Here is a 53056-nt window from a genome sequence, read left to right as displayed (position 1 = left end):
GCTGGATCCGCCGGAGCCGCTGGCGACTTTGCAGGACTGGTTGTTCTCCCAGCCCCAGCCGTCGCCGTCGGGGTCGCTGGAACTGCTGCTGCACGTGGGGTAGCCGCTGGATCCGCCGGAGCCGCTGGCGACTTTGCAGGACTGGTTGTTCTCCCAGCCCCAGCCGTCGCCGTCGGGGTCGCTGGAACTGCTGCTGCACGTCGGATAACTGCTACTTGCGGCGCTTGCGATCGCCATGGGTGTCGTCACCAGTGCGGTGCCGAGCAGCGATAGAAGTATTGCGGTGATGAGGGCCAGAGGGCGTTTCATCCGCCGCTCCTTCCTTCCGGGGGTGTTGTTACCTGCTTCCGCAGAGTTAACGGGCCTTAAACGGTTAAGTCAACACTTGGAAACAAGTCCTTCACATGACCTTGGGGGCTCTGTCCTGCGTGACCTCATTCTCAGGGACTGCGTTCTTTCCGGCCTGACGGCTCTGGCTGCGATGAGTCCGCGCAAAGCAGTCAACTCCTTCAGTGAGGACGCCTGAGTGCGGTAGCGGGCGGCAGGCTTGCACCTGTTACCGCTCCACGCGGGTGTGGTGGATACCGCATCGTGAGAGTGAGCTGACTCGCCAGAGCGGGCCGCGACGAAATCCAGGGCTCGCTCGGCCAGAGCATGACGAAACGCGGCGATCTGGCCGCAGTCGGCGTCGGCGACGATCACCCGCGGAACAAGGCCCCGGCCGATCGCCTCGTCGATCAGATCCAGGGCCGGCCGCCTGCGGAGCTTGGTCTAGTTCCAGATCTGTCGGCTCGTCAGGGGCTGGCCTGCTCCTGCCCTGCGGTCATCTGCAGATGACCGCAGGGCAGGAGACCTCCGGTTGCGGTGAAGGGTTGGCTGCTTCGGTTTCCGCTGTCGTCATCGAGTGGCGACCGGATCGACCGGCCCGCGGATTAGAGTGAGCCCCGGCGGTCGGCATGGAAGGCGACGACCGTGGCGAGCGCCGTCGCGATGATCAGTGCCGCGGAAATCGGGTGCATGTCCTTGGAAAGGCTGGGTGCACGGTCGGGGCCGATCGCCCAGAGGATCAGTGCGAGGCCGTAGGCCGTGGCGAGCGCCGCCGTCCACCGCCGCAGTGCGCGCAGCCGGGCGTGGCGCAAGGTGGCGACCAGCGCGAGGGTGACCGGGACGATGGCCAGCATGGCGAACTGGCCGACAACCAGGACCGGCACCGCCCAGGCCGAGATGATGACGGTCCGGGCGGCACGACGGGACCTGCGGCTTTCCTGCGTCTGGGGAAGGGGGAGGGCGGACATGGATACTCCTGTCATCGGGCGTTGGCGGTGGTTGCGGGATGCCAGGCCAGCCAGCCGCGGCACAGCACATAGGCCGATGCGACGACCGCGACCCCGGTCGCGAGGGAGGCGAAGGCCGCGGCCGATGAGGTCGGCGCGGCGGGTCGGGGTGGTGATGCGGAGGCGGGCAGTGGTGGCGATGGTCGTGGCAGTCACAGCAACTCCATCCGCTTACTAACAGACGTAAACTTACATGCGTAAACATACGCGATTGCCTAACAGGTGTAAAGTCACGGGAGTGGCTACATCGAAGACCCGGGCCCGCAACAAGCGCGGCGAGGGTGCCCAGTTGCGTGACGAGATCGTCAGCGCCGCCGTGAAACTTGTGGACGACGGCATGCCGCAGAGCGTGACTCTACGGGCGGTGGCCCGGGAAGCCGGCATCTCCGCGCCGTCGATCTATATGCACTTTTCCGACGTGGACACGATCCTGCTGGCGGTCGCCCAGCAGGCGTTCGCCTCTCTGGAGCAGGAGCTCGCCGCACCGGATGACGCGGATCCGGTCGTTCGCCTGCGGGCGGCGTGCGCGGCTTACCTGCATTTCGCCGAACATCGGCCCCACCGCTACCGGGTGATGTTCGGAGCGGTGTGGAATGCCGGCCAGGCCCTCGAACGGGCTCCCGCCCTGGCGGACGAGCTTGCCGTGCTCGGCATGGGAGCCTTCGAGGTCATCCGGCGCACCCTCGCCGACTGTGTCGCGGCAGGACGCTCGACCAGCGCGGATCCCTTCACCGACGCGACGGCGCTCTGGGTCGGACTGCACGGATTGGCGCAGCTTCGGGTGGCGGCGCCGCTGTTCCCCTGGCCGCCGGATCTGCAGGATGTCGTCATCGACCGGCTGGCGCTGCTGCTCGACTGACCGCTGAGACGGCACCACCTCGACCGGATCGAGCGGGCGGCCGGGGGCTCCGCCCGCTAGGCTCAGCCCGCTCATGCGAAATTCTGTTCTGGTCTTATCCGCGGGTGCGGCTCAGGACCCGCTGGAAGATCTCGGCGAGGCGGCGCAGGTCCTGCGGGTCGCAGCCGGCGAACGGGGTTTCGGTGAGCGTCACGCCGATGACGCGCTCGCGTACCCGCCGGCCCTGCTCGGTCAGCACGACGACCCGGGAACGCCGGTCGGCGGGGTCCACGGCGCGCTCGACGTACCCGCGATCGGTCAGCTGGGTGACGACGAAACTGAGGTTGGGCGCGTTGCAGAACAGCCGGCCCGCCAGCACCGTCATCGACGGGGCGGGCTCTGCGGGATCGATCGCCCACAGGGCCTGCGCGGTCGCGTGCGTGAGCCGAAGCTCCTCGAGTGCCTTGGCGATGCGGTCACCGGTCAGCATGAAGACCTCGTGACTGGCCCGCACCACCTGCTCCAGCGCCTGGTTCGTCATGCCCTGACGATAGCAGTTTGCTTCGAGTCTCGAAGCTGTTAGCCTGCCTTTGGTTCGAGACTCGAAGTAAATGAGGTGGGACGATCATGTACAGGTACCGCGGTGTCACCGCACTCGTCACCGGCGCGTCAAAAGGGATCGGCGCGGCCTACGCGCACGAACTCGCCCGTCGAGGGGCTCATCTCGTGCTCGTGGCCCGCTCCGGCGACGCGCTGCGCCGGGTCGCCGACGAGATCCGCACGGCGCACCAGGTCGAGGTGACCCCCCTGGCGGCCGACCTCGCCGACCCCGGCGGGGTGACGGCTCTGATCGCGGAACTGGACCGGCAGGGCCGTACCGTCGACCTGCTGGTCAACAACGCGGGCGCGGGTGCCGTCGGCCCGTTCCTGAGTACCTCGCTCCAGCGCAACGTCAGCTCGGTCGAGCTGAACATCACCGCCCTGATGAGCCTGACCCACGTGCTCGGCGGCCGCATGGCCGAGCGGGGGCACGGCGGGATCATCAACGTGGCCTCCACGGCCGCCTTCCAGGCGATGCCCTACCAGGCCAGCTACGCGGCGACGAAGGCGTTCGTGCTGTCGTTCACCGAGGCGCTGGCCGAGGAACTTCGCGGTACGGGAGTCCGAGTCATGGGAGCCCACCCCGGAGCCACCGACACGGGGTTCTTCGACCACAGCTCCGCCACCATGAACCCGGCCTTCACCGACGCGCCCGAAGGCGTCGCGGCCAGGACCCTCGACGCCTTCGCCAAGGGCGCCGTCAACTCCTACCCCGGGCGTACGATCACCAGGGCGATGACGTGGGCCCCTCGCGTACTGCCCCGCACCACGGTCACCCGGCTGACCGGGCGCCTGAACCGGAGACGGGGCCTGCACCGCGCCCGCGACATCGACAACGCGCGGCACTGAGATCGATCACCTGGCAATCGCCGCCCAGTGACCCGCTCAGATGCCCCGATCGGGCCTGAAGAGATCTTCGAGCGCGGGGTACGGGATGTCGGCAAGACTCGTGTCGCCAGGTACACGCGCTTGAGTTCGCCCAGCTCAGCGGTGCATCTGTTGAGCGGTGAGGAGGTGGCTGACGGCGTCTTCGAGGTCGGCGTGGGTGGGCAATAGTAGCGCCGGGCGTGGCCGAGGATTTCGGCGGCGGCGACGATGTCGACGCCAGCGCGGAGCAGGTCGGTGGCCAGGGCATGTCGGAGGATGCGGGCGCGGACAGGGCGAGGGTGCCTGCTTCGTCGAGGACGCCGGCGTCGGTGGCGAGTTCGTTCATGAGCTGGTCGACCGCCTGGGTGGACAGGCGGCCGCCACGGCGGTTGAGGAACTCGGCAAGCACGTGTAATCGAAACGTCGCGCCGGGGCGACGGCGGGTGCGATGGCCTGTCAGCTCGTCTTTGGTGCCGGGGATGGGTGTGTTGAACGCGCGTGCCTGGCGCGTTGCGCTCCGGCGCCGGCGGGGCTGGTGGGTGCCGGTTTTATCGGGCGGGGTCGAGGACGCCTCTGTTGCCCTCGGCCCAGGCGGGTCGCACGGTGATCCGGTCGATGCGCCAGTGGCCCGCGGTGCGCGTCAGCCGGATCTCGCCGGCGGCGCCGTTGGACCACAGCGGGCCGTCGTGAGCGGCTTCGCGGCGTAGCCACGTGAGGATGTTGACGCTTGCCGTGGCGTGATCGCCGTCGAGGTCGACCAGCAACGTCGTGGCCGCGTGCATCGTCGTGTCCAAGGGATCGAGCTGCTCCTGGTAGTACCGGGTCTGTTCCGCGGCGCTGCGCGACTGCGGTTCGCCGCCGAGCATCGCGGTGTAGTCCGAGACGACGGTGTCGGCGAGCAGGTGCTCGACGGTGTGCCAGTCGCGGCGGTCGAAGCCGCGGACAAGCCGGTGGACGACGTCCTGGATCTCGAACCGGTCGCTGATCTCCTGCAGATTCATGAGATCTCCTCGTACTGGGCGCTGGTGGTGTGGCCGTTCCGGCTGTCGCCGGCGTGGCGCAGGGTGGTGTCGAGCCAGTCGAAGACGCGGGCCAAGGCCAGGCGCCAGGCTTTCGGCACCGGCGTGGCCGTCGGCGTCGGCGCCCTCGGCGGCGGTGAAGTGCTGCAGGTGCGCGGGGACGGTCAGATGGTCGTAGAACTCCTGGGGCTGGGACTTCGTCGTCCCGTCGCCGGCGAAGAACAGGTCATCGCCCGCCGAGCAGGGCGGCCAGCCCGCCCAGGTAGGCAGCCCCTCGGCGCTGCCGTCGAACGCCATGCGTCGTACCAGCTGTCGTAGTTGCCGGAGGTGATCGCCTCGGCGGTGATCAGCACCTCGCCGACGTCGGATCCGCCGTAGGCGGCGTGCCCGAGGATCCGCAGCGTCTCGAACCAGAACCGCCGGTCGTCGGCGAAGATCACGGACGCATCAGGCGACCGTCCCCGCCGGGTGGGCCGAGCGGGTCCGGTAGGCGTCGAGGAGGAAGTCGCGGAACGAGCGGGGCTCTTCGCCGGTGATGTCCCGCACGGTCGTGGTGATCCGCTCCTCGCTGCCCGCGGCGATCTCGGCGTCCATGTTGGCGAGCATCCGGGCGTAGTCGTGGGGCACTCCACTGGCTTCGATCGCCGTGGTCAGTTCTTCGGCCGTGACCGAGGTGTGGCGCACCGCGGTGCCGGTGACCTCGCCGACCATGGCGGCGGCTTCGTCGTAGCTCAGGGCTTGGGGGCCGGTGAGGATCAGCTCCCCGTCGGGGATCGAGGCCCCGAGCAGCAGATGGCCGGCGACGGCGGCGATGTCGTGGGGGTCGATGAAGGCCACCCGGCCCCGGCCGGTCGCGGTGACGATCTCCCCGTGCTCGCGGATCCCGGCCGCCACGGGGTGGCTTCCGACGAAGTTCTGCATGAACCAGGAGGGACGGAGTACCGCCACCTCCGGCACGCGGTCTCGCACCAGCGGTGGCAGGGCGCCCGGTCCTGATGGGGCGTCGGTGACCGCGGACGAGCTCAGTAGAGCGACACGCCGGGTGCCGGACGCGACGGCCGCGTCGAGAAAGCCGGCGACGGCGGCGGCGGGGTCGGGGTCGCTGAGCGGGGCGACCAGGAACACGCGGTCGACGCCTTCCACGGCTCCGGCGAAGGTCTCGGGGTCGGCCCAGTCGAAGATCACGTGCTGGTCGTCGCCGGCCACGGGGTGTCGGCTGGCCGTTCGCACCGTGACGCCACGGGCGCGAAGGAAGGTGGCGACCCGGCGGCCGGTGGTCCCGGTTCCGCCGGTTACGAGGACAGTTCTCATGAGCCGATCCTCCATATCATCCGGTCGAGACGGTACCGTCTCGACCTATCTGGTTGAGCGTAACATGGCCGGGACGATACCGTTCCGTCCTAAGCTAGGGGAGTGCAGGACCATGTCTCGACGAAGCCCGACGGGTGCCGCCGTGCTCAACCCGGCGGTCACCGACGCCATCGCCACGGCGGCCATCGACCTGCTGGTGGAGGCGGGCTACGCACGCCTGACGATGGACGGCGTGGCTCAGCGTGCCAACGTCGGCAAGAGTGCGATCTACCGGCGCTGGCCGTCCAAGCTGGAAATGATCGTCCACGGGCTCGCCCTGCTCAGCATCCCGGCCGGCCCCGCCCCGGACACCGGGTCCCTGCGCGGTGACGTGCGGGCGGTGATGCAGGCCGCCTTCGACTGGCTGAGTGACCCGCGCATCCGGGCGGTGCTGCCCGACCTGATCGCCGAGTCCGACCGCAACCCGGTGCTCGCGGAGGCGGTGGAGGAACATGTCACACGTCCACGCCTCACCTGGGCTCGCGCCGCGCTCCGCCGGGCGTGCGACCGGGGCGAGCTGGCTGCCGACGATGTCGACCTGGTGCTGGACCTGACCGTCGCACCGATGTTCTGGCGCCTGACCCACGCCCGGCCGGTGGACGACCGATACCTCGACCGGCTCACCGAGCTGACGATCGAAGGGGTGCGACATTGACTCACCAGGAGATCAGCTCGCCGCACCTCCGTCAGCATGACCCTGAGCTCCACCAGATCGCCGATCAGCGATCCGAGGGCGCAACGATCACAGAACCGCTCGCCGCGAGCGGGGCAACGGCTCGCTACGGGTTGCGATCGCGGTCAGGAGCTCCGTGCGGTCCTGGAACGAGAGCGGCCGGAATACGGCAGAAAGACATCGCGAGGACTGACGGCCGATCGTCAGGGTGAGCCTCGTCGTGTTGATCGTGTGGCTGAACGGCGACTTCAGTGTGGAGCTTGTTGCCGGTGTCGGAGGTCGACGGGTCGAGTGCCCAGCGGGCGCGGTGTCGTCGTTTCGGGCGCAGGCTCCGATGATGGGTGCGCGCCCCGTAACGGCCGGCGCCTGTCTCGGTGCGGGGCGGCTGTCCAATTTTCTCCGGGGCGGCCCATGGAACGGTTAGGCGGCGTCGACGTGTGCGGTGAAGTCGTGGATGGCCTTCGCCAGTTCTTCGGGGGCTTCCATCGCGGCGTAGTGGCCGACGCCGTCGAGTGACACCGAGGTGACTTCGGCCGACATGGCCCGAGACATGGTGTCGGCGGTGAACGGGCCTCCGCCCGCGCCGACCGCGAGCACGGGCACACTCAGTCCAGGGGTCTTTGCGAGGGTCCTGATTTCGGGGCCTTCCTTCAGCATCGACTGGTAGAGGCCGATCGCCCCGCGCCAGCCATCGGGGCGTGCGTAGGTACGGACGAACTCGTCGATGTCGGTGTCGGTGATCGCGCCCGGGGTTGCGCTCAGGGCGGGGAACGCGAACTGGCCGAGGAACTCGCGTTCGCGGCCGGCGAGGAGCATCTCGGGGATGCCGGGCGCGGCGAGAATGCCGATGTGCCAGGAGCCGCCGTGGGTGACGTCGGCCAGCGTCTCAAGGCCGAACCCGGGCAGGCCCATCTCGATGGCGGTGAAGCTGAGGACGTCTTCCGGATGGGTGGTGGCCAGGCGGAAGACCGTCGCCCCGCTGATGTCTTGCCCGCTGAGGTGGACGGGGCCGACGTCGAGGTGGGCGATCAGCAGGTGCAGGTCTTCGGCCGAGGTCTTGCTGTCGTACTCGCCCGGCTCGTTGCTGGAGTCGCCGAAACCGCGCAGGTCGACGGCGAAGACGCGGTGGTTGACCGCGAGCAGGGGGATGAGCTTTCGGAAGGCCCACCAGGTCTCGGGGAATCCGTGGACCAGCAGGATCGGCGATCCGCTGGTTCCCGCGGCCACGTAGTGCAGGGTGGTTCCGTTGACCTCGGCGTGATGGTGGGTGATCTCCGGCACGGTGGGACTGGCTGGTGCGACGGTCATGTCTCTCCCTAATTCGACAGCCTGGGTGTCTAATATTAGACACCCAGGCTGTCGTTTGTCCAGGCGCTGCGGTAGCCTGCTCCCATGTCTCGCTCTGGCGCCGATCTGGCACTGCTGCTGCTCGGAGGCTTCCGTACGCTCGTCGACGCGGCGATCATCGAGCTGGCCCGGCGCGGCTACGAGGACGTGCGTCCTGTCCATGACTTCGCCATGCGTGCCATCGCCGCGGGAGCCGACAGCGCCTCGGAGCTGGGTCGCCGCCTGTCGATCTCCAAGCAGTCGGCGGCGAAAACCATCGCGGTGCTGCAAGAGCGCGGATACGTGGCACGCGACACGGACCCCCTCGATGCCCGCCGCAAACGCCTTCAGGTCACCCCACTCGGCTTCGACGTGTTGCAACAAGGTGAAGCGATCTTCGACGAGCTGCGCGATCAATGGGAGCAGCAGATCGGCGCCGCCGAGTTCGAGACCTTCGAGACACACCTGGCTGCGCTGGTAGGAGCGCTGCCTGTACGCTTCGACACCCCCGGCTGGATCACCCGAGACCTCGGCGAGCCGGTTTAAGCGGCTTGCCGAGCCGCCCTGGCGATCGCCAAGCCGACTCCACCGAACTTGGGGTACATCACCCCGGTACTGGTCGGCAACCACCACGCGGACATCCTGGTGGCCAACCGCCTGGGCCATGCTCTTTTCTGCCCGCTGTGAGGCATCGAGGACCCTGACTCCTTCCCCGAACGCCCCCGGCCGGTCAACCTCGCCCGCTTCATCTTCCTCGACCCCGCTTCGCGGCGCTTCTACCCCCACTGGCCCGCCGTCGCCGATAAACTCGTCGCGTTCCTGCGGGTCGTCGTCACCCGCAACCCCTATGACAAGCAGCTTTCCGCACTCATCGGCGATCTTGCCACGCGCAGCGACGACTTCCGTATCCGCTGGGTCACTCACAACGTGCGCGAGCATCGAACGGGCGCCAAATGGATACGCCCCCCGTCGTCGGCGACATCACCTTGACCTACGAGGTCCTCACCCTCGCCGCCGACCCGGGCCTGTCCCTGCTGGCCTACGTTGCGGCCCCTGGCACGGCCGACGCCGACGCCCTACGGCTTCTGGCCAGCTGGAGCGCCACCGCGATCCAGTTGGCTGCCCCGTTCAAAAGCAAGATCGAGGCCGCGTTCATCAACAACGCAGGCAGTCCGAAGGCCGTATCCCGTGCCTTGTCGGCTGTAGGCGACGGGCTCGATATTGTCACCAGCAGCGCCGAGTGGAACGCGGCGATGGGCGACTGCCGAAACGAGCCGAACCACTCAGGCGACGCCGCCGAGCTGCAGATGCTGCTCGTCGATGTCCGCCTGGCCGCGCTGGACGCCGACATCGCCTCGGCCGACAGACTCAGCAACGTCCTGGCCGAGGCCCTCACCAAGGTACAGGCCGCCCTACTGCTCAACGCCCAGTAAGCTAGCGCGGCTGGGGAGGCTGCTCAGCTGGGCGTGGACACGGTATCCGAGAACTGGCCGGGGAGCACTGACCTGGCCGCCCTCGAGAGAGTGGAGCGGCACGCAGAGCTCCCCGCAATGAGGACGCGCCAGGGGGCGGGGGCCGGCAGAAACGAGCGTTCCGGCCCCCGCCCGCTAGTCTTACCGGCCCTCGCGACCGGTGGAGGACTCCGGCTCCGGCGGGGAGGTGCCATCGCTTTCGGGCGCGGGGGCAGCACCGCGGCGCTTCAAGCGCACGGTGATCAACCGGATGACGGCGGTAACCAGGTTGAAGCCACTGACGATCAATGGAATCCACTCGGGGATGTGGTGCATGCTCGGCTCCTGCACGGTGAGCTCGGAAAGGACGGGCTGGCCAGCTGAGACCAGCCTCCGGCCGTCCCGAAGTGCCGGGATGAGTTGCGATGAGATGGCTCACCGTTGCCGGTTTGTGAGCACTTGAGACTGCATGACCACACCATCGGGGTGATGATGAAGCGATGAGTCGCGATGGGATCGAAGGCGACAAGCGCCGACCACGGCCGATCAAACGCCCCAGCGTGCCGCCGGGACCATTGGCCGATCTGAAGGTTCTGCTGTACGAGCTGTACGTCCAGGCCGATCGCCCGTCCCTGGACGACATCGCCGCCGCCATCGCCGCCGATGATGACCTGCCTGGCGCCCCTGCGCGCGACAGCGTCAACCGGATCATCGGGTCGCCACAGCTCCCCCCGAACCAGGCCGACGTGGTGGCTGTGGTCAGGGTGCTGGCCCGCCAAGCGCGCTGGGACGAAGCCGACGCCGCCGCCCAGGCCCGCAGCCTGTGGACCGCCGCGCAGCTGGCTGCGTCCCGGGCACCCGATCGGCTGGGAAGACCAATCGCCGGCCTGAACCCGCTGGCGCTGGAGGTACACCCCGCCATTACCGCCGGGCCGGCCGCGCCCGACCACGACGACGTACTGCCGGCCTACATTCGTCGCGCCCATGACGACGCCTTGGACGCGATCGTGAAGGAAGGCCAGACTGGCGCCTGCCGCCTGGTGGTGCTGGTCGGCGACTCCTCCACCGGCAAGACCCGTGCCTGCTGGGAAGCGGTCCGCAGCCTGGGCGAGCCGTGGCGGCTGTGGCATCCCTTCAACCCGGGAAAACCTGCGGCTGCCGTAGCGGATCTGGCCCGCGTCGGCCCGCACACGGTGGTGTGGCTCAACGAGACCCAGCACTACCTGATGACCACCGACCCGGCCGTCGGTGAGCAGATCGCCGCAGAACTGCGCGAGCTACTGGACACCCCCGAGCGAGGCCCGGTACTGGTGGTCGGCACGCTCTGGCGGGAGTACTGGGAAACCCTGACGACCCCGCCCGGTTCCCCGTTTGACCCGTACGCCCAGGCCCGGGAACTTCTCAAGGGCACCAGCATCAGCATGCCGGAAACGTTCACCGGCGCCGACCACGAAGCCGCGATCTGCCGCGCGGAACAGAGCGGGGACCCGCGGCTTGCTGAAGCCCTCAGCCGAGCCGCCTCGGGGCATCTGACCCAGTATCTCGCTGGCGGCCCGGCTTTGATCGACCGCTACGACAAGGCTGGACCTGCCGCCCAGGCCATCGTGGAAGCGGCCATTGATGCCCGCCGTTTGGGGCACGGCCCAGCCTTGCCGCGCCGGTTTCTGGAAGAGGCCGCCGCCGGTTACTTGACCCAAGAGCAGTGGGATCTGCTCCCGAACGGCTGGCTGGAGCGGGCGTTCGCCTACCTGACCGATCCGGAGCCCTGTCGTGGTACCCGTCCGCCGCTGACCCGCATCCGCCCCCGCCCTGGCAGCTCGACAGGTTCGGCTGACATGGACGGCGGCGAACCTTGCTACCGGTTGGCCGACTACCTGGAGCAGCACGGTTCCCTTCAGCGTCACCCGCTATGCCCCCCTGCTGAGTTCTGGCAGGCCGCCGCTGTTTACGCCACCGATCGCGTCGTCCTGGGTGAAGCCGCCGAGGTCCGTTACCGTTACCGGCACGCCGCAGCTCTATTTCAGGCGGCAGCTGATGCTGATGAAGCTAACGGGTTGCAGACCTTAATCCAGTTCTGGATGTATAAGCGAGGTCACATAATTGATGATCTGCTACCTAGAATACCGGCGGCGCTCACAAGCTACATAGGAACGCCCGTTCCGGTAAATTTCAAGATTCCCAAGGCGGCGCTTGAGGCAAAAAGCCCCGCTGTTATGAACCGTCTGCATTCGCTTGAGTGGCTGGCGATAAGGGATCAAGCAGGCGTTGAGCAAGCGGCTTGGGCTGCGGCTGATGCTGGGCTGTACGGCGTGTTGTGGCACGTGGCTCGGCAGCGGTGGCACGAAGAGGGAGGTGGAGAGAGTCGCTGGAGGAATCTGCTGTGGTTTGGGCTGGAGGCTGATGGCCGGATCAGCGATCCATGGTGAGGTATGCCTGCATAGTCCCGAAGTGCTCGGCTACGTCCTATTGTACGAGAACCTCCGTTGCCTCCATGTGATGTGCGCGAATCTCGCTTGACTTCCTCCTGGAAATTTCAGGGGTTAACTGACCCTGGCTTTATACCCGCGATAAGGTGGCTTATCACGGGTACTCCAGCAACCGGGGAGGGACGGGGTGGAACTCGCCATACCCGACCAGGCGGGCACCGCACTCACGCAACCGCAACCCGCCTACACGGATGCAGACTTCACGATCTCGGACAGCACCCGTCTGCGGCTCGCCGACAGCGTCCCCGCCAACACCCGCCGCGCCTACACCCGCCAATGGAACGCCTTCACCACTTGGTGCGCCGCGAACGGCGGCCGCGTCCCGCTGCCGGCGACCGCGCAGACCTTCACCGACTACGTGACGCACCTCGCCGACACCGGCTACGCCCCGGCCAGCATCGAACAGGCGATGGGCGCGATCCGCAGCTGCCACACCAACGCCGGACACGAAGGCCAGCCCCACGGCCGCGCCGCCCTGCAGGTGCTGCGCCAGCACCGCCGCCACCTCGCCGAGAACGGGCAACGCCACCAGAAGGAAGCACCGCCCGTCACCATCCCCATCCTGCGCGCCATGGTCGACGCCTGCCCCCAGGACACCGTGGTCGGCATCCGCGACCGCATCGTCCTGGTCCTCGGCCTGGCCCTCATGGGCCGCCGCTCCGAACTGGTCGCCCTCAACCGCGCTGACGTCACCCAGACCGACGACGGCCTGGACGTGGCGATCCGCACCAGCAAGACCGACAAGAATAGCCTCGGCGAGATCATCGCCGTCCCGCGGGGAGACCACCCGCTCACCGACCCGGTCGACGCCTGGCTGGCCTGGACCCGCCTCCTCGACGAGGCCGGCCACCACGACGGCCGACTGCTGCGCCGCCTGTACGTCCACGACACCATCGGCCGGTCCCTCGGCGGCGACGCCGTCAATGAGATCGTCCGCTCCTGCGCCATCCGGGCCGGCGTCCCGCGCGCCCAGGAGTACACCGCGCACAGTCTCCGTGCTGGCGGCGCCACCGTCGCCTACGCCGCCCGTGTCTCCGTTTCGATCATCGCTAAGCACGGCCGCTGGTCGCCGACCTCGCCCGTGCTGCTCCGTTACATCCGCGCCGTCGACCGCTGGCGCGACAACGCCATGCGTGGTGTCGGCTTGTGAGAAGTTCTTAAGGAGGCGCTGCATGTCCGAACCCCAGCAAGAGCCGCACGAACTGCTCAACGAATTGATAGCGCGGCTGGAGGAGTCGCGGCGATCCTACGCGCAGAGCGGAGAAGAGCTGGATCTGCCCCCTGCCCTCAAATATCAGACGTGGGATCTCATCGCCTCTGGCGAGAAACTGCTTCGGGGCCTGCTCTCTGTGCCGCCATCGTCGCGTTTTCAAATCGAGCATTTTCGCGAGATGGTTGAGAGGCATCTCACTATGGTGGCGGAAGAACAGAGACGCGCCGAGCTAATCCGCGCTTACAAAAACGAGCATGAACGACGTCTTGCCCCGGAACGGACAGCGCCGCTGGATCCCCTGTCGCTAGAGCCGGGAGCAGATATACATGTGATCAAGCTCTCGGCCGAGCTGTACGAGAGGGCCATCACGGGCGAGCCTCCAGAACTCCTGGCGGACCAACTACGCGAGTCGGGGCTGCTCACGCCGAAGCTTCTTCGCGCGCTGAGGATGTTGATATCGCCGTCCGCTAGCGGGAGCAGCGCATCGCCTATCGAGATTCAGCTCGCAAAAACAATGTACGAGATCGTGACGGCCGCGAGCGAGGTTTCCCCGACGCCGGTTGTTCTCTACATCGACAACGAAAATGAGTACACCAAGGTCCGGGCGGCACTGGAAAGGACGCTGACGGCCTTCGGCTTGAAGATCGAAACGGCTAGCGACCCCGTGCGTGGATCAATCTGGCAGGCGTTCGTAGCCGCATTCAATCGGCAGACGACACCGGAACGTATCGACGACGCAGCGGGAATCATAAAAGCTGGCGCGCAGGCGCGGTGGCATGGGGAGCCTCAGTCGCAGATCACCAAGGCGCAAGGCGAAGCGATCGCAGCACTGCTCACGTCGCTGCAAGAGACCCAGAATGCGTTATTGACCTTCAGTAACATCCTCGTGTTGAAAGTCGACGGGGTGCCGCTGGTGCGGGAACTAACCCCCGAGCAGGTCGAGCACATGCAGAAGAACCCGCAGCTGTACACCGACCCGCGGCTGGCCCTCGGCGTCCTTGACGTAGGCCTCACAGGCGTTCAGGAAAACGGGCCGGATGACAATCCGCGGGTCGTCGCCACGTAGTCCGCTGCGCTCGTCTCGGTTATCTGGTCTGCTGCCACCTCCGGCTGGGCAGTCTGCGGATGAGTACGTCGCCGCCGTGTGCCGGTGGTTAAGCACCGTCGGCTGATCGAGTTCAGCCTGTTCTTCGGATCTTGGTGAGCAGCTGTGGCGGGTGGTGCGGCGCTGGTTTAGGTGTCTCACGCGAAGGCATCGCAGGGAGTTTCGGGGCGGAGGTAATCACACCCGCACCCATATTCATATCAAATACATATGATGCTATGATATTGATATATTCACTCCCAGGGAGGACGCATGAAGCTGCTCATCGCGACGACCCGCACCCAGGGCCACCGGGCCAACGACTTTCACTGCGGGGAGGAAGGTGAACTCGTTCGTTTCGCCTCTGTCTGCGCGCGGGACAGCACTCCCGAGGTCAACCCCGACGGCGGCTGCGGCTGTGCCCGATCCTTCGCGGGATTCGTCACCGCCCGGGCGACGACCACCGCCATGGTGAGCGAGGTCGCCATGACGCGCGACGAGTACGTCAAGGCGATGATCGACGCGTACGGCTTCCCCGGCATCGAGGAGGAGGTCGCCGCTGAGGCGGACTACCTGATCACCCTCGCCGAGTCGCTGCCGGTCGGCGCGGTCCTCGAGGTACGTGGGGACGAGATCAACGTCCGCCCTTCGGGGGGCATCGCGTAGTGCGCCGCCAGATGCCGCGCGCGCGGCCTCGTCCGAGGCTCGGGCCTGCGTGATTCGGCTGACGGCCTTGCTGGATGAAAACAAGCGGGCCTTTTTCTCGAATCTCAATGCTATCCAATACGTAATATCCTATGATAAAGATATAAGCGAAAGTCAGTCAGGGCTTTCCAGACCACCCAGGAGGGGCGATGACCACCACAGCGCTACAGCCGACGCCGGGCCAGGCGGACCCGGGAGACGGCAGCGTCACGGCCGCGCGCCTGCGCGCGATCGTCGACGAGCTGTCCGACCGCTACATGGAGCGCTCCGCGGTGGTGCAGCCGCTGGTGGCGGCCATGCTGGCCGGCCAGCACAGCCTGCTGCTCGGCCCGCCCGGAACGGCCAAGAGCGAGCTGGCCCGCGACCTGACCAGCCGCATCACCGGCGCCCAGCTGTGGGAGATCCTGCTCAGCAAGTACAGCGACCCGAAGAAGATGTTCGGCCCGATCGACGTCGCGGCGCTGATGAAGGGCACCTACACGCAGGTGTGGGACGGCCGCGCGACGACGGCCCACATCGGATTCATCGACGAGATCTTCAAGTGTGGATCCGGCGCCCTCAACGAACTCTTGGGCCTGCTGAACGAGCGTTTGTACCACCCGGAGAACGGTGGCTCCCCGATCGTCTGCCCCCTCATCAGCGCGATCACCGCCAGCAACGAGCTGCCGTCCGGTGAGGAGAGCGCCGCGGTGTACGACCGGCTGTTGGTCCGCATCCAGGTCGACTACCTGGAGGACCCGAGCAACTTCGCGAAGCTGGTCCGCTCGGCCTTCGTGCCCGCCTCGGCGGCCGCACCGACCACGGTGCCGCTGGACGACCTGCAGGCCGCCGTGCAGCGCCACGTGCCCGGCATCGGCGTCCCCGACTCCGTCGTGGACGCCCTGTGCACGCTGCGCGCCTCGCTGCGCCAGGCCGGGATCATCGTTTCCGACCGCCGCTGGCGGCAGTCGGTGCGGCTGCTGCAGGCGTGCGCCTTCCTCGCCGGCCGCTCCGCCATCAACGTCAACGACCTGCAGGTGCTCACGCACGTGCTGTGGAGCTCCCCGGAGGAGCTGCCCACCGTGAAGCAGGAGGTGCTGACGATGGTCAACCCCGATGCTCGTGAGGCGCTGAAGCTGCTGGACGGCATCGTGGCGCTGGAGGCCGAGCTGGACGCGCTCAAGGGCAAGTCGCGCGAGGCGCTGGACGAGTGGGCGGTCAAGGAGGCGACGAAGAAGCTGCCCGCGGCGGGCAGGCGACTGGAGGAGATGATCGCGGAGTCGCGGGCGGCGGGCCGGTCCACGACGCAGATCGAGGAGGTCAACGCCAAGCGCCGCGCCGTGCACGGCCGGGTGCTGGTCGAGGTGCTCGGCATGGACCCCTCAATGATCAACATCTGAACGGAGACACGACATGATCAAGCGCAAGCCGTTGACCGCCCTGAAGGACCTCGCGACCAAGGCCGGGCGCTGGCTCGGCCTGACCGCCCCGCCCGCCCCGCACACCCACGCCGTCAAAAACGACCGTTTCGACGAGCTGGCCTGGCGCGACACCTGGGACCAGGCGCCCACCCTGCGGGAGCTGGCCTACGACCTGGCCGACGTGCACGACTACACCGACGACCTGCTGCGCGACGTGTGGACCGCCGCCTACAAGGCGGTGCCGGAGCTGCACCCGCGCCATGAGATGGACCGTTCCAGGCTGCTGAACCACCAGGTGGTGGAGGCGCTGCTGAACGCTGCCGACTTCACGGCGCTGCGCGATCACACCGTCGGCGACCCCTACGCCGCGGCGATGGCCGTGCTGGCGCAGCGGGCCGCGCTGCGCGCCATGCTCGACCAGACCCGGGACGCGCAGCAGGCGGCCCAGGCCGCGGCCGAAGCCCAGCAGGAAGCCGAGCACGCCGCCCACGCGGTGCAGGCGGCGCTGGAGGCGGCCGAGCAGGCAGCCGACGAGGACGGCCAGGTCCCCGAGGACGCCGAAGCGCAGGTGGCGGACGCGATCGCGGCTGCCGAAGCCGCCGAGCAGGCCGCCCAGCAGGCCGAGCAGGCCGCCCGGTCGGCGCTCACCGACGCCGCCCCCCGCATCCACGCGGCGGCCCGGGCCGCCGCCGCCGAGGCCGAGCAGCAGGCCCGGGAGGAATCGGAGCTGATGGCCGGGTGGGGGGTGCAGCCCGGCGACCTGCAGCGGATGAGCTTCGAGGAGCGCCAGCAGCTCGCGCAGCGGCTGGCCGGTGGCCGGCTGGCGGAGTTCGCGTTGCTGATCGGCCGGTTCCGGGCCATGGCCAAGGGGGAGCGTGCCCGCAGGGTGCGCGGCGCCCCCGGCGAGCTGATCGGCGTCACCATGGGGGACGACCTGTCGCGGCTCGTCCCCTCGGAGCTGGTGGCGCTGGCGGTGCCCGCGCTGCGCGCCGAGTTCGCCGCCCGCCTGGCCGAGGGCAGGCTGATGACGTACGAGACGCACGGCGAGGACTCGGCCGGGGCGGGCGCCATCATCGCCTGCGTCGACTGCTCCTCCTCCATGACGAAGGCCGACGGCAACGGCATCACCCGGGAGGCGTGGGCGAAGGCGTTCGCCCTGGCCCTGCTGGATCAGGCCCGCGCCTCCCGCCGGACGTTCGTCGGCGTCCTGTTCTCCAGCGAGACCCAGGTGCGGGTGTTCCGGTTCCCCCAGGGCCGCGCCGACATCGGGCAGGTGCTGGAGTTCGCCGAACACTTCTTCGCGGGCGGCACGAGTTTCCAGGCCCCGCTGGACGCGGCGGCGGACGTGCTGCAGGAGCAGCACGACACCGCAGGGATGCGGCACGGAGACATCGTGCTGATCACCGACGGTGAGTGTCGGGTGACCGGTGAGTGGATGGGGGAGTGGCGCAAGCGCAAGGCCATCCTGGACCACCGGGTGTTCGGCGTCACGGTGACCAGCAGCCCCGGCCCTGTCCTGGAGGAGCTGTGCGACTCCGTGCGCACCGTCACCGACCTGACCGACCTCGACGTCAGCGCCGACATGTTCCGCCTCATCTGACCCGCCAGTGATCAGCGCCCCATCAGTCAGGAGAACCGGTATGGCTTCCCCACCTCCCTCCGAGGGAATCGACCCGCACCCCGGGCACACCCCCGGCGTTTTGAGCATCACCACGATGACCTCCGGCGGCATGCAGGTTCACCAGTCGTGGCAGATGTGTGGCTGCACGCTGGATGACCTGCGGGAGGCGCTCGGAGCGCCTGACCACGAGCTGATGGCGACCGGCGAGCAGGCGCAGGCCGCGGGCCGCGCTATCGACGCCATCCCTGGCATCACGCACTTCATGCCGTAGGCGATCGGTAACAAACAGAAAACCGCAGCATATCAAAAGCATAGTAAGATATGATATTGATATAAGTAAGTGCTTTGGCTTCCACGAGCATGAGAGGCGACCACCACCATGACCAGCCAGACCCCCACCCCCACCCCCGCCGCATCCCCAGCACCCGCCACGCACCAGGCCGGCGCGAGAGAGGCTCTCGAAGGGTTCGGCGCGTACGCCGCCGCGATGGAGCAGGGGGATACGCCGATCCTCGGATACCTCCTCTTCTACGCCGTCTTCGACGGCCGCGTCACCTTCGACGACCTGCACCGCTGGTTCCTGGAGCTCGGCCTGGACTCCAAGTTCTTGCCGCCACCGATCCGGCAAGTCGACGCCTACGAGCAAGTCACCGGCAAGGCCGGAGTTCGCTCCACCTACCGGCTCAGCGACACCGCCACCCCCCGGCGGCGCCGCGCGCCGGGAGAGAAGGTCACCGAGGTGACCCTGATGGTCCGCCACGTCAGCCGGGACAACCTGAAGGTGACCCGCCACCTGGTCCGTGAAGTCCGCGATGAGGGACGCACCCGCCTGTCCTACAACACGAAGCTCGCGGAGATCGAGTTCTGGCGTGACCCGCTGGGCAGCGGCCGGCCCGGCGTCGGCGTCCTGCAAGTGACACCAGCCCACGACGCGATCGGCGAGCTGGGCGCAGACGAGCAGGCGAAGGTGCAGAAAATGCTGGCCGACATCGAGGACACCTACCAGCGGCAGTGCCGCTTCTACACCAGCGACCGGCTCCGCTCCGTGGTCCGAACCTACGTCGAGGCGCTGAACCCGGTGAGGGTCCGCGCCAGCGGCGGCGTGTACTTCGTCCACCGCTCCCAGGTTGGACCCCTCGCCGCGCTGCGCGAGCTGACCCAGCGGTTCGGGGCCGGCAGTCACCTGGCCCGCGTTCCCCTCCCGGACCAGAAGGAGATGCGAGAGATGATCATCGCCGCGTTTACCACCAAAGCCCGGGAGGACCTCGACAAGCTCGCCCTCGACATCGCGGCCGCCCAGCGCGAGAACCATTCCGAAGCCGCCGTCGCCAACCTCCTCAAGAGGTTCCGCGCCCTGCAGGACTCCACCACCGAGCACTCCACCCTGCTCAGCTCCTCCCTGGAGGAGACCAGAGCGTCACTGCTTTTGGTCCAGGCCCAGTTCAGCAACCTGATGAACCGGGCCGGGTGAGGTAGCAACGTGCCACCGCGCAACGAACCGTCCCGCCTCCCTGGCCAGCAAGGGGGGCGGGATTTTTGTGTGGGGCGGCGAGCCGCTCAGCCCCGCCGCCACCCCCCTTCCCCGACCCTTCCCGGCCGGTGATGGTGTGTCCTGCGCAGGCTCAGAGCCTTCCACGCGGTCTTTCGCCCAGCCTGCTCCGTCTGCCCGGCCCGATGGGATCGTGTGGCCGACGAGGCGCGGAAATCCCGGACAGGCGAAGATCAACACAGGAAGATCGGAGGGTGAACGATCGACCCGCTCATGTCCCCGCCGACCAGGGCCGTGAGCCGCTGGGCGCCGGTCCGCCTGGTGCGCCGGACGGCCTGAGGGGCTCGCCCGCACCTGCCGCGCGGATCGAGATCAGCTTCGGGCCCGGCGGGGCCTACGTCGCGTTCACCCTGCCGGAGATCACGCTGGTCCGCGCCGACACCGGGACGTGGACAGCCACCGCCGAGGACAACGGCCGCACCTTCCGCGGAGTGGGCGACGACCAGGCCGGGGCTATGATCGCCCTCCTCGGGGACCGCGCCGCAGGCTGCTGCGCCGGTCGCGTCGGCCGAGAACACCACTCCGAAGACCACGAAAGAGGGTGAAGGTCATGACGGGGCAAGCAACAGGGTCCGTGGTGCCGCGCTGGGTGCTGTACGGGCGGGCCGCCACCTTCAACCACGTGGCGGCGCAGATGTCGGGCCTGCGCGACTACGCGCGCCAAGCCGGCGGCACGGTGGTGGCCGAATGCTCCGACGTGGGCGCGGTCGGCCCGGGCCGGGAGGCGCTCGAAGCGCTGGTGGCCGCAGGCGTCGTCGACCGGGTTCTCGTCGTTGACCGTCCGCGGCTGGGCCGCGACTCCGAGGACCTGGCGCAGCTGGCCGACCTGTTCGCCCGGGCGTCCAAGGAGCTGGTGGTGCTGGAGGACCTCCAACCGGACGCGGCGATACCGTACGAGCAGGCGGCGCAGATCCGGGCGGTGTCCGGTGACCCGCTCGCCGTGGGGGACGGCGCGGACCCGGTGGCGACGGCGCCGCTGTGGTGGCACGACGGCGGGCTGTCGCTGCTGAGGGGGCAGATGCAGGTCGCGCAGGCGCGCCTGGCCGAGGTGGAGGGCGACAGCCCGCCCGGGTTCGGCGTGCCGCCCGCGCTGGCTTCGGCGCGTGCCGAAGCCGCCCGCGCCGAAGCGGTGTTCGCAGCCAGGCTGTTAGAGCTGCGCAAGGCCGAGCAGTAGGTCCGTGCGCCAGCCGGGCAGCTCGCCGCGCGGGCCTGTACGAACACGAGCACTACCTGGCCGAGCCCCTACAGCGCAGCCTTCTGCTATTTGCGGCGATGGAAGCCGATCGCCCGCAGCCGCTTTCCCCTCAGCGGTGCTGAACTGCGTGGGGCCTGGTCGTGGCGGCCGAAGATGTCCAGCAGCACGCCGATAGGCGTATCCGCCTCGGTGGGGTAGCGGAAGTGCCGGTCGGGGTTGATCGTGTACTCGTTGCGGCGGCCCACCTTGGCGCGGGTCAGGTAGCCGGCCTGGTGCAGGTCGGTCACGATGCCCTGCGCCGCGCGCTCGGTGATGCCGATGGCGGCCGCGATGTCGCGCAGGCGCGCCTGCGGGTCGCGGGCGATCTCCAGCAGGACCCGGGCGTGGTGGGTCAGGAAGGTCCACGAGGACGACGGCTGATTGGGACTGTTCTCGGCCACGTCACATCCTCCTCGCATCGCCAGACCAGATCACTATGGAACGAACAGGTTACAGATGGTAGAACGGGAAGAAGTATACCGGAAACGTCTTTCGTGTATCTTCTTTCAGGCATAAGGTGGAGACACCCGGGTTCTTCGGCGTGCATCAGGCAAGCGAGGGGATCGATCACATGGCTGTTGTGCAGCACCGGCCCGTACCGGTCGACTCCCGCGCCCGGCGCCACCGGCTGCCGAACCTCTCGGCCGTCGGCCCGCGACGCACACTCGACGGTGAAACCATGACCGTCCAGGAGCAGGGCACATCCGGTGAGTGGGTTGACGCCGTGCTCTACCTCGACCGCACGCTGCGCATCACCTACAGCCCGGCCCCGCCCGGAGGCGCGGTCCGGCTGATCGGCGAACTCGACGCCACCAACACCCGGGAGGCCGCCCAGACCCTGGCCCAGGTCCAGTCCGGCGAGGACATCCTCGTCATCGACGTCGGCCAGGTGGAGTTCGTCGATCTCGCAGGCCTGCGCATGCTGACTGGCCTGTGCCGCGACGGCGTGGCCCGCCTGGTTAACGTGCCGACGGGCATGCGCCGCCTGCTCGGCCTGCTGGAGCGGGCGGACGTCCTCGACCAGTGCGCATGACAGCGTCCAGCCGATCTGCGGCTGACCTTTGCCCAAGACTCGGCGGCGCTCACTAGGGCGCGCTGGTGCTTAGACATGCCTCCTCGATAGAGAGGAGCCCGCCGATGTAGGCGTCCACCTGACCGGTGAAGTGCCGGTAGGGCCCGCCGGTCTACCAGCGAGCCTCATGTCTCTGTCTCGATCTGGTGTTCGAGTTACGCTATGTGGTGTGGACGAGGTCGAGCCTCTGCGGATGCCGCCGATGGTGCTGTACATGGGTGAGCCCGCGTTTCTGCTGCGCTGGCGCAGAACGGCGGGGGACATGGTCATCTGGTGGGGTGAGCTGGCGATCCCGCACACCCGCGACGTACCTGGCACCGACCTGGTGCACATGGTGACGCACCGGTGGGTGGAATCCTCCGACATCGTGACGCTGCCCGGCGTGGACTACGACGTCGTGCCGCACCCCGGACGGCCCGCTCGCCGGAACCGGTAGACCCTCAGCTGGGCGAAGGCAACCCGTCCAGGCAGGCGCGGAACTCCTGCACCTGCGCCTCCTCGGCGGGCAGCCGCTGGGCGAAGGCGTTGAGCTGGTCGACGACGCGGCTGGACTCGACGTCGGTGACGAGGTCGACAGCGCGGCGCGCGGTCTCCAAGGCGCCGTCCACGTCGTGTTGGCCGAGCTGCGCGTCGGCGATGGCGGTCAGGCCGAGCACGGTGTCACGGGTGTAGTCGATGCCGCGCTCCGCCATGCCGTCCTCAAGGAGGCGCACCGCGATGTCGGGGCGGCCGAGCTGCACGAAGCCCGCGCCGACCTCGATCGTGTGGGACGGCTGGCGCATCCAGTAGATCCACGGCGGGTCGTCGTCCGGGTCGCGGCGCCCCCAGTGGTCGTCGGCGCGAAACAGCACCTCGACGGCTTGGCGGGCCTCACCGGCGACGGCATGGGCGCGGACCTGCCACGCGTCGAGCATGGCGTGCACCGTGCGGGGCGCCCCGGGGCCGATGCGTTCGCGGGCGGTGTGCAGCAGGTTGATCGCGGCGCGGCCGTCTCCGGCGTAGGTGTGCTGCATCGCCATGAGCGACAGGATGTAGGCGCCGGTCAGGGTGTCGCCTCCGGCGGCGGAGGTGCGCAGCCCGGCGTGCCAGTACCGTGCCGCGGCGGCGTGCCGGTGGCTGTCGAACGCGCACCAGCCGGCGAAGCGCAGCAGCTCGCCGGCCGCGCCGTACAGGCGTCGCTCGACCGCTGAGCGGTAGCGGCCCCCGTGCAACAGCCGGGAGATCAGCTGCAGGTTGGCCTGGGCGAGGTGCAGGCAGTAGTCGCCGCCGACGAGGTCGTCCAGGTGCCACAGCCGGTGAATGGCGTCCTCGACCCAGGTCACCACCTCGGCGTCGACGGTGCCGCCGCCACCAGCGCGCATGATCTTTCCTGTGGGGATGGTGGCCCAGGCGCCTGCCAGTTCCGCGGTTTCGTTCCCCGACAGCAGAAGGAATCCTCGCCGGTCGCCGTCTGCGCTCATGCACCCCGCCATGATCTGTTTCGCCGTCTCAGGTGTCCACGCCTGGTCCAGTGGTTCGGTCCCGTCGGCCGTCAGCAACCACGACGGCCACCCGAGATTCAACACCGTCTGAGCGTCGACCCCCACTTCTTCGGCGATGGCGAGTTGCGCGGCGAGTTCGGGCACGACCTGGTGCTCCCACCGGTAGACCTTCTGGCGGTGGGTGGCCATGTTCAGGCCTGACCGGCGTTGCACCAGCTCAGCGACGTCGGCGAGAGTCCATCCGCGCTGCGCCCGCAGGTACGTCAGAGGGTGACGAATCAGAAACTGATCGCTGCTCATGCCCTGTCCCTTGGCGGCTGGGGGATTACAGCGAGACTACGGCGAGGCCCTGTCGCCCACCTCCGACACCCGCTTGTCTGAGATCAGACCGTGACGAGGTGGGTGCGAGAGGTGACAGGAGTTCCGGTGTAGCCGTCGCCTGCTCCTTGCGCCCTTCAGGGAAGGAGCTTTTCGTGACGAAACCGCAGACCAGCGGCGCGCTCGCCTTCGCGGCCGAACCCAGCGGGGGTCTCGGTGAAGGTTCCCAGGACGCAGTGGGGCCGGAACCTCTGCCGCAGACCGTGGACACCGCCCCGGAGCTGGCGGTGGACCTGGTGCTCGACCCGTGGCGGCTGCGGGTCGTCGGTGTTCCGTCCCTGGTGGCGGGGGTGAGCACGGTGATGGTGCCGCCGTGCACGGTGAGCGACGCCGGCCCCAGCGTGAACTGGACGATCCGCGTCGACCGCGACGAGCTCGACCAGCGGCCGGAGGACGTTAACGCGCTGCTCGCCGACCGGCCCATGCTGACCTCCCCGCACGGCGGGCCCCGCCTGGCCGTGGCCAGCACCGGAAACGGGCTGCTGCGCCTGCTGGGCCTGTACCGGCCGGGAAGCGCAGCGGCGCTGATGGAAGTCGACCGGGTCCAACGCCTCACCCGCGTCTCCGTCCCCTACGACGACTCGTCGCGGCGCTGGCCTGATTGGCTGGCCCGGCTGTTCTTCTCCTCCCGGATGCTGGATGGCGGGTGGCGGATGCTGCACGCCTCCGCAGTGACCGTGAACGGTACGGCGGTGCTGTTCGTGGCGGGCAGCAGGGGCGGCAAGTCGACGCTCGCGCACCGCGCCTGCGACGAGCTGGGCGCCCGGTTCATGGCCGACGACCTGGTGATGATCGGCATGGGCGGGATCGTCGCCGGGTGGCCGACCCGGGTCGGCGTCCCTGAGGAACTGGCCGCCTCCTCCGGCGGGGTGGAGCAGGAGCGCAGGGTGGGCGGCGTGCTCCGGCGCCGGGTGCTGTTCACCCCCGGCGAGCACCGGGCCATCGTCGACTGGGCGCCTCCGGCCCAGCTGGGCGCCGTGGTGCACGTGGTCCCCGACCCTGATGAGGAAACCTCCCAGCCCCTGCGCGCCGTCGCCCTGGACCCAGCGGAAGCGGAGGCGGTGCTGGCGGGCGCAGCCAGTGTCCCCGGGCGGCGGCTGTACTCCACCGACCTGCTCGGGGTGACCGGAGGCCCGCCCCCCGGCCAGATCACCTGGCCTACGCCGAGCTGGGCGGACATGCTGGCCGAAGTGCCTGCCATCCGGCTGACGGTGCCCCACCTGCGGGATCTGCCGCACGCCCCGGTGTGGGAGACGCTGGCCGAGCTGCTGGAGGTGGCGGCCCAGTGAGCGCGGGTACCGTGTCGCGGCGACTGGTGGTCGTGCCCAGCGCCGGACGCACCCTGGCTGTTGCCGCCGGAGACGACGTCATCGCGGCGTGGCCGCACATCGCACCGCACGTGCCCGGCGCCTCCGCTGAGCTGCTGCACCCCGGCGAGCATCTGGCGGGCCGCGGCGTCGCTGTCCCGGACGCCCCGCCGGACGCCCGCCGGGTGATCAACGCGCATCTGCATGTGCTGCACCTGGCCGCCGGCACCTTGTGTGTGCACGCCGTCGCGATGCACCGGCCCGGCCAGGGCGCGGTGCTGCTCCTCGGTGGCCACGGCGCGGGCAAGACCCTGGCCGGGCTCGCGCTCGCGGCCCGCGGCTGGCAGTGGCTGGCCGGTGATGTGACCCTGCTCGACGTCGCCGCCGACGGCGGCCCTTTCGTACGAGGCGGCACCACCGCGATCCTCGGCCGACGCGGCGCGGTCCGCCGCTGGTTTCCCGACCTGAGCCTGCCCGAAGTCGGGCCGGCCATCGTCGATCTACGCCGACGCGACATGGCGGCCGCCGGGCCGGGCCGGATCCCGGTGGCGGCGGCGGTGCTCGTCTCCCTCGACACCGACCCTTCCGCGAAGGGCGGCGCTCTCGAGCGCGTGGACCGGCACACGGCGGCCACAGCGTGGCTGCACGGCAGCGGACACCTGCTCGACCGCCTCCTCGACGCCGGGGAGCAGCCGCTGCGGCTGCTGGAGGACGAGCACGCCCAGCGGCAGCGCATCCGGTACGTGCACGCCCTCACCGGCTCGACCGGCTGCTACGCGGTGCGTGGCACCCCGCACGACATCGCCCACCAGGTCGAGCAGCTGGCCGAGGATCGGTGGACGCGGTGACGAGGCGGCCCGCTCACAGGCGCGCCTGGTCCCGGAGGTAGTCGGCGACGGCGGACGCCGCGTCGCTGCCCAGAACGACTCCGTAGTCGATGACCTTCGTGTCGGTCAGGACCAGGCGCAGGCCGCTGGCGGAGGGCAGCACCCGCGTGGGGAGGTTGCTTCGGTCGAGCTGCCGTTGCAGCAACACCGCCTGGGCGATGCGGTAGTCGGTGGCGGAGTAGGCGATGTCGTAGTGCTGAATGAGCACGTGACGAGCGTGCAGGGTCGCGGCGATGACGGGCACATCCCGCGTTTCCAGGTGGCATGCTTCAGCCCGGCCCGGCACCTGGTCGATGTTGGAGGCGTCCGCGTGGGCGATCACCATGGTCGGTGTCGGGCAGATCGCCGCCACGTGCCCCAGCAACGCTTCGGTGAGGTTGGTGTCGGAGGTGTACCAGATGTGCCCGATGGTGCTCTCGTAGATCAGGCCGATCGCGCTGCGGCTGCGCCCGGCCTCCTCGGTGTGCACCGCCGGCACGGCGTGGAGGGTCACATCGCCGACCGTGACCGACGCCCTGCCGGGGCCTTCCGTCTCGGGGTGCGCGAGCGTGACCAGCTCGGCCAGCCCGCCCTCGCCCGCGTGATACGGGGAGAACGCGGCGAACCTCGCCGCGGCCGTCGGGTTGGCCAGCAGCAGTTTGCGGCCGCCGGTGGAGTAGCTGACCATCCCTTCCAGGCAGGGGATCACGTCGGCGTAATGGTCGGGATGCAGGTGGGTGACGGCGATGGCGTCCAGCTCCGACCAGGAGAACAGGCCCTGCTCGATCAGCTGCAGCAGCATGCTGAGTGCGGCCGGGCCGGGGTCGATGAGCACGGTGGTGGTCGCGGTACGGATCAGGTGGCCGCCGGCGCCACCGGCGAGCATCCCGTACCGGCACCCCAGCGCTCCCAGCAGCAGCACCTCGCAGGTGCCGGGCGCCGTCGACCGGGCCGGAGGTTGTGGTTTGACGCGCGCGGGGTGGTGCAGGGCGATGTCGGCTGCGTCGGCCGCCGCCAGGATCGCGATCAGGTCCTCGTCCTGGGCCGTATACAGGTGCGTGAAGTCGGAAGTGCTGCTCATGGGTCTCCTGGCGTCTTGGGGGTCTGATTCAGGCCCTGACGGTGGTGGTACCCGCCGCAGGTCTCAAGCGACTCATCACGGCCAGGGGCGCTGCGCCGTGCGGACGCTCAGACGATCGGGGGGCGGCCGGCGCGGGCCAGGCGCAGCACGGTGGCCCAGGACATCGGCTGGCGCTGCCCGTGCCCGCCCTTGAGCCCTTCCCACAGGCCGGCACCCCAGACGGCGAGGTTCGTCCGCGACCGGATCCGGGCGAGGCTGAGCAGCGTCCACACCGTCAGGTAGATGGGGATGAGGAGGACGGGTAGGCGCCGGTAGGCGAGCCAGACCCGGTTGCGGGCGACGAGCCGGTAGTAGCTGGCGTGCCGGGCGGGGTCGGTGGCGGGGTGGTGGATGACGATGCCGGGCGCGTACCAGCCGGTGCGGCCCAGGTCCCACAGCCGCCACGACAGGTCGATGCCTTCGTGGAAGAGGAAGAAGTGGCCGGGCCACCCGCCGGCCTGCTCGTAGTCGGCGCGGCGTACGAGGACGACCCCTTCGGCCATGACGGTGATGATGCCGGGCCGGGTGGCGTCGCCGGCGCGTAGCCGAGGCACCCAGCGGCGCAGGGTGACACCGGTGTCGGGGTCGGCGATGCGCGGCTGGATGTAGGCGGCGTCGGGGTGGGATCGGGCTTCGGCGACGAGCCGGGCCAGGATGTCGGGGGTGGGCAGGACGGCGTCGTTGTCGAGGAAGAACACGAACTCGCCGCCCGGGTCGCCCAGGGCGTCGGCGCCGACGTTGCGGCCTTCGGGGATGCCCACGTTGACGGGCAGGGCGACGGCGTGAGCGTCGGCGGGCACGTGGTCGGGTTCGACGCCGTTGCCCACGATGACCACCCGCAGTTCGACGTCCTGCTGGGCGAGGAGCGATGCCAGCGCCCGCCGGCACTCGGCGGGGCGGTCGTTCATCGTGAGGACCACCACATCAACGACGGTGGTCTGCGGGCTGGTCATCACGTCTCCCGGACGATGCAGCGCTCTGCGCGACCTGTTGAGGGATGGGCGAGGCAGTGGTTCTTCTCCGGTTCACCCTAGCGTCGCCGTGTTTTAACGTCAGCCACATGCGCATCGGGTGTGGCGCCCGCCCGCGAACTGCGCGGGCGGGCGCCTGCCGGGTCAGCGCTGCCAGAGAGCGTGAAGGGCGGCGATGACCCGGTTCACGTCCTGGGACGTCATGGCGGGGTAGCAGGGCAGGGACAGCTGCCGCGCCGCGACGGTTTCGGTGACGATCAGCGGGTGGGTGGCGGTGCCTCGGTAGAGCTGCAGGAAGTGGACGGGTGTGAAGTGCTTGCTGGTCGCGATCCCGTGGTCGGCCAGCAGGTGGTGGGCGGTTTCGTCGCGGGTGAGCGGCGCGCTGTCCGCGTCGATGAAGATCGAGTAGAGGAACCAGCCGGGCTGCACTCCGGGCAGGACGGTCGGCGTCGCCAGGCCCGGCAGGCCGGTCAGGGCCCGGGTGTAGGTGTCGGCGATCTCGGCGCGGCGAGCGGTGAAGGCGGGCAGTTTGCGGAACTGCTGGACGCCGAGGGCGGCGGTGACGTCGGACATCACGTACTTCAGGCCGGGGGCGACCACCTCGTAGTCGGCGGTGCTGCGGGTGCCGTGCCGCTGCCACACCGACGAGTCGATGCCGTGCCGTCCCAGCAGGCGAGCATGCTGGACGAACCGGCTCAGGCCGACCAGCATGCCGCCCTCCCCGGTGGTCATCACCTTGTTGGGGTAGAAGCTGAAGACCGCCAGGTCGCCGACACTGCCGGCGCGTTGTCCGTCGCGGCTGGCGTGCAGGGCGTGGGCGGCGTCCTCGATCAGCAGGAGTCCGTGATCGTCGGCCAGCTTGCGGAACGCGCGCAGGTCGCACGGATGCCCGCCGTAGTGCATGACCACGATCGCTTTCGTGCGGTCGGTGATGGCGGCTTCGGCTGCCTGCGGGTCGATGTTGAACGTGGCCCGTTCCACGTCGACGAACACGGGGCGGGCCCCGACCTGCAGGAGCGCGTTCGGAGCGGCGCAGAAGGTGAGACTCGGGGTGATCACCTCGTCGCCGTCGCCGATACCGGCGGCGAGGAAGGCGAGGTGGAGGGCCGCGGTGCACGACGACACCGCGAAGGCGTCCTCAACGCCGAGCGCGTCCCGCACCTCCCGCTCGAACCGGGTCGCTTTGGGGCCGTGGGTCAGCCACCCCGAACGGAGGGTGTCGATGACTTCGGCGATCTCCTCCTCGCCGATCGACGGACGGTTCCACGGCAGCAGCAGCGGCGCTTCAACGGGCGGGATCATCGTGCGCTCCATTCGGCGGTCGCGTACTCGCCGTACATGTGTTCACATTCGGCGGACCGCAGGGCGCCGATGTGCCCGGCTTCGCGGGACGCCACCAGGCCCTTGAAGTTGTCGTACTCGGGCAGGTCGGGGTCGCCCACCTCCTTGGTGGCCACCGCTTCGGCGACCTCGTTCACACCCTCACGCAACTGGGTACCGCACACGCCGGGGAACGCGGCCGCGAGCCGGGCGAAGGACGTCCGGTAGTCGCGGGCGTCTGCCTCGTCCCGTTCGGGGCCGCGGTCGATGCGTGAGCCGGGCACCGCCGCTTCGATGGTTTCGGCGATCTCGGCGATGGTGAAGTTCTCGCGGTCGGAGCCGACGTTGAAGGTTCGCTGCCCGTCGGGGGTGTCGAGCGTGGCGGCGAGCACCTGGGCGACGTCGGCGACATGCACCAGGGGGCGCCGCTGCGAGCCGCCGTTGAGCGGGATACGGCCGGTCGTGACGGCTTGGGCGGTCATGCGGTTGACGACCGAGTCCAGGCGCTGACGCGGAGAGCGCCCGTACGCGGTCGCCAGCCGCAGCACCGTCAGGTCGGCGCGGCCCTCCAGCAGGGAGGCCAGCCGCTGTTCGGCCAGGACCTTGGTGCGGGCGTAGATGCCCAGCGGGTTCGGGGCGGTGTCTTCGTCGACGGTGCCTTCACGGCTGCCGTAGACGCTGCAGGAGGAGAAGAACACGTAGTGGGGGACACCGACAGCGGCGGCGATCTTCGCGGCGATGACGGGGGAGGCGTAGTTGAGTTCGACGGCGAGCCGCTCATCGACGGCGCACGCCGGTTCGCCGACCAGGCCGCCGAGGTGCACGACCGCGTCGGCGTCGGTCATCGCGTGGCGCAACGCCGTAGGGTCACGCAGGTCGGCGTTGACGAAGGCCGAGACGGTGGGCATCAGGCGGTGCGGGTGGTCGTTGCGGTGGTAGATCAGGCCGTCGACCACGGTGACGTGGTGGCCGAGACCTGTCAGGTATGGGGTGGCGACGGTGCCGAGGTAGCCGGCGCCGCCGAGCAGGACGATACGCAACGGAAATCCTTTCCGATGGGGTGGGTGAAGTCGTGCAGGTGCGGGCGGCCGCCGGTGGGGCGGCGGCCCGGCGTGAAGGGGCGGCGGCGGTGGTCAGCCGCCGCGAGGAAACGCGGCCCTGCCCAGAGCGGTGCTGCGCAGGTCGGTGAGACGAGGCACGAAGATCACGTCGAGTTGCTCCACCGGGTGGAGCAGACCCCGCTCACAGGTCTCGGCTTCCCACACCGTGCAGCCGGCCACCGCCGGCGACGCCGGATTGACGCCGATCTCCCCTTTGGGCAGCGTGCCGTTGAACGGGGTGGGGATCTTGTGGGTGTTCCAGTAGTCGTACACCTCCAGGGCTTTGGCCTGCTCGAACAGGGGAAACAGCTGCGGGTAGCGCTGGAGGCGCCGCATCTCCCGGAAGACGAGCTGACCGAGCAGGCCAGGTGCGGCCGCCGCGAGCGTGTCGAAGTCGCAGCCTTGGAAGGTGACGGAGGCCGCGTCCTGGGACGGGGCAAGGGCCAGGCAGGCGAACAGGTGCGGCAGGCGACGCCGGACGTAACCGGCCGCGCCCGGCGCCAAACCGGATTCGACCTGCCCGACGAGATGCACCAGCTGGTTGTGGTCCGGGCCGAAGAGCGTCAGGTCGAACAGGCGGCCCATGCTGGCCACAGCGGAGAACGCCAGCTGCTTGTACAGGCGGTTGTTCATCTCCCCGGACGCCTCGGCGTACGCCTTGGTCTGGGGCGCCGTCGAGTGGAGCATCAGATACTCCGACAACACCTCGAAGTACAGGTAGCCCAAGAACGGCAGGTCCTGCACGGCGGCGGCGAGACGGTCGATGAACTCGGCGTCCGGGGTGCGGCTGCCGCAGGCGTTGGCCAGCACCACGTCGAGGAACCCGGCCGCCGCACGGACCCGTTTCACCGCTGTCCGGCGCAGCTGGTCGTCTTCGGCGCCGGTGAGGAAGGCGCGGTGGTTGAGGTAGGTGCGCAGGTGGATGCCGCCCAGCCGCAGATAGTCGAGCCCCTTGGCGGGCACCGGCCCATCAGGGATGATCTCGATGACCATGGTTCGGGTGTCGTGTTTCGTCTCCAGCAGGTAGGCGCCCAGGTTGTGAGGGCGTAAACCGCCGGGTTCCTGGGTGAGGGGGGCGCAGTACAGCGCCCCCACCAGGCAGCCGGCTGAGGCGTGCAGCTGCCCGCTGGAGCGGATCGCGTCCAGCGCCGTGGTGATGTGCATCAGGTGGATCGGCTGCCCGCTGGTCAGCGCCTGCAGCATCGCGTTCCTGCGCAGCAGCCAGCCGTTGGGGGTGTCGAGGTGGAGGCGACGCCAGTCGGCTTCGCTGTCGGCGAGTCCAGCCGGGCCGGGCCGCGCGGCCGGGCCGGTGTAGTCGGTGTAGTCGGTGTGGGCGTAGTCCCATTCAGCGTCGTGCATGGCGGTTCTACCGTCCGTTGCTGAGGGTGTGCAGGGCGTGGGTGAGTGCTTCGTGGTGGGTGGCGCCGTCGAGCCGGGCCTGTTCGCTTCCGGCCATCAGGTCGAAGGCGATCGGCGGCAGCCAGCCGGGGAGGGCGAGCCGCAGGTGTGAGGGGTTGGGCCACCAGCGTTGGAGCGGCAGCCGGTAGCGGTCCAGGCAGTCGGCGGCCTTCAGCAGGTCGACGAGCAACGGGTCCTGCTGGTAGGCGCGGGCCTCGGCCAGCGTGAAGGCGCTGTAAGGGATGTTGTGCAGGCCGATGGCTGTCGCCGCCCACGCCACGGCGCGGTCGGGCACAGGGTGGCCAAACGCAGCCGTTACGGTGCTGCTGTTGCGGGTGAACCAGTCGGCGGCCCGTTTGCCGTGCTCGCGGTCGTCGCGGTCGTCGTGGCGTCGGCAGTCGTGCACCGCGGCGGCCGTGCACAAGGCCGCGGTGTCGTCGCGGCTCAGGCCGTGCTCGTGGGCGAGCAGCGACGCGAGGACGCAGACGCGGGCGCCGTGGCGGATGCCGTGGATGGAGTCGGTGAGCAGCGGGTTCGCGAACCAGGCGGCCTCCGGTATCAGCAGAAGCGGCCGGTGCGGCAGGGCGGGAGCGGCTCCCACGATGGGCCGGCGCCGGATGAGCCAGGTGAGGGTGTCCTGGTCCATGACCTGGTGGGCTGGCAGGAGGCGCTGTTCGGCGAGTTCCCTGAGCGATGCGCTGTTCGGCGCCTGTGAGGTCATGGTCCTCTCCCGAAAGTCGGTGATGGTCGAGCAGGGGGCGCTGCAGCCGGTGGTGTTCGGCGGCGCCGCGGCGGCCGAGGACGCTCAGACCTGATGCGTGGCCGAAGGGGGTGGGCCCCGCCGCGCGGCCTGCTGCTCGGCGGGGCCCGATGGTGGTGAAGTGCCGTCAGGCGACGGCCGCGACCGCGTTGTTCTTCAGCCACGGCGGAATCGCTTCCGGGGTGGCCTGCAGCCACTTCACGTACCGGTCGATGCCGTCGTTGATGGTGATGCGCGGCTGCCAGCCCAGCAGGGTCCGGCTGAGGGTGGTCGAGGCGTAGGCGCCCAGCGGGTCGCCCAGCGGGCGGGGCGCGTTGACCAGCTGCGCCGCCGGGTAGTGGGTGGCGATGCGTTCGGCGATCTGACGTACCGACGTCGCGATGCCACTGCCGACGTTGATGGTCTGGCCGGCGGCCCCGTCGGTGAGCAGCGCCAGCACGGTGGCGCGGGCGATGTCCTCCACATGCACCATGTCCCGCACCTGGTGTCCGCCGCCGTTCAACTGCAGCGGCAGGCCCAGATGGGCGGACATGGCCAGGCAGGCGACCATCCAGGAGTGCGAGCCGGGCTTGGGCACCTGCGGGTCGCCGTAGACGCTGAAGTAGCGCAGCACCGTGTACTCGGTGTAGCTGCCGTCGAGCATCAGCCGGACCTGGTGCTCGGCCCACAGCTTGGAGTTGGCGTACACCGAGATCGGCCGCGCGGGCTGCTCCTCGGTGAACTCGGCGATGCTTCCGGTGTCGGCGGAGCTGTCGCCGTAAACCGCCGCCGAGGAGATGAACACCAGCCGCCTCACCGAGGGGGCGTTCAGGACTTCTTGCAGGATGGTCTGCGTGCCGTGAACGTTCGCGGCGAACGCGGTCGCAGGCTCCCTCGTGCAGGCGGCCACATCGGCGTAGGCGGCGGCGTGGATGACGTAGTCGGCGCTGCTGACCAGCGTGCGGACGGTGGCGGCTTCGCGAACGTCACCCAGGACGATTTTCGTCCCCTCGTTCAGGCCGAAAAGGCCACGGACCGGATGCGGGTAGGCGTCCATGCTGTCCAGCACCACCGGGTCGGCGCCGACGGCGGCGAGCAGCCGCACGATGCGGCTGCCGACGAGTCCCGCGCCGCCGGTGACGAGCACACGGGCACCGTTGAGGTAGTCCAGGTAAGGACGAAGGTCAGCGAACACGTCTGGATCAGGCAGATGAGTATCCACGGCATGGAACCCTTCGGACGGGGGAATGAGCACCGCGCAGATGAAGGACGACGGTTCGTTTCCGGGCGTCCCACAACTTCGGTGCGGCTAAAGAATCCGCTGCGGACCAGGTCCCGGGCCAGTACTTTGAGGGTCGCGGAAGGTGGCGAAAACCTCATCCTGAGTCACGAAGACTGCGGGGAAGTAATGGCCGGAAACACCGTGAACTCTCAACTGCAGGCGTGGGTCGACGCCAGCGGCCTGTCTCTGGGAGAGATCAGCCGCAGGGTCGGTGCCCTGGCCAGGGACCGCGGATACCGCCAGGTCGCCCCGGACACCACGCGGGTGCGGCGGTGGCTGAATGGGGAGCAGCCCCGCCCGCCTGTGCCCGAATTACTAGCTTATGTTCTCTCTGAGGAGTTACGCCGACCCTTAACACCCAGTGACCTTGGTCTAATGACCGTCGCTTTGCCACTGGATACCATTGAATTGCCGCTGCTACGAGAACCCGCTGCGGAGACCTTGGCCAGATGGACTCGGATGGACCTGCTGATGCCTGATCGCCGTGAAGTCCTCAACCTCGTCGTCGGTGCCCCGCTGATCGCCAGCACCTCACACCTGCTTGAGGCGGTCGGCCGTCCGCTCAGCCGCCGCCAGGCTGGTTTCGGCACCGACACCGTCACCGCCCTGGAAGAAGTCACCGCTGCCTTCGCACGGCTGGAATCAGCGCACGGCGGCGCCCTGTACCGCTCTGCGATCGTCGGCCAGTTCGCGGAAGTCATGCGCCAGATCCAAGACGGTGTCCCCGAAAGTCTTCGCGTCCGTGTCTTCGCCACCACAGCTGACCTGGCCGCGCTTGCCGGATGGACCAGCCACGACGCTGGCCGCTACGGCGCCGCGCAGCGGTACTGGTCATACGCCCTCTACGCCGCCGGCGAGGCGGGCGTACCCGGTCGCGGAGCGGAGATCGCCACCCGCATGTCACACCAGATGATCTACCTGGGGCGGTTGCATGACGCGCTCGCGCTGCTTGACCTCGCAGCGGCCCGCGCGCAACGCGACGGCCAGGTGGCGGTCCAGGCGCTCGTGCAATCCCAGACCGGTCGCGTCCATGCAGGCTTGGGCCAGCCCGACGAAGCCGCCCGTCACCTCGGTCACGCTGACGAACTCCTCGCTCAGATCACGGACACCCCCGAGTGGGTCGCCTACTTCGATGACGCCGAGCACGCCGGCGCCCGAGCGGTCAGCGCCCGCGATCTCACCCACCTCGGACACCGTGGGCACCGCGCCAGCCCTCACTTCGAAGCCGCACTGCGGCTGCGCAAGCCAGGGTTCGACCGGGTACAGACGATGGACCTGATCGGCTTGGCTGCCGCGCTCCTCGATGAGGGCGACCTTGACCGGGCCGCCGCCGCTGGCCGCCAAGCCCTGGAGAGCGCTGGCCTGCAGTCGGCCCTTGTAGCGGCCAGGCTCAACACCTTGTTGTCTGCTGCGAACCGGCACCGTACGGCCGAGATCATTGAACTCCGCGCTCAGGCTGCGGACTTCGCGGCCCGCGCGCCGATCACTTCTCAGGTCGCTGCCTGACCGGGGTGCTCCCGCTCGTCGAATCAACGCCTGCCAGTGCGGTCGCCGAGATTCGTGCGCCTATTTAGGTAGAGGGTCAGGCTGTCAATGAATAATACTCCGGCCCGGTCGCTCATGGGGCGATGAGGTCACTTACCCGGATGCAACTATCTATCGTTCCATTGGCGGGGAGAAAAGAGTCGCATATTTTTATTTCTTTGAGGTTGGTTGATGCGGGGACGCTGGCATATGCCGTGACGTAGTAGGGGGTTCCGGGCTGCAGGTTCGGTGGGCGAAAAAAGGGCCAGGGGGTGGGGGTGGGGGTGGCGTTGTTTTCGAGATAATCCTTTGTTACGGGAGCGTCGTCTACCCGAAGTGGAGCACATCCGAACTTTGTGTTACACCCTGGGTGTTGTGCAAGGAGCAAGGGTTTTCCGGCAGTGGTAGGCCGGTCGGTTAACTCCCCCTTGATTTGAACGAGAACTATGAGGAAGAGTTCGCCGCTGCTTGCCGATTTATCCTTGTAGACTGGCGCTAATTTAGCCGATATGCCTTGCAAGGTGTAGGGGAGATCGTTGTGGTTAATGCGGATCACTGTGCCGCGCGGTTCGGAGATCTGCATCTCTGAGGACGGGACGGTCGGTGCGCTGCCGCATGCCGCGAGAAATATGAGAAGAAATGATAAGGCGGCTGATCGGTGCAGTGAACTCACTTGGCTTCCTAATGGTGAAGATGCGCTTGAGGTAGCGATACGGGATGGTACGCATGATGTCGAGAGCAGCGCAGCTTTTCGGAAATATCTAACCGATAGGGTGTTTGTATGGGTGTGTGTAGCAATAAGTCCTAACAAGACCCGATAAGTCCTATTGAATGATAGAATTAGAAAATATTTAGATCTTGAGCAGGCTGCCTTCTGGGCTCAACCTGCTTCTCAATGCACTCAGCTAAAGTTGGCCGACCGACCAGTGATTTCCACCCAGGCTTGGTGAACTGGGCCGCATCGTGAGACGGCATCAGGTGTGCCCCACGGATCCCGGACAGAGGGCAATTTGAACGCGTCGGTGACGCTCGCCATGCGTGTTCCCAGGAGGGCGAGAGCTGCCCGCTAGGCTGAGCGGTGCGCCGCTGAGCTGAGGGCCGGGCACCCTGCGTCAAACGGGAGCCCGTGACGTGACCAGCTTCCAGGCCGGTGGGTCGCCGTGAAGAAGGTGGCGCGCGAGCTCGTCGCGGCCGCCCAGCGGTGGACAGCTCGCCGCTTCCGCACCGCCCAACCCGACCAGACCTGGCAGCACCGGGCGTGGAGTTACTACGACAACACGCCGGAAGTGCGGTTCGCCGCCACCTGGATTGGCAACGCCATGGGCAAGGCCCGCCTGTTCGCCGGGGCGCGTGACAAGGACGGCACGGTCACGCCGCTGCCCGACTCCCACCGCGCCTCCGAGCTGGTCGCCTCGGTCGCGGGCGGCCCGGCCGGGCAGTCGGAGCTGCTCTCCGGATTTGGCCCGCACCTGGTCGTCGCAGGGGAGGGCTGGATCGTCATCCGGCCGATCGAGGACTCCCGCACGGGCCAGGTACGCGGCGAGGACTGGCGGGTCCTGTCGGTGCTGGAGATGTCGTCCAAAGGCCAATCGCTGGAAGCCGAGATCGACGGCGATCTGGTGGAGATTCCGCCGCACGACCCGAGCAAGCCTGATGATCCGATGGCGCCGGTCGCGATTCGCGTGTGGGACGCCCACCCTCGCCGCCACATCGAGGCCGACTCGCCCATCCGGTCGTCGCTGACGCTGCTGGAGGAGCTGCGGCTGCTGAACGCTGCCGTCGCGGCGATCGCCCGCTCCCGCTTGACCGGCCGGGGGGTGTTGCTGGTGCCGCACGGCACCCGTTTCCCGACCAAGGGCGGGGCGACGCTCGACGGCGAAGAAGACGACCTGCTTGAGGTGTTCATGCAGGTCGCCGAGACAGCCTATAAGGACCCCGAGAGCGCGGCAGCCGCGGTACCGATCATCTTGGAGGTACCGGCCGACGCCATCGGCAAGATCGAACGGTTGACGTTCGAGTCGAATTTCGATGACTTGGCGATGCGACTGCGCGAGGAGACGATCCGCCGGTTCGCCACCGGCTTGGACACTCCAGCGGAGATTCTGCTGGGAACTGGGGAAGTAAACCACTGGTGTACTGTGGGGGCTGTGGAAATTATGACTGTCGCAGGTTGGAAAACCTACGATCAGCTCACGGTCGGCGAACTCGTCCTCACCCTCAACCACGAGACTGGCCTATCAGAGTGGCAACCCCTCGTAGCCGTCAACACCTGGGATGTCGTCAACAAGCCCATGATCACGATTAAGGGCAGGCGACACACCTCGATCACGACCGCCAACCACCATTGGCCGCTTCTCACTGGCCGCACTCGCAGCCGCACCTGGACGACCAGTGGCGAACTCGCCGCCGCCGCTCACCGGGACGGACCGGACACACAGCGCCAGGAATACCTCATCCTCTCCGCCCCACACGCCAACCTGCCCACGGAACCGAAGTACAGCGACGCCCTGGTGGAAGTCGTCGCCTGGTACTTCACCGAAGGAACCGCAGGCGTCCGCCACGGCCGCAATACGCCGAAGGTCTCCATCTATCAGTCACACCACATCAACCCCGACAACTGCGACCGCATCACACGTGCCCTGACCGCCCTGTTCGGCCCAGCCAGCGACACCCTCGATAAGGGCGGGCGCTACGCCAGCCCCGACTCGGTCGCCCGCCGCGAGGAAGCCAAACGGCTGCGCGCCGAGAACCCAAAGATGACGAACGTCGATATCGCCCGCCAGCTTGGCGTCTCCAAAACGATGGTCGGCAAGTACCTCACCAACGACAGCAAGACCCGCGACGCCGTGCCGCGCTGGCGAATAACCATCCCATCGAACCGTCGACTAACTCAGTTCCGCCTGAACTCGGCCGCCGCCGAGCTGATCCTGGAGCACGCCCCCGGCCGAATCGTCACCCTTGACTTCATCCACTCCCTCACCGCCGCGCAGCTGGAGCTGTTCATCGACACTGCGGTCCGTGGAGACGGCCACTATATGCATGGCAAAACACCGGTGTTCGGGCAAAAGGACCCGAGCATGTGTGACGCCTTCGAACTGGCTCTGATTCTGTCCGGGCGCTCGTCATACCGGTCTAAGCACACCACCTTTGGAGCCTCGGCAGACGGGCCGCGGGAGAAGACGCAGCACATGGTCGTCGGCTCGGACAGAACGACATTCGCGCCGCGAGGTCGTAGCTTCACCGAAGAGTCCTACACCGGCACTATCTGGTGCCCAACCACGCCGAACGGCACGTGGCTGGCCCGCCATGAAGGAACGGTGTTCTACACCGGTAACTCCGGCTGGCAGTTGAAAGAGGAGGCCATCACGCTGGCGGTGGAGCCGCGTCTGGGCACCATTGCTGATGCGCTGACCACCCAGTGGCTCCGGCCCATTCTCGAAGACGAAGGCGTCGCTGACGCCGGCGAGGTGCTGGTCTGGTACGACTCCAGCACGCTGCGGGTCCGGGCCAACCGGCCGCAGACCGCACTCGAAGTACATGATCGCGGCGCGATTTCGGACGCGGCGCTTCGCCGGGAGACCGGGTTCGACGACGACGACGCCCCCGACCAGGAAGAGCTCGCCGCGCGCCGCCAACGCAACGGGCTGGGCGAGAACCCCGCCGGCCAGGAGCAGCTGCCCGTCGACGAGTCGCAGGCGATGCCGGACATGCTGCCCGCGGCTGCCACGCCTCCGCCGGAAGGGAATCGGGTGGCGGCTACGGCGTGGATGGGCGCCCGCGGTCGCGAGCTGGCCGAGCAGCTGAAAGCCCAGCATGGGCTCAGCGACGAGGAGCTGAGCGACCTGCTGTACGCGATGGTTCTGCTGCGGGCGGAGGCGCGCCATGGCGGATGATGTGCGGGCCGGGCAGCGCGCTGATGTCGCTCGCGCGCTGGTGGGGCTGGAGCCGATGGTGGAGCGGGTTGTGCGGGAGGCGCTCGACCAGGTTGCCAACCGTTACGCCGCCTCCCTGCGGGCGGCCGGCGTCACCGTGGAGGACCTGGCCGTGCTGGTCGCCCAAGGCGAGCCGGTCGACGACGCCGACGCCCGCCGGGTCGCCGACCTGTGGGCGGCGATGATCGCCTTTATCCTGCTGGCGTTGCTGACCGTGTTCGGCGCCGCGATCGTCGCCGCCCGGCGGACACTCGGCACCCCCGCCGATCGCTCAAACGGCCGTTCTGACGGCACTCGTGGTGAGCGCGGTGGGCCGGCCCAGCCCGCACCGGCCGAGCAGCCGCAGGAGCCCGACCAGCCTGGTGAGGTGTCTGACCTGGTCGACGTGTACCTGTATCGGCCGCTGGAGCTGCCGGACGCGGTCCGCGCCTACCTGTCGGCGGCCGAGAACCGGCTGCGTGACATCGGCGACAGCTTGTGGCAGGCCGCCCGGCAGGCGCTCGCCGACGGTGTCGCCGTCGGCGACACCATGGCCGGCCTGCGCGCCCGTCTGCAGGCCATCTTCGCCGAGGGCGGCGCCCAGCTCGGTGAAGCCCGCGCCGCGCGCATCGCCCGCACCGAGACGCTCGCCGCCTGGAACTGGGCGCAGCTGCATGTGGCCCGCACCCAGCCCGCCGCGATGCGGCCGCTGTACAAGAGCTGGCTGGCGACTCTCGACCTGCGCACCCGCGACGAGCACTTCCGCGCCGACGGCCAGACCGTCGCCCTGGACGCCGACTTCCAGGTCGGAGGAGAACTCCTGGACTTCCCCGGCGACCCCACCACCTCGGCGAGCAACGTCGTGAACTGCCGGTGCTCCATGACCTTCCACGACCAGGCCGACCCGCCCGCCGACGACGAGGGCCGCCAAGGGCTGTCCGCTCAAGAGATCAAAGACATCGTGCGCGCATTCGAGGAGCGAAGAATCGTGAGAGACAGCCACATCAGCGCCGCGTCCGGAGGGCCGTACACCGGCGGCATGATCGCGCTGGTGCCGTCGCAGGCCGACCTTGACCGGCTCGCCGTCGACGGCGGCGAACTCCGTGAGGACCTGCACCTGACGTTGCTGTTCCTCGGAGACGTCAACGGCATCAGCCCCAAACAGCGCGCGGAGATCATCGACCAGATGCGGGGGATGGTCGCCCAGCTGGGCGACGAGCAGCAGATCGACCTGCCGATCCGGGGCGACGCGTTCGCCATCAGCGCCTTCAACCCGTCCCCCTCCGACCAGGACACCTGCATCGTGGTGGGTGTGGGCGGCGCCGACCTCGCCTCGGTGCAGCGGGCGGTGGCCTACACCGTGGGGGACGTGTTCACCTACCCCGACCAGCATGCGCCGTGGGTGCCGTACGTCACCTTGACCTACACCGACGACCTGGCCCAGGTCGCCGACCGCACCGGGCCGATCATCTTCGACCGGCTTCGGGTGGCGTTCGCCGACGACGTCGTCGACATTCCGCTCGGAGAGTCCACCGCCGAAGGAGAGACCATGCCTGATCAGGACCTGTCCGCTGCCGTTCCGTCGCCGCGCCGCTGGTCGACGCCCGGGGACACAGCGCTCGCGTTCGAAAACCAGGAGACCGGCGACGGCCGGATCTTTGCCCCGCGGTCGCTGTACTGGGACGGCGACTCCTGGCCGCTGCAGTACGCCGACGAGATGCAGGGCGGCCACAAGGGCGCCATCCTGGCGGGCGCCATCCAGCAGGTGAGCCGCGACGGCGGACGCATCCCCGGCTCGGGCGTCATCTACCCGAACATGGAAGCCGGAGCAGCCGCCCTGCAGGCGCTGGAGCAGGGGGCGCCGCTCGGCGTCAGCGTGGACCTGGACGACATCGACATGGAGTTCATCGACCGGCGCCCAGCCCCGGAGCGGGCAGCCGAAGACGACGGCGTGATCCTGCTCGCCTCCCTCAAGGCGGCGTCGGTCATGCAGCTCCCGGACGGCGCCTGGTCGATCCGCGCCACCCAGATTGTGGAGTGGACGACCGGCGACCAGGGTTCGATGAGCGGCGACGGGCTGAAGGCGGCGCTGACGGCGGCCGGGATCCTCACCGCGGCCGCCGGAGACAACGACACCAAGACGGGCGACGTGTTGTTCTCCGAGGCGTCGGGCGACTTCGTCATGCGCATCACGAAGGCCAGGCTGCGCGGCGCCACCCTGGTCGCCATGCCGGCGTTCGCGCAGGCCCGCATCACGCTGGACCCGGTCGAGGCCACCGGGCCGGGGCTGGCCGCGAGCGACTGCGAGGAGTGCGACGCCTCCGAGCCGCAGGAGCCGCAGGAGCTGCTGGACCCGCTGACCGCGTCGGCGTGGCACGAGCTGCAGGCGCTGCCCGCCCTGCCGGCGGCGTGGTTTCGGGAGCCGACTGTCGAAGAGCTGCCGCCCGCGTCGGGCGGCGTCCACTACGTCGAAGGCCGCATCTACGGATGGGTGGCTCAAACGGGCGTTCCACATGAGGGGTTCCCAGGTCGGAAGCTGACGATCGACCAGCTCGGCGACATCGACATGAGCGCGTTCCTGCGCAGCCGGTTCAACCTGGACGACGGCACGACCGTCGCGGTCGGCGCCATGACCATGAACGTCGGCCACCACCGTGACGGCGCCGAATGTGAGACGGCCAGCTGCCAGTTCGACGACACCCGCACCGTCGCCGGGGTGATCACCGTGGGGATGAACGAGCGCGGCATGTGGTTCAGCGGCGCGGCCGCGCCGTGGCTCAGCGACTGGGACCGGATGGTATTCCAGGCGTGCCAGCCCAGCTACCACATGCGGCAGAACCCCAACGGGCAGTGGGCGCTGCGGGCGGTCCTGACCGTCCCGGTGCCCGGGCACCCGTCGCGCCTGGCCGCCTCCGCCGTGATCAGCCGGTCGAACATGGCGCTCACCGCCGCCGCCGTCCCCCCAACGGTGCCCGCCGCTCCGGAGATCGACTACGAGCGGCTGGCGGCGGCGCTCGCCCCCGCGGTGGTCGACGAGATGGAACGCCGGGACGCGGCCCGCGCCGAAATCGAGGCCCTGTCCGCTGAGCTCGCGCCAATCCGTGCCGAACTCGCCCAGGGCCTGGCCGTCGCGGTGAAGGCCGCCTGATGGTGTGCCGCCCGTGCGCCGCCCGCGCTGCCGCAGCCCCGGTGTGGCAGGTGAAGGACGTCGGCGGCCGTGTCGTCTATGAGAGCACGTCCCGGTCGGCTGCGGACGCGGTCGCCCAGCGCTACCCGAACAGCCAGGTCGGACCTGCTAGTGTGATGCGCCGCAAATCCAGAGGGTAACTATTTCTTTGATGGCTGGCTGGCTGGGTTGATCTTGGCGAGGTAGTCGGCGAGGGACTTGAGGATCTCGTCGGCGGTCTTGGTCCAGGTGAACGGTCTGGGGTCCTGGTTCCAGGTGTCGATCCAGGCTTTGATGTCGTCTTCGAGGGCCTTGACGGAGGTGTGGACTCCGCGGCGGATGAGTTTGTCGGTCAGTAGTCCGAACCAGCGCTCGACCTGGTTGATCCATGACGAGCCGGTCGGGGTGAAGTGGACGTGGAAGCGCGGGTGCCGGCTCAGCCAGGTTCTGATCTCGGCGGTGTTGTGGGTGGCGTAGTTGTTGCACACCAGGTGCACGTTGAGCTCGGCGGGGACGGCCTTGTCTATGGTGACCAGGAACTTCTTGAACTCCAGGGCCCGGTGGCGGCGGTGGAGTTCGCCGATGACGGTGCCGTCTGCGACGTTGAGGCCGCAAACAGGCTGGTGATGCCGTGCCGCAGGTAGTCGTGGGTGCGGCGTTCGGGCATGCCCGGCATCATCGGCAGGACCGGCTGGGACCGGTCCAGAGCTTGGATCTGGGACTTCTCATCGACACAGAGCACGACCGCCTTCTCGGGCGGGTTGTGGTAGAGCCCGACGACATCGACCACCTTGTCGACGAACTGCGGGTCGGTGGAGAGCTTGAAGCTGTCTTGCAAGTGCGGCTTGAGGTCGAACTTCTTCCAGATCCGCCCGATGGTCGACTTCGACAGTCCCGTGCGGGTGGCCATCGAGGCCCGAGACCAGTGCGTGTCGTTGCCGGGTGTGGACTCCAGCGTCGCCACCAGCACGTCCTCGACCTGGTCGAGCAGGATCGAAGGCGGCCTGCCCGGACGCGGCTCGTCTTGCAAGCCGTCCAGCCGCTTGTCGAAGCGGAAGGCCAGCCCGCGCCACTCCTTGATCTTGTTGATGCAGCGTTCCACCGTGTTGCGCTGCCGGTAGAGATCGGGGTCATGGCTGACCGGGCGGCCGCCGCGGGAGCCGCGCTTCTTGCGGTTGGCTGCCTAGTCGCTCTTCTCGGGGATGGCGGCCTTGATGCCGCGTTGACGCAGGTAGACGCGGTTGGAGCGGGAGGAGTAGGCCTTATCGGCGGCCACCGCGCCCGGGAGAGTACGCGGGCGCCCTACGCGTAGGCGGACCTTGATCCGGGAGAGCACGGCGCGAAACTGCGGACTGTCGCCGGCTTGGCCCGGGGTCAGGACGAAGGACAACGGACGGCATCGCCGGTCGGAAGACAGGTGGATCTTGCTGGTCAGTCCGCCTCGTGAGCGGCCCAGCTCGGCTGCCGTCAGTCGAAGTCTGCGCCGTAGTCGCAACCGTCGGCCTCCACCCGGATCCCCGTTGTCGTCCCCGCCGTCGCCGGGTCCGCCGTCTTGAGGGATTTGCCCCTTTGTCGCAGCCTCCTTTCCTGTTCAACGGCCTCGTCCAACGCCCTGGCCAGCTCGCCGTCCAAGACCATCCCGACGGCGTGGTGGTGAGCCCGGGCCGTGGCGGAATCCACGCTGACCAGGTCGAGGTCGACCTGCCCGCGGGCTGCGGCCTCGGCGATCATCGCCTGCATCAACTGCTCGAAGACGCCCGCCGTCGCCCACGAACGGAACCGGTCGTAGACGGTGGACCACGGCCCGTACTCCGCAGGCAGATCCCGCCACGGGCAACCAGGCCCGAAACCGCCACATCACGGCGTTGAACTGCAGTCGCAGGTCAGGGATCGGGCCTCGCTCACCCAAGGGCAGGTGCGGCTCGATCAAGGACCATTCCTCGTCGGTGAGGTCTCCACGCGCCATAGCGATGGCCTACCAGGACCGGAAACCACAGCGCAGGCAATCCCTCTGATCTCAACTCCGTACAGGCCCTAACGAGATGACGCATGCGCTGTTGCTCTATCAGGGGCTGGGAGCAACAGCCTGGGCACATCAGGATCTCTTCGCATCTCAAAACTTTTCGGACCCAAAAACCCGATGGAAAAGGATCACTGTTCATTCTGGATGGTGAGACAGAATGAACACCAAGCCTTATCCTGATATTTCCTTTTATCGGCGAGCTCGCTACAGCTGCTCGTGGCCGAAGTTTTTCCAAGGACCGGATCATGTCTACCGCTTAACCGATGCACTGACGCTTGGGCACGTCACGTGAGAAGGTAGGTCTCGTCGATTTCGCCGCCACGGGCCAGCAACGGAAGAATGCGATCGGTTGATCTCAACGCCACTTCGGCCTTCAGCCGGAAACGCGCCTTCAGCCTGGTTCCGGTCGGCGCGCTCACCAGCAGCCGGAGTTCGCGATCGCTGTGCGGATACTCCTCTTGCAGCGACAGAAAATCCCAGTAGCCTCGCTGGAAAGACGGTCCTGAACTCAGAATCTGAGGATAGTATACGGTGCGCGTCTCGGAGCGCTCCCGACTGGTCTCCGCACTTAGAAGAGTCGGGACGACCTCGAAGTTCAGTGCCGCACCTACGATCGTCTTGATTTCCACCGGACTTTCACCGCGAATCTCACGGGGTGACATATCTCGAATCACGGCCTTCGCCGTGCCGCTGAAGTCCACGACCAGTCGCGCCCACCGGAACCGGCATCGCGGATGGGCGTGAACGATACAAGTGAGCGGAATATCAAAATAGGACTGAGTGGGATCGCAGGGCGGTTCGGCCGGGACCTCGACCGTCGGCCCCTTAGCCAGGGCGATGCGGTTCTGCCGGTTCAGCAGACGGATGTCGTCGTCGCCGACGATGGCGGCACCGCGCCGAGTCTGCTCTCGCAGCACCTCCGTATCAACATCAAGATCTGATTCGAAGAGCGTGGAGAACTCCGGACCTGTAGCCATGTCACACATTCTAACGCCAATCGCCGACGAGCGTGAATGGCGCCCAATGATAGAAGCCGGCCCAGCCAGGAACCGCTCTGGTGTCTACAATCGCCTGTCGTAGCGCATCGGCCTTGTTTATTCCGGTTTCCCAGTAGTATTGGTAGAACCGCCTCATGAGAAATTCTGTCGAATCGTCGGCGACCTCCCATAGACTGACCAGTACAGATGCGGCGCCCGCGTAGAGGAGCGCCCGAGTGAGCCCGATCAGCTCATCCCCCGGCCGGTTCTCGTTGATCCCGGTCTCGCAGCCGCTCAGGGCGACCAGTTCCGCTCGCACTCCTTTAAGCGCGATGATGTCCCCGGAGGTGAGTATGTCATCCCCTGACAGCAGGATTCCGGATCTGGCCATGTTGTCGACATCGAAGTGCGCGTGGCCCGCGATGTGAACGATGTCGGCACTCGTGGCGAGTCCACGAAACGCATCCCTGGTAACGGCCGTACCGATCACCGGCTTGGCCTGAAAGAGTTCCCCAAGCGCTTCCGCCTCGGCACGTGCCGCTGGCAGGTCACCACGCGAATCCCCGAAGACCGCGACGGTGTGACTGGTCTTGGCGGAGTCTTCCCGCCTTCTGCGATTGGTGCAATAACGCAGCGTGGAAGCGCTCTGACAGTAGGCCACGGGATTCCGGTCGATAAGAAACCGGTCTCCAACCTTGAGCGCGTGAAGCGGCATGTAATGCAGGAGGTTATGAGGAACGAGGTAGACGATATCGCCAGGTTCCGCCCACTGGGCGATCGGCTCCACCAGGTAGTCCCACGCGTGCCAGAGATCGTCCAGCCCCATCTCGGCCAGGTCGCGGACACGATGTCGCGCCCCGAAGTTGGCCGTGAGAAAGAGGTTTAGCTCATGCCGGTTGAACGGTAGAACCCGCACCTCTGGCTGGCCTTCGGCGGCGGAGGCTCCGAACACGATGACGACGTCATCGAAACAGAGGTACTCGACGAGCACGACTCGCCTTCCGACGGCCAAGCCGTCGGCCAGGAGCCGCCGGATCTCCGCCAGCCTCGCCGGAACACCCTGGCGTAGTTCGACATACTCCGCCCCGCGTGCGCCGGACTCAGCCAGACGATCCCGCACGAGGTCCAAGCGACGTCCCGTGTCCCGGACGACCCGCGCCTGCGCTTCGTCGCCGAGCCGTAGAGCGCGCCGTTCGGTCGCGTAAACGGCGGCGAGCGCGACTTCCTCCGTGACCAGCTCCTCCAGGCCCGGCGGTGGTGCCGAAGCCGCGTTCTCACCGAGAAGCTCCAGCAGAACCCGGGACCGGGCGGCTTCCGAGAGTTCGAACGCAGCCTCGATCGGCAGGGCGGGCCAACGCTCGTCCAATCGGCCGTCCATAGTGACGAGGTTGCGAGCGGCGTCCGCGTAAATCGAATCAGCGCGATCCAGCAAGTCGATCCGAAGGTTCGGATCAAGGAACGATCCACGAATCCTGTTGAGCACATGAATAGCCGACGTCAGATGCCGGTGACGTTCGACGGGGTCTTTCGTCCAGTAAGCCAGCGAGGACTCGGCGAGGAACAACCCTTCTAAGTTGTCGTAGCGCACCGCATTGTCACGCGCCCGGAGAAGAGTCTTCATGAATTTTCCCGGCACTCGTACCGGCTCGGCTCGGCCGTCATCCAGGGGTCGCTCTATCAGCGATCTGATCATGACGAAGGAGCCGACGGACCAGCTCACCTCGATGCTCTTCATCATGGGAGCGAGTTCCCCGGCGACAAGCCCGCGGACCCTCGCCTCCAGGTGCGCGAGAAGGTTATGGTGCATGTAAGTTATCGTTCGGATCCAGGCCGAGGGCGCGTAGGGATACTTACTCCGGAGGACCCTCGTGATGTCATCCTGTCTTGTGGCGGTCGATTCGATCTCAGCCATCAGGAGCCGGGCAGCCTCATGATCACCGAGGTCCAGGTGCGTTTCGACCACAAAGAGCAGTAGCGTCCTCCGGACGAAAACAGAGAGAGCCGAATCAGTCAGTGATTCGGAGATCTCGGCCAACGCATCGGCAGGTCGGCTCAGATTGTTGCGCAGGTAGCCGGCCAGCCACAGCGACTGCAACGTCGCGACATCATGTTCTCCTGCTGCGCGGAACGCCGTGGCCGCAGCGCGGGACTCAGCGATCGTCTCGTCCGGACGATTGAGATAGGCATTGATTTCAGCCTTCGACTCGCATACGGCCGCCAGCGCCCGGTGGTACCTGACCGCCAGCGTGCTGACGCCAGTGAGCCGCCAGTCGGGTACCTCTCGCTCGATCAGATGTAACGCCTGCTCGCCTATCGCAACGTAAGCAAACAGATCGTCCCCGCGAGCGGGTGGCCTCGGAAGCCCTCCCGCGATAACCAGGCTGTCTCCCGGGACTATGCCGGTGGTCTGGACGACACGATTATGGTGCGCGAGGACGTGAATCAGAGACAAGTCAGGATTGGACTGCCGCCGTCCGAACGAGTCATGCAGCCAACTCGCCAACGCCACCGACTGGAGCTGCGGTTTCATCGACTTGAGGTTCTGGGCATCGGCGAGGCGCATGTGCCATTTGCGATGCGGAATTTCAAGGATCATGAAAACACACCAGACGACCGCCATGGTTGTCCATGCCTCCACCACCTCCGCATTCGGATGAAAGAAGGCGCTGGCGACGAACATGAAGGGGATCACACCAACCACGACAGCAGATAGCGCGGAAAATATGAAGAGAACTTTTATTTGGCGCCTCAGTGCTGTGATTCCGGTCGCCATGGTGGGACCGACGGAGCAGCCCACGGCGATGGCCGCCAATGACAGCCCGCCAGAGAATCCAACTAGGGGGCCGGCACTGGCACTGAGTTCTACAGCTAGTCGACCCAAAGGAGTCGCTGCCAGAGAAATCGATATGATCAGCCACAGCGATGCATATATGTGAAGGAAGCCCCGGGTCACACGTGTGACACCAACACGAGCGGGCAGCAGGAGCAAGAACCGGGCGCAGAACACGGCCACGCCGCCGATCAGCGTGATCGATCCGACCGTGCCCAACGACTGCCCAACGGCCTGGTCAATGGCGAAAGCAAGCGGGATCGCAGCCAAAATCAAATTCAAGCCTCGTACCGCCTTGAACACGGTGCCGATCGCAAGAACGATGGATTGATCCACATTTCGATAGGACGACATCGACTGAGGCTCCCTGTATGTCTGCGGGCGATAGGAGTGCTGTTGGCGGCACAGGGTCTTGGGTGACGGCTCCTATCCCAGGATCCTGCGTCAGGAATTATTCGGCAATACCCGGGCGAGTGATTCCGGGGTCTCTTGGGCAGCCTTCTTCCATCCGAACGGCCGAGAGTTGTCATCCCAATGGACAATTTAGTTACGGATGTCCTTTTTTTGGCGCTTGGATGTTCTTGTGGCCCTGCCCGCATAAGACCGTGACTCATTTGGTCATGCGGCGGTAGCAAATAAGGGCAGCGGCGATGACAACGAAGGACGCGAAGTGGTCGGCGCGGCGTTCGTAGCGCCGATGAAGGCGGCGGCAACCGGCCAGCCAGGAGACGGTCCGCTCGACCACCCAGCGGTGGCGTCCCAGACGTCGGCTGGACTCAACCCCCCGGCGGGCAATGCGAGGGATGATTCCGCGGCCGCGTAGGAAGATTCGCAGGTGTGGGTAGTCGTAGCCCTTGTCACCGTGAAGCTTCGCTGGCCGGCGACGTCTGGGTCCGCGGCGAGAGCGGATCGGCGGGATGCCGCGCACCAGCGGCTGCAGTCCTTGACTGTCGTGGGTGTTGGCCGCGCTGATTGCGACAGAGATCGGCAGACCGGTCCGCTCGGTGATGAGGTGGATTTTCGACCCGGCCTTGCCGCGATCGACAGGATTCGGACCTGTCAGCTCCTCCCTTTCATGGCACGCACGCTGACCGAGTCGATCGCACATCGCGACCAGTCCAGCTCTCCGCGCGCGCCCAGCTCGTCCAGGATGATTCGATACAGCTTGGCCCACACCCGGGCGGCGCTCCACTCGGCGAAACGACGGTTCACCGTCTGCCAGGAGGCGCCGAAGACCGGCGGCAACTGCCGCCAGGCGCACCCAGTGGTGGCCACGTACACGATCGCGGCCAGGATCATCCGGTCGTCTGCGCGCCGCCGTCCACCGCCTTGCAGCCGGGTGGGCGCCAGCGGAACCACACGCTGAAACAGCTCCCACAACTCGTCAGGAACCAGTCGCTGAAGAAATGCATCCACGTCATGTCCAACGAGTGACCACCAAACGAGTCACGGTCTAACTGGTCGGCCAAAATGCCGGACCAGCGCTCGACATGGGCGATCCATGAGGAGCCGACCAAGATTAGCTTCCTATGGAAGATGACGGACCTGCCTGTTTGATAACTTTGTCTCTTTCGGTGGTGATGGAGCGTTTCATTACCCCGGGAGGATGCGGTGGCGGAGCAGTGTGAAGCCGACTCAACATTGAATCTTGGTCGGCTGCTGTCTTACCGAGAGCCTCTTCTCATGCCAACTTGGTCCCGCCGCCGCCCCTGCTGACCTGCGCGATTCAAGTTGGAAAGCCTCGGTGTTGGGGAAGTGAAAACCTCACGCTGTGGTCAGGGACGCAGCTGATAACGTGCGTCACATCGCGCGCCAGCCGTCAACAGGAGGCCTCATGTCCGATGGCAACTTCGTCGTCAGCGGCGAACAGCCCCGCGACGTGGTTCTGGGCCTGCCGGTTGATGCCGTCCAGTACTTCATGACCATATTGGCGGCTGCTGGGGGCCCTGCCGGACTGGCCACTGTTCTCGTTACGTGGCTTCGACACCGGAAGTCTCGCGCCACGCTAAAGATGACGGACGCAGACGGCAGGGTGCTGGAATTCGATGTGCAAGGTGCGAAAGATCCAACGCGCTTGGCACAAGAGGTAGCTCATCATCTGATGATGGCGCAGGTCGTTCAGGCTGCGGCTGAAGACGATACAGCCCGAGCCGCCTTGGTGAGTGAAGCGGTCACGAGGATGCTCACAAGCCGTGACCCCGACATGGCCACCCAAATCGGTCAAGAACTCATGGCGGTTCTGGTGGCGTCAGCCCCTGCTGGCGAGTTGGCCGCTGTGTTGGGCAAAGCTTCCGAGAAGGAAGAGCATGCGTCCGGCGGCGGAGATGTGGGGCGAGCCAAGTAGCTGAGTCTGGCTTTCCTAGTGCTCCGTTCCTGAATGAGGGCTGATATCCCTGTTGACCTGGGACGATGATGGTCCAAGCGGGAATTGTCATGCCGAAACTGCTACATGCGCGTCCACCGATGGACACCGAAGAGGAACGACAGATCCGCAAACTGGCCGGGGCCCGTCATGCCCCGGCCGACTGGATCATGCGGGCACAGATCATCGCGTTCAGCTGGCAGGGCCTGCGCACCAGCGCCATCGCCGCCAAGCTCGGCTGCCCCATGCAGACCGTGCGCGAGCGAATCGAGCGCTTCAACGCCGAAGGCCTGACCGGCCTCGGTGACCGGCCCGGGGCGGGACGCAAACCCCGGATCACCGAGATCGAACGCGGGCAACTCATCGCGCTGGCGCGCTCGACCCCGCCCGGACGGCTGAGCCGCGGCCAGACCGGAGACCTGGCCGCAGACGACGAGAACGGTCCCACGCAGTGGACGCTGGACAGCCTGACCACCGCCGCCCGCGCCCAAGGCATCCTCATCGCGCGCAGCCAGGTCCGCCGGATCCTGCGAGCGGAGAAGGTCCGCTGGCGACACACCCGCTCCTGGACCACCTCCACCGATCCGGACTTCGCCCTAAAAGGGCCGAGGTCATCGGCTGCTACACCGACCCGCCGCCCGCCACCACGGTCATCTGCGCCGACGAACTGGGACCGGTGACCCCGCACACCTCCCCACCCGCGCCCGGCTGGTCGGTCGACGGACACCGGATCAAAGCACCATTGGAGTACTCTCGCGGCCTGGATAAGACCTGGGTGTACGGCGGCCTGCGCATCCGCGACGGCACCGAGCTCACCTTCTGCGCGCCTTCGCGCAACAGCGACGGTTGGATCCACCTGCTTCAGCAGATCGCCAAGGCCAACCGGCGCGGCCCGATCGTGGTCATCACCGACAACCTGTCCAGCCATTCCAGATGGAAGGTCGGCCAATGGCTACTGCGTCACCCGCGCATCCGCCAGGTGTTCATCCCGGTCAAGGCCTGCTGGCTGAACCTGGCCGAGGGCTGGTGGCGGCTGCTACGCAAGGCGGCGTTCGCCGGGCAGACCTTCGCTGATGCCACCGAGATCGCCCACGCTGTCACCCTCGCCACCGCGCAACTCAACGCCCGCGCCCACCCCTGGGTCTGGGGACGGCCACCCCCCGCAGCCCCGAGCCCTGCGCCGCAAGTTCGTCTACCTGCTATGAGGAACGCAGCACTAGTAGTGCTTTGTTAGGTCAGCCTGTTGTGGCTGGTCGGGTTGGTTGTGGGATGGTTCGATGCGGGCGTGACCCCCGAACAGCTCGCTCATATCCGCCAGCAGCTGGAGACGTTCGCCGCTGAGGTGTTCACCCCGCTGGTCCGCTCGGACCAGCGGACCAAAGCAGTCACCTATCTGCGGGGACTGCTGCTGGATGGCCGTCGCAAGTCGATGCAGCCGATGGCCGAGCGGCTCGGGGTGGATCATCAAGGACTGCAGCAGTTCGTCACCTCTTCCACCTGGGACTTCACCGCAGTACGTCAACGCCTGGCCATGCGCGCGATCGACGTGATCAATGCGGCGGCGTGGGTGATCGACGACACCGGTTTCCCCAAGGACGGCAAGGGATCGCCGGGGGTGGCCCGGCAGTATTCGGGCACGCTGGGCAAGGTCGGCAACTGCCAGATCGGCGTCAGCGTGCACGCCATCACCGATACCGCCTCAGTCCCGCTGAACTGGCGGCTGTTCCTGCCCACCTCCTGGGATCAAACCCAGGCAGTAGATGCGCAGGCGGCCGAGCAGATCGCAGCGCGCCGTACCCGCTGTGCCATTCCCGCCACCGAACAGCATCGTCCCAAGTGGCAGCTGGCTGTGGAGATGCTCGACGAGCTGAGCGGCTGGGGACTGGCGGCTCCGGTGGTAGTGGCCGATGCCGGATACGGTGACAACGCCCACCTGCGCGCCGCGCTGACCGAGCGCGACCTGGGCTATGTGGTGCAGGTCAAAGGCGCCGTCACCGCCCATCCAGCGCACGCCGAACCCGAGAAGCTCACCTACTGCGGTCTGGGGCCGCGACCCAAGCCGCGCTATCGCACCAAGCCGATCAGCTTGCGCGAACACGTATTGAGTGCCGGCCGCACCGCGGCGGTGACGCTGACCTGGCGGGCCGGGTCGAAGGGGAACCTGACCTCGCAGTTCGTGATCTTGGCGGTTCGGGTGGCCGGCCGCAAACCCCGCCCGGCCGACAACGGCTCGCTACCGGTCAACCACCTGATCGCGCAATGGCCCCACAACGAAAGCGAACCGATCAAGTACTGGTTGTCGAACCTGCCCGCCGACACGCCACCGGCCGAGCTCATCACCTTGGCCAAGATCCGCTGGCGCATCGAACACGACTACCGCGAGCTGAAGACCGCCCTGGGATTAGACCACTTCGAGGGTCGCTCCTGGACCGGCTGGCACCGCCACGTCACCTTGGTCAGCGCCGCTCACTTGTTCTGC

The 53056-nt window shown here is 67.6% G+C and carries 50 protein-coding genes and 2 pseudogenes (1 of these 52 cut by a window edge); 26 read left to right on the top strand and 26 right to left on the bottom strand.

Features of this window, described 5'->3' with window-relative positions; all coding sequences use genetic code 11:
* The 3 genes from ACFYWM_RS25950 to ACFYWM_RS25940 all read right to left on the bottom strand — a co-directional run.
* Positions 1-309 (bottom strand): carbohydrate-binding domain-containing protein (locus tag ACFYWM_RS25950; RefSeq protein ID WP_389918209.1); only part of this gene is annotated, 309 nt, incomplete at its 3' end.
* A gap of 69 nt (positions 310-378) precedes the next feature.
* Positions 379-747 (bottom strand): transposase, encoded by a 369-nt coding sequence (locus ACFYWM_RS25945; RefSeq protein WP_389918355.1) that lies wholly within the window; start codon positions 745-747, stop codon positions 379-381.
* A gap of 185 nt (positions 748-932) precedes the next feature.
* On the bottom strand, positions 933-1295 hold the full coding sequence (locus ACFYWM_RS25940) for a hypothetical protein (protein WP_389918207.1): 363 nt from the start codon (positions 1293-1295) through the stop codon (positions 933-935).
* Positions 1296-1572: 277 nt separating this feature from the next.
* Here ACFYWM_RS25940 and ACFYWM_RS25935 point away from each other — a divergent pair, with 277 nt between their 5' ends.
* Positions 1573-2193 (top strand): TetR/AcrR family transcriptional regulator, encoded by a 621-nt coding sequence (locus ACFYWM_RS25935; RefSeq protein WP_389918206.1) that lies wholly within the window; start codon positions 1573-1575, stop codon positions 2191-2193.
* 94 nt (positions 2194-2287) lie between these two features.
* On the opposite strand, the gene ACFYWM_RS25930 is transcribed toward ACFYWM_RS25935, so the two are convergent.
* Positions 2288-2713: a MarR family winged helix-turn-helix transcriptional regulator gene (locus ACFYWM_RS25930; RefSeq protein WP_389918205.1), complete on the bottom strand. Its 426-nt coding sequence runs from the start codon at positions 2711-2713 to the stop codon at positions 2288-2290.
* An 86-nt stretch (positions 2714-2799) separates the two neighbouring features.
* Here ACFYWM_RS25930 and ACFYWM_RS25925 point away from each other — a divergent pair, with 86 nt between their 5' ends.
* A complete protein-coding gene (locus ACFYWM_RS25925; RefSeq protein ID WP_389918203.1) occupies positions 2800-3621 on the top strand; it encodes an SDR family NAD(P)-dependent oxidoreductase in 822 nt (273 codons plus the stop codon).
* Between the two features lie 566 nt (positions 3622-4187).
* Here ACFYWM_RS25925 and ACFYWM_RS25920 read toward each other — a convergent pair.
* The 4 genes from ACFYWM_RS25920 to ACFYWM_RS25905 all read right to left on the bottom strand — a co-directional run bounded on the left by ACFYWM_RS25920 (position 4188) and on the right by ACFYWM_RS25905 (position 5969).
* Positions 4188-4640 carry a nuclear transport factor 2 family protein gene (locus ACFYWM_RS25920; RefSeq protein ID WP_389918202.1) on the bottom strand — a complete coding sequence of 151 codons (453 nt, stop codon included), beginning with the start codon at positions 4638-4640 and terminating at the stop codon, positions 4188-4190.
* On the bottom strand, positions 4637-4759 hold the full coding sequence (locus tag ACFYWM_RS25915; RefSeq protein WP_389918200.1) for a hypothetical protein: 123 nt from the start codon (positions 4757-4759) through the stop codon (positions 4637-4639). Before ACFYWM_RS25915 ends, ACFYWM_RS25920 begins: the two co-directional genes overlap by 4 nt.
* A gap of 63 nt (positions 4760-4822) precedes the next feature.
* A complete protein-coding gene (locus ACFYWM_RS25910; protein ID WP_389918198.1) occupies positions 4823-5098 on the bottom strand; it encodes a hypothetical protein in 276 nt (91 codons plus the stop codon).
* A gap of 7 nt (positions 5099-5105) precedes the next feature.
* Positions 5106-5969, bottom strand: coding sequence for an NAD(P)H-binding protein (locus ACFYWM_RS25905; protein WP_389918196.1), 864 nt, complete (start codon positions 5967-5969; stop codon positions 5106-5108).
* Positions 5970-6081: 112 nt separating this feature from the next.
* On the opposite strand from ACFYWM_RS25905, the gene ACFYWM_RS25900 reads away from it, so the two are divergent.
* Entirely contained in the window at positions 6082-6663 is a 582-nt protein-coding gene (locus ACFYWM_RS25900) for a TetR/AcrR family transcriptional regulator (RefSeq protein ID WP_389918195.1), read from the top strand.
* A gap of 438 nt (positions 6664-7101) precedes the next feature.
* On the opposite strand, the gene ACFYWM_RS25895 is transcribed toward ACFYWM_RS25900, so the two are convergent.
* The gene (locus ACFYWM_RS25895; protein ID WP_389918193.1) at positions 7102-7989 is read right to left on the bottom strand and encodes an alpha/beta fold hydrolase; all 888 of its coding nucleotides are present in this window, start codon (positions 7987-7989) and stop codon (positions 7102-7104) included.
* A gap of 84 nt (positions 7990-8073) precedes the next feature.
* Here ACFYWM_RS25895 and ACFYWM_RS25890 point away from each other — a divergent pair, with 84 nt between their 5' ends.
* Positions 8074-8553: a MarR family winged helix-turn-helix transcriptional regulator gene (locus ACFYWM_RS25890; protein WP_389918192.1), complete on the top strand. Its 480-nt coding sequence runs from the start codon at positions 8074-8076 to the stop codon at positions 8551-8553.
* 144 nt (positions 8554-8697) lie between these two features.
* Positions 8698-9440 (top strand): annotated as a pseudogene (locus tag ACFYWM_RS25885) (hypothetical protein).
* A gap of 180 nt (positions 9441-9620) precedes the next feature.
* Here the strand turns inward: ACFYWM_RS25885 and ACFYWM_RS25880 are convergent.
* Complete coding sequence (locus ACFYWM_RS25880) at positions 9621-9794, bottom strand: hypothetical protein (protein ID WP_389918190.1); 174 nt, start codon at positions 9792-9794, stop codon at positions 9621-9623.
* Positions 9795-9958: 164 nt separating this feature from the next.
* On the opposite strand from ACFYWM_RS25880, the gene ACFYWM_RS25875 reads away from it, so the two are divergent.
* The 10 genes from ACFYWM_RS25875 (at position 9959) to ACFYWM_RS25830 (ending at position 20690) form a co-directional block, all read left to right on the top strand.
* Positions 9959-11884 (top strand): hypothetical protein, encoded by a 1926-nt coding sequence (locus ACFYWM_RS25875; RefSeq protein ID WP_389918189.1) that lies wholly within the window; start codon positions 9959-9961, stop codon positions 11882-11884.
* Positions 11885-12071: 187 nt separating this feature from the next.
* Positions 12072-13094, top strand: a complete 1023-nt coding sequence (locus ACFYWM_RS25870) for an integrase (RefSeq protein ID WP_389918187.1) — start codon at positions 12072-12074, stop codon at positions 13092-13094.
* 22 nt (positions 13095-13116) lie between these two features.
* On the top strand, positions 13117-14223 hold the full coding sequence (locus tag ACFYWM_RS25865) for a hypothetical protein (protein WP_389918186.1): 1107 nt from the start codon (positions 13117-13119) through the stop codon (positions 14221-14223).
* 291 nt (positions 14224-14514) lie between these two features.
* The gene (locus ACFYWM_RS25860) at positions 14515-14907 is read left to right on the top strand and encodes a hypothetical protein (protein WP_389918184.1); all 393 of its coding nucleotides are present in this window, start codon (positions 14515-14517) and stop codon (positions 14905-14907) included.
* Positions 14908-15095: 188 nt separating this feature from the next.
* Entirely contained in the window at positions 15096-16325 is a 1230-nt protein-coding gene (locus ACFYWM_RS25855) for an AAA family ATPase (RefSeq protein WP_389918182.1), read from the top strand.
* Positions 16326-16338: 13 nt separating this feature from the next.
* The gene (locus tag ACFYWM_RS25850) at positions 16339-17946 is read left to right on the top strand and encodes a VWA domain-containing protein (RefSeq protein WP_389918181.1); all 1608 of its coding nucleotides are present in this window, start codon (positions 16339-16341) and stop codon (positions 17944-17946) included.
* A gap of 40 nt (positions 17947-17986) precedes the next feature.
* On the top strand, positions 17987-18238 hold the full coding sequence (locus tag ACFYWM_RS25845; protein WP_389918179.1) for a hypothetical protein: 252 nt from the start codon (positions 17987-17989) through the stop codon (positions 18236-18238).
* A gap of 108 nt (positions 18239-18346) precedes the next feature.
* Positions 18347-19438, top strand: a complete 1092-nt coding sequence (locus ACFYWM_RS25840; RefSeq protein WP_389918177.1) for a DUF6744 family protein — start codon at positions 18347-18349, stop codon at positions 19436-19438.
* Positions 19439-19710: 272 nt separating this feature from the next.
* On the top strand, positions 19711-20061 hold the full coding sequence (locus tag ACFYWM_RS25835) for a hypothetical protein (protein ID WP_389918175.1): 351 nt from the start codon (positions 19711-19713) through the stop codon (positions 20059-20061).
* A 5-nt stretch (positions 20062-20066) separates the two neighbouring features.
* Positions 20067-20690, top strand: coding sequence for a recombinase family protein (locus ACFYWM_RS25830; protein ID WP_389918174.1), 624 nt, complete (start codon positions 20067-20069; stop codon positions 20688-20690).
* Between the two features lie 86 nt (positions 20691-20776).
* On the opposite strand, the gene ACFYWM_RS25825 is transcribed toward ACFYWM_RS25830, so the two are convergent.
* A complete protein-coding gene (locus tag ACFYWM_RS25825) occupies positions 20777-21151 on the bottom strand; it encodes a helix-turn-helix transcriptional regulator (protein WP_389918172.1) in 375 nt (124 codons plus the stop codon).
* Between the two features lie 170 nt (positions 21152-21321).
* Here ACFYWM_RS25825 and ACFYWM_RS25820 point away from each other — a divergent pair, with 170 nt between their 5' ends.
* Both ACFYWM_RS25820 and ACFYWM_RS25815 read left to right on the top strand, forming a co-directional pair.
* Positions 21322-21783, top strand: a complete 462-nt coding sequence (locus ACFYWM_RS25820) for a lipid asymmetry maintenance protein MlaB (protein ID WP_389918170.1) — start codon at positions 21322-21324, stop codon at positions 21781-21783.
* A 208-nt stretch (positions 21784-21991) separates the two neighbouring features.
* On the top strand, positions 21992-22258 hold the full coding sequence (locus ACFYWM_RS25815; RefSeq protein WP_389918168.1) for a hypothetical protein: 267 nt from the start codon (positions 21992-21994) through the stop codon (positions 22256-22258).
* A 4-nt stretch (positions 22259-22262) separates the two neighbouring features.
* On the opposite strand, the gene ACFYWM_RS25810 is transcribed toward ACFYWM_RS25815, so the two are convergent.
* Positions 22263-23603: a hypothetical protein gene (locus tag ACFYWM_RS25810; RefSeq protein WP_389918166.1), complete on the bottom strand. Its 1341-nt coding sequence runs from the start codon at positions 23601-23603 to the stop codon at positions 22263-22265.
* 173 nt (positions 23604-23776) lie between these two features.
* On the opposite strand from ACFYWM_RS25810, the gene ACFYWM_RS25805 reads away from it, so the two are divergent.
* Entirely contained in the window at positions 23777-24970 is a 1194-nt protein-coding gene (locus ACFYWM_RS25805) for a hypothetical protein (protein WP_389918164.1), read from the top strand.
* Complete coding sequence (locus ACFYWM_RS25800) at positions 24967-25836, top strand: hypothetical protein (protein ID WP_389918162.1); 870 nt, start codon at positions 24967-24969, stop codon at positions 25834-25836. The genes ACFYWM_RS25805 and ACFYWM_RS25800 overlap by 4 nt, the downstream gene beginning before the upstream one ends.
* A 13-nt stretch (positions 25837-25849) precedes the next feature.
* Here the strand turns inward: ACFYWM_RS25800 and ACFYWM_RS25795 are convergent, their stop codons facing one another.
* The 7 genes from ACFYWM_RS25795 to ACFYWM_RS25765 all read right to left on the bottom strand — a co-directional run bounded on the left by ACFYWM_RS25795 (position 25850) and on the right by ACFYWM_RS25765 (position 33697).
* Positions 25850-26935, bottom strand: a complete 1086-nt coding sequence (locus ACFYWM_RS25795; RefSeq protein ID WP_389918160.1) for an MBL fold metallo-hydrolase — start codon at positions 26933-26935, stop codon at positions 25850-25852.
* A 107-nt stretch (positions 26936-27042) separates the two neighbouring features.
* The gene (locus ACFYWM_RS25790) at positions 27043-27927 is read right to left on the bottom strand and encodes a glycosyltransferase family 2 protein (protein ID WP_389918158.1); all 885 of its coding nucleotides are present in this window, start codon (positions 27925-27927) and stop codon (positions 27043-27045) included.
* Between the two features lie 162 nt (positions 27928-28089).
* Positions 28090-29247 carry a DegT/DnrJ/EryC1/StrS family aminotransferase gene (locus tag ACFYWM_RS25785; RefSeq protein WP_389918156.1) on the bottom strand — a complete coding sequence of 386 codons (1158 nt, stop codon included), beginning with the start codon at positions 29245-29247 and terminating at the stop codon, positions 28090-28092.
* Positions 29244-30305 carry an NAD-dependent epimerase/dehydratase family protein gene (locus ACFYWM_RS25780; RefSeq protein ID WP_389918154.1) on the bottom strand — a complete coding sequence of 354 codons (1062 nt, stop codon included), beginning with the start codon at positions 30303-30305 and terminating at the stop codon, positions 29244-29246. The genes ACFYWM_RS25785 and ACFYWM_RS25780 overlap by 4 nt, the downstream gene beginning before the upstream one ends.
* Positions 30306-30398: 93 nt before the next feature.
* Positions 30399-31724 (bottom strand): hypothetical protein, encoded by a 1326-nt coding sequence (locus tag ACFYWM_RS25775; RefSeq protein ID WP_389918153.1) that lies wholly within the window; start codon positions 31722-31724, stop codon positions 30399-30401.
* 7 nt (positions 31725-31731) lie between these two features.
* Complete coding sequence (locus ACFYWM_RS25770) at positions 31732-32484, bottom strand: hypothetical protein (protein WP_389918151.1); 753 nt, start codon at positions 32482-32484, stop codon at positions 31732-31734.
* Positions 32485-32650: 166 nt separating this feature from the next.
* Positions 32651-33697 (bottom strand): NAD-dependent epimerase/dehydratase family protein, encoded by a 1047-nt coding sequence (locus tag ACFYWM_RS25765; protein ID WP_389918150.1) that lies wholly within the window; start codon positions 33695-33697, stop codon positions 32651-32653.
* A gap of 546 nt (positions 33698-34243) precedes the next feature.
* Here ACFYWM_RS25765 and ACFYWM_RS25760 point away from each other — a divergent pair.
* A complete protein-coding gene (locus ACFYWM_RS25760; protein WP_389918148.1) occupies positions 34244-35290 on the top strand; it encodes a hypothetical protein in 1047 nt (348 codons plus the stop codon).
* Between the two features lie 112 nt (positions 35291-35402).
* On the opposite strand, the gene ACFYWM_RS25755 is transcribed toward ACFYWM_RS25760, so the two are convergent.
* Positions 35403-35981, bottom strand: a complete 579-nt coding sequence (locus ACFYWM_RS25755) for a hypothetical protein (protein WP_389918146.1) — start codon at positions 35979-35981, stop codon at positions 35403-35405.
* A 487-nt stretch (positions 35982-36468) separates the two neighbouring features.
* On the opposite strand from ACFYWM_RS25755, the gene ACFYWM_RS25750 reads away from it, so the two are divergent.
* A complete protein-coding gene (locus tag ACFYWM_RS25750) occupies positions 36469-39201 on the top strand; it encodes a hypothetical protein (protein ID WP_389918144.1) in 2733 nt (910 codons plus the stop codon).
* Positions 39191-42367: a phage minor head protein gene (locus ACFYWM_RS25745; RefSeq protein ID WP_389918142.1), complete on the top strand. Its 3177-nt coding sequence runs from the start codon at positions 39191-39193 to the stop codon at positions 42365-42367. Before ACFYWM_RS25750 ends, ACFYWM_RS25745 begins: the two co-directional genes overlap by 11 nt.
* Before the next feature lie 179 nt (positions 42368-42546).
* Here ACFYWM_RS25745 and ACFYWM_RS25740 read toward each other — a convergent pair.
* The 6 genes and pseudogenes from ACFYWM_RS25740 to ACFYWM_RS25715 all read right to left on the bottom strand — a co-directional run bounded on the left by ACFYWM_RS25740 (position 42547) and on the right by ACFYWM_RS25715 (position 49631).
* Positions 42547-43651, bottom strand: a pseudogene (locus ACFYWM_RS25740) (IS630 family transposase).
* Positions 43569-43775: a transposase gene (locus tag ACFYWM_RS25735; RefSeq protein WP_389918140.1), complete on the bottom strand. Its 207-nt coding sequence runs from the start codon at positions 43773-43775 to the stop codon at positions 43569-43571. The pseudogene ACFYWM_RS25740 and the gene ACFYWM_RS25735 overlap by 83 nt, the downstream one beginning before the upstream one ends.
* 77 nt (positions 43776-43852) lie before the next feature.
* Positions 43853-44125 (bottom strand): hypothetical protein, encoded by a 273-nt coding sequence (locus tag ACFYWM_RS25730; protein ID WP_389918139.1) that lies wholly within the window; start codon positions 44123-44125, stop codon positions 43853-43855.
* 567 nt (positions 44126-44692) lie between these two features.
* Complete coding sequence (locus ACFYWM_RS25725; RefSeq protein ID WP_389918137.1) at positions 44693-45385, bottom strand: hypothetical protein; 693 nt, start codon at positions 45383-45385, stop codon at positions 44693-44695.
* 10 nt (positions 45386-45395) lie between these two features.
* Positions 45396-48569: a CHAT domain-containing protein gene (locus ACFYWM_RS25720; RefSeq protein ID WP_389918135.1), complete on the bottom strand. Its 3174-nt coding sequence runs from the start codon at positions 48567-48569 to the stop codon at positions 45396-45398.
* Between the two features lie 256 nt (positions 48570-48825).
* Positions 48826-49631, bottom strand: a protein-coding gene (locus tag ACFYWM_RS25715; protein ID WP_389918133.1) for an IS5 family transposase whose coding sequence is annotated in 2 segments (ribosomal slippage) — positions 48826-49283 and positions 49283-49631 — 807 coding nt in all. Because the reading frame shifts where the segments join, the coding sequence is not laid out codon by codon here.
* Between the two features lie 418 nt (positions 49632-50049).
* Between ACFYWM_RS25715 and ACFYWM_RS25710 the strand changes: the two genes are divergently transcribed.
* The 4 genes from ACFYWM_RS25710 to ACFYWM_RS25695 form a co-directional block, all read left to right on the top strand.
* Positions 50050-50559: a hypothetical protein gene (locus ACFYWM_RS25710; RefSeq protein ID WP_389918131.1), complete on the top strand. Its 510-nt coding sequence runs from the start codon at positions 50050-50052 to the stop codon at positions 50557-50559.
* A 119-nt stretch (positions 50560-50678) separates the two neighbouring features.
* Positions 50679-51257, top strand: a complete 579-nt coding sequence (locus ACFYWM_RS25705; protein ID WP_389918129.1) for a helix-turn-helix domain-containing protein — start codon at positions 50679-50681, stop codon at positions 51255-51257.
* Complete coding sequence (locus tag ACFYWM_RS25700; RefSeq protein WP_389918353.1) at positions 51143-51811, top strand: IS630 family transposase; 669 nt, start codon at positions 51143-51145, stop codon at positions 51809-51811. Before ACFYWM_RS25705 ends, ACFYWM_RS25700 begins: the two co-directional genes overlap by 115 nt.
* 51 nt (positions 51812-51862) lie before the next feature.
* Positions 51863-53056, top strand: the 5' portion of a protein-coding gene (locus tag ACFYWM_RS25695) for an IS701 family transposase (protein ID WP_389918127.1). Its footprint extends 45 nt past the window's final position; only the first 1194 of its 1239 coding nucleotides appear in the window; its start codon is at positions 51863-51865; its stop codon lies off the right edge, out of view.

The organism is Streptosporangium sp. NPDC002721 (assembly GCF_042888905.1).
Lineage (GTDB): Bacteria > Actinomycetota > Actinomycetes > Streptosporangiales > Streptosporangiaceae > Streptosporangium.
Note: the sequence above shows the minus strand (reverse complement) of the source record. Positions and strands in the feature narration are given on the sequence as shown.

Coding starts and splice junctions, on each gene's coding strand:
- ACFYWM_RS25940 (WP_389918207.1), bottom strand. CDS start 1,295: ATGTCCGCCCTCCCCCTTCCCCAGACGCAGGAAAGCCGCAGGTCCCGT.
- ACFYWM_RS25930 (WP_389918205.1), bottom strand. CDS start 2,713: ATGACGAACCAGGCGCTGGAGCAGGTGGTGCGGGCCAGTCACGAGGTC.
- ACFYWM_RS25925 (WP_389918203.1), top strand. CDS start 2,800: ATGTACAGGTACCGCGGTGTCACCGCACTCGTCACCGGCGCGTCAAAA.
- ACFYWM_RS25920 (WP_389918202.1), bottom strand. CDS start 4,640: ATGAATCTGCAGGAGATCAGCGACCGGTTCGAGATCCAGGACGTCGTC.
- ACFYWM_RS25905 (WP_389918196.1), bottom strand. CDS start 5,969: ATGAGAACTGTCCTCGTAACCGGCGGAACCGGGACCACCGGCCGCCGG.
- ACFYWM_RS25900 (WP_389918195.1), top strand. CDS start 6,082: ATGTCTCGACGAAGCCCGACGGGTGCCGCCGTGCTCAACCCGGCGGTC.
- ACFYWM_RS25895 (WP_389918193.1), bottom strand. CDS start 7,989: ATGACCGTCGCACCAGCCAGTCCCACCGTGCCGGAGATCACCCACCAT.
- ACFYWM_RS25890 (WP_389918192.1), top strand. CDS start 8,074: ATGTCTCGCTCTGGCGCCGATCTGGCACTGCTGCTGCTCGGAGGCTTC.
- ACFYWM_RS25880 (WP_389918190.1), bottom strand. CDS start 9,794: ATGCACCACATCCCCGAGTGGATTCCATTGATCGTCAGTGGCTTCAAC.
- ACFYWM_RS25875 (WP_389918189.1), top strand. CDS start 9,959: ATGAGTCGCGATGGGATCGAAGGCGACAAGCGCCGACCACGGCCGATC.
- ACFYWM_RS25865 (WP_389918186.1), top strand. CDS start 13,117: ATGTCCGAACCCCAGCAAGAGCCGCACGAACTGCTCAACGAATTGATA.
- ACFYWM_RS25860 (WP_389918184.1), top strand. CDS start 14,515: ATGAAGCTGCTCATCGCGACGACCCGCACCCAGGGCCACCGGGCCAAC.
- ACFYWM_RS25855 (WP_389918182.1), top strand. CDS start 15,096: ATGACCACCACAGCGCTACAGCCGACGCCGGGCCAGGCGGACCCGGGA.
- ACFYWM_RS25850 (WP_389918181.1), top strand. CDS start 16,339: ATGATCAAGCGCAAGCCGTTGACCGCCCTGAAGGACCTCGCGACCAAG.
- ACFYWM_RS25845 (WP_389918179.1), top strand. CDS start 17,987: ATGGCTTCCCCACCTCCCTCCGAGGGAATCGACCCGCACCCCGGGCAC.
- ACFYWM_RS25840 (WP_389918177.1), top strand. CDS start 18,347: ATGACCAGCCAGACCCCCACCCCCACCCCCGCCGCATCCCCAGCACCC.
- ACFYWM_RS25830 (WP_389918174.1), top strand. CDS start 20,067: ATGACGGGGCAAGCAACAGGGTCCGTGGTGCCGCGCTGGGTGCTGTAC.
- ACFYWM_RS25820 (WP_389918170.1), top strand. CDS start 21,322: ATGGCTGTTGTGCAGCACCGGCCCGTACCGGTCGACTCCCGCGCCCGG.
- ACFYWM_RS25810 (WP_389918166.1), bottom strand. CDS start 23,603: ATGAGCAGCGATCAGTTTCTGATTCGTCACCCTCTGACGTACCTGCGG.
- ACFYWM_RS25795 (WP_389918160.1), bottom strand. CDS start 26,935: ATGAGCAGCACTTCCGACTTCACGCACCTGTATACGGCCCAGGACGAG.
- ACFYWM_RS25790 (WP_389918158.1), bottom strand. CDS start 27,927: ATGACCAGCCCGCAGACCACCGTCGTTGATGTGGTGGTCCTCACGATG.
- ACFYWM_RS25785 (WP_389918156.1), bottom strand. CDS start 29,247: ATGATCCCGCCCGTTGAAGCGCCGCTGCTGCTGCCGTGGAACCGTCCG.
- ACFYWM_RS25775 (WP_389918153.1), bottom strand. CDS start 31,724: ATGCACGACGCTGAATGGGACTACGCCCACACCGACTACACCGACTAC.
- ACFYWM_RS25770 (WP_389918151.1), bottom strand. CDS start 32,484: ATGACCTCACAGGCGCCGAACAGCGCATCGCTCAGGGAACTCGCCGAA.
- ACFYWM_RS25760 (WP_389918148.1), top strand. CDS start 34,244: ATGGACCTGCTGATGCCTGATCGCCGTGAAGTCCTCAACCTCGTCGTC.
- ACFYWM_RS25745 (WP_389918142.1), top strand. CDS start 39,191: ATGGCGGATGATGTGCGGGCCGGGCAGCGCGCTGATGTCGCTCGCGCG.
- ACFYWM_RS25730 (WP_389918139.1), bottom strand. CDS start 44,125: ATGCAGGCGATGATCGCCGAGGCCGCAGCCCGCGGGCAGGTCGACCTC.
- ACFYWM_RS25725 (WP_389918137.1), bottom strand. CDS start 45,385: ATGGCTACAGGTCCGGAGTTCTCCACGCTCTTCGAATCAGATCTTGAT.
- ACFYWM_RS25720 (WP_389918135.1), bottom strand. CDS start 48,569: ATGTCGTCCTATCGAAATGTGGATCAATCCATCGTTCTTGCGATCGGC.
- ACFYWM_RS25710 (WP_389918131.1), top strand. CDS start 50,050: ATGTCCGATGGCAACTTCGTCGTCAGCGGCGAACAGCCCCGCGACGTG.
- ACFYWM_RS25705 (WP_389918129.1), top strand. CDS start 50,679: ATGGACACCGAAGAGGAACGACAGATCCGCAAACTGGCCGGGGCCCGT.